Annotated in this window: 56 protein-coding genes, 3 pseudogenes and 1 riboswitch (2 of these 60 cut by a window edge); of the genes and pseudogenes, 35 read left to right on the top strand and 24 right to left on the bottom strand. The window is 37.4% G+C overall.

Features of this window, described 5'->3' with window-relative positions:
• Positions 1–331, bottom strand: partial view of an acyltransferase gene (locus SLH51_RS01000; protein WP_335958421.1) — the 5' portion only. The gene continues 293 nt to the left of window position 1, outside the view; the window shows 331 of its 624 coding nt (coding positions 1–331); its start codon is at positions 329–331; the stop codon falls past the left edge of the window.
• 127 nt (positions 332–458) lie between these two features.
• A complete protein-coding gene (locus SLH51_RS00995; RefSeq protein WP_335958420.1) occupies positions 459–2414 on the bottom strand; it encodes an InlB B-repeat-containing protein in 1956 nt (651 codons plus the stop codon).
• Between the two features lie 250 nt (positions 2415–2664).
• On the opposite strand from SLH51_RS00995, the gene cmk reads away from it, so the two are divergent.
• Positions 2665–3339 carry a (d)CMP kinase gene (gene cmk, locus SLH51_RS00990; RefSeq protein ID WP_335958418.1) on the top strand — a complete coding sequence of 225 codons (675 nt, stop codon included), beginning with the start codon at positions 2665–2667 and terminating at the stop codon, positions 3337–3339.
• A 96-nt stretch (positions 3340–3435) separates the two neighbouring features.
• Here cmk and SLH51_RS00985 read toward each other — a convergent pair whose 3' ends face one another.
• Positions 3436–3558, bottom strand: a complete 123-nt coding sequence (locus tag SLH51_RS00985) for a hypothetical protein (protein WP_335958417.1) — start codon at positions 3556–3558, stop codon at positions 3436–3438.
• A 51-nt stretch (positions 3559–3609) separates the two neighbouring features.
• Positions 3610–3698, bottom strand: a riboswitch (cyclic di-GMP riboswitch).
• Between the two features lie 136 nt (positions 3699–3834).
• Entirely contained in the window at positions 3835–4743 is a 909-nt protein-coding gene (locus tag SLH51_RS00980; RefSeq protein ID WP_335958416.1) for an LCP family glycopolymer transferase, read from the bottom strand.
• Positions 4744–5067: 324 nt separating this feature from the next.
• Here SLH51_RS00980 and SLH51_RS00975 point away from each other — a divergent pair, with 324 nt between their 5' ends.
• The 15 genes from SLH51_RS00975 to SLH51_RS00905 all read left to right on the top strand — a co-directional run bounded on the left by SLH51_RS00975 (position 5068) and on the right by SLH51_RS00905 (position 23300).
• Positions 5068–5769: a YveK family protein gene (locus SLH51_RS00975; RefSeq protein WP_335958414.1), complete on the top strand. Its 702-nt coding sequence runs from the start codon at positions 5068–5070 to the stop codon at positions 5767–5769.
• Positions 5770–5777: 8 nt separating this feature from the next.
• Positions 5778–6473: a CpsD/CapB family tyrosine-protein kinase gene (locus SLH51_RS00970; protein ID WP_335958412.1), complete on the top strand. Its 696-nt coding sequence runs from the start codon at positions 5778–5780 to the stop codon at positions 6471–6473.
• 37 nt (positions 6474–6510) lie between these two features.
• Entirely contained in the window at positions 6511–7281 is a 771-nt protein-coding gene (locus SLH51_RS00965; protein WP_335958410.1) for a tyrosine-protein phosphatase, read from the top strand.
• 920 nt (positions 7282–8201) lie between these two features.
• Positions 8202–9095 carry a UTP--glucose-1-phosphate uridylyltransferase GalU gene (gene galU / locus SLH51_RS00960; protein WP_335958409.1) on the top strand — a complete coding sequence of 298 codons (894 nt, stop codon included), beginning with the start codon at positions 8202–8204 and terminating at the stop codon, positions 9093–9095.
• A gap of 14 nt (positions 9096–9109) precedes the next feature.
• Positions 9110–9778, top strand: a complete 669-nt coding sequence (locus SLH51_RS00955; RefSeq protein WP_335958408.1) for a sugar transferase — start codon at positions 9110–9112, stop codon at positions 9776–9778.
• A 14-nt stretch (positions 9779–9792) separates the two neighbouring features.
• Positions 9793–11091: a lipopolysaccharide biosynthesis protein gene (locus tag SLH51_RS00950; protein ID WP_335958407.1), complete on the top strand. Its 1299-nt coding sequence runs from the start codon at positions 9793–9795 to the stop codon at positions 11089–11091.
• A gap of 17 nt (positions 11092–11108) precedes the next feature.
• A complete protein-coding gene (locus SLH51_RS00945; protein ID WP_335958406.1) occupies positions 11109–12275 on the top strand; it encodes a polysaccharide pyruvyl transferase family protein in 1167 nt (388 codons plus the stop codon).
• A 26-nt stretch (positions 12276–12301) separates the two neighbouring features.
• A complete protein-coding gene (locus tag SLH51_RS00940) occupies positions 12302–13441 on the top strand; it encodes a polysialyltransferase family glycosyltransferase (protein WP_335958404.1) in 1140 nt (379 codons plus the stop codon).
• Between the two features lie 103 nt (positions 13442–13544).
• On the top strand, positions 13545–14846 hold the full coding sequence (locus SLH51_RS00935; protein ID WP_335958402.1) for a hypothetical protein: 1302 nt from the start codon (positions 13545–13547) through the stop codon (positions 14844–14846).
• Positions 14847–14906: 60 nt separating this feature from the next.
• Positions 14907–15977, top strand: a complete 1071-nt coding sequence (locus SLH51_RS00930) for a glycosyltransferase family 4 protein (protein WP_335958400.1) — start codon at positions 14907–14909, stop codon at positions 15975–15977.
• A 38-nt stretch (positions 15978–16015) separates the two neighbouring features.
• Positions 16016–17143 carry a glycosyltransferase family 4 protein gene (locus SLH51_RS00925; RefSeq protein WP_335958398.1) on the top strand — a complete coding sequence of 376 codons (1128 nt, stop codon included), beginning with the start codon at positions 16016–16018 and terminating at the stop codon, positions 17141–17143.
• Between the two features lie 77 nt (positions 17144–17220).
• Entirely contained in the window at positions 17221–18300 is a 1080-nt protein-coding gene (locus tag SLH51_RS00920; protein ID WP_335958397.1) for an acyltransferase family protein, read from the top strand.
• A gap of 157 nt (positions 18301–18457) precedes the next feature.
• A complete protein-coding gene (locus SLH51_RS00915) occupies positions 18458–19831 on the top strand; it encodes a sugar phosphate nucleotidyltransferase (protein WP_335958396.1) in 1374 nt (457 codons plus the stop codon).
• A gap of 1184 nt (positions 19832–21015) precedes the next feature.
• Positions 21016–22131 carry an IS4 family transposase gene (locus tag SLH51_RS00910; protein WP_335958395.1) on the top strand — a complete coding sequence of 372 codons (1116 nt, stop codon included), beginning with the start codon at positions 21016–21018 and terminating at the stop codon, positions 22129–22131.
• 176 nt (positions 22132–22307) lie between these two features.
• Positions 22308–23300 carry a KpsF/GutQ family sugar-phosphate isomerase gene (locus SLH51_RS00905; RefSeq protein WP_335958393.1) on the top strand — a complete coding sequence of 331 codons (993 nt, stop codon included), beginning with the start codon at positions 22308–22310 and terminating at the stop codon, positions 23298–23300.
• Positions 23301–23785: 485 nt separating this feature from the next.
• On the opposite strand, the gene SLH51_RS00900 is transcribed toward SLH51_RS00905, so the two are convergent.
• Positions 23786–24229 (bottom strand): MFS transporter, encoded by a 444-nt coding sequence (locus SLH51_RS00900; protein WP_335958391.1) that lies wholly within the window; start codon positions 24227–24229, stop codon positions 23786–23788.
• A 285-nt stretch (positions 24230–24514) separates the two neighbouring features.
• On the opposite strand from SLH51_RS00900, the gene SLH51_RS00895 reads away from it, so the two are divergent.
• Together SLH51_RS00895 and SLH51_RS00890 are read left to right on the top strand one after the other, a co-directional pair.
• Entirely contained in the window at positions 24515–25204 is a 690-nt protein-coding gene (locus SLH51_RS00895) for a magnesium chelatase domain-containing protein (protein WP_335958390.1), read from the top strand.
• Positions 25171–25275: pseudogene (locus SLH51_RS00890) on the top strand (transposase); the annotation flags it as partial. The gene SLH51_RS00895 and the pseudogene SLH51_RS00890, both read left to right, overlap by 34 nt.
• A 322-nt stretch (positions 25276–25597) precedes the next feature.
• Here SLH51_RS00890 and SLH51_RS00885 read toward each other — a convergent pair.
• The gene (locus SLH51_RS00885; protein WP_335958388.1) at positions 25598–26905 is read right to left on the bottom strand and encodes an ATP-binding protein; all 1308 of its coding nucleotides are present in this window, start codon (positions 26903–26905) and stop codon (positions 25598–25600) included.
• A gap of 189 nt (positions 26906–27094) precedes the next feature.
• Between SLH51_RS00885 and SLH51_RS00880 the strand changes: the two are divergent.
• A pseudogene (locus SLH51_RS00880) lies at positions 27095–27283 on the top strand (DUF421 domain-containing protein); the annotation flags it as partial.
• Positions 27284–27587: 304 nt separating this feature from the next.
• On the opposite strand, the gene SLH51_RS00875 reads toward SLH51_RS00880, so the two are convergent.
• From SLH51_RS00875 to SLH51_RS00865, 3 genes are all read right to left on the bottom strand, one after another.
• The gene (locus tag SLH51_RS00875; protein ID WP_335958386.1) at positions 27588–27764 is read right to left on the bottom strand and encodes a YvrJ family protein; all 177 of its coding nucleotides are present in this window, start codon (positions 27762–27764) and stop codon (positions 27588–27590) included.
• 54 nt (positions 27765–27818) lie between these two features.
• Complete coding sequence (locus SLH51_RS00870; RefSeq protein WP_335958385.1) at positions 27819–28034, bottom strand: DUF2922 domain-containing protein; 216 nt, start codon at positions 28032–28034, stop codon at positions 27819–27821.
• A 175-nt stretch (positions 28035–28209) separates the two neighbouring features.
• Positions 28210–28413 carry a DUF1659 domain-containing protein gene (locus SLH51_RS00865; protein ID WP_335958384.1) on the bottom strand — a complete coding sequence of 68 codons (204 nt, stop codon included), beginning with the start codon at positions 28411–28413 and terminating at the stop codon, positions 28210–28212.
• Positions 28414–28743: 330 nt separating this feature from the next.
• Between SLH51_RS00865 and SLH51_RS00860 the strand changes: the two genes are divergently transcribed.
• Positions 28744–29622 carry a phosphotransferase gene (locus tag SLH51_RS00860; protein WP_335958472.1) on the top strand — a complete coding sequence of 293 codons (879 nt, stop codon included), beginning with the start codon at positions 28744–28746 and terminating at the stop codon, positions 29620–29622.
• Positions 29623–30034: 412 nt separating this feature from the next.
• Complete coding sequence (locus SLH51_RS00855) at positions 30035–30160, top strand: hypothetical protein (RefSeq protein WP_335958383.1); 126 nt, start codon at positions 30035–30037, stop codon at positions 30158–30160.
• A gap of 298 nt (positions 30161–30458) precedes the next feature.
• Here the strand turns inward: SLH51_RS00855 and SLH51_RS00850 are convergent, their stop codons facing one another.
• Both SLH51_RS00850 and SLH51_RS00845 read right to left on the bottom strand, forming a co-directional pair.
• The gene (locus SLH51_RS00850) at positions 30459–31088 is read right to left on the bottom strand and encodes a hypothetical protein (RefSeq protein ID WP_335958382.1); all 630 of its coding nucleotides are present in this window, start codon (positions 31086–31088) and stop codon (positions 30459–30461) included.
• A gap of 257 nt (positions 31089–31345) precedes the next feature.
• Positions 31346–32545 (bottom strand): L-lactate MFS transporter, encoded by a 1200-nt coding sequence (locus tag SLH51_RS00845; protein ID WP_335958381.1) that lies wholly within the window; start codon positions 32543–32545, stop codon positions 31346–31348.
• A 1202-nt stretch (positions 32546–33747) separates the two neighbouring features.
• Between SLH51_RS00845 and SLH51_RS00840 the strand changes: the two genes are divergently transcribed.
• Complete coding sequence (locus SLH51_RS00840; protein ID WP_335958379.1) at positions 33748–34983, top strand: YifB family Mg chelatase-like AAA ATPase; 1236 nt, start codon at positions 33748–33750, stop codon at positions 34981–34983.
• Here SLH51_RS00840 and SLH51_RS00835 read toward each other — a convergent pair.
• From SLH51_RS00835 to SLH51_RS00810, 6 genes are all read right to left on the bottom strand, one after another.
• Complete coding sequence (locus SLH51_RS00835) at positions 34938–35114, bottom strand: YvrJ family protein (RefSeq protein WP_335958377.1); 177 nt, start codon at positions 35112–35114, stop codon at positions 34938–34940. The genes SLH51_RS00840 and SLH51_RS00835 overlap by 46 nt on opposite strands.
• 53 nt (positions 35115–35167) lie before the next feature.
• The gene (locus tag SLH51_RS00830) at positions 35168–35380 is read right to left on the bottom strand and encodes a DUF2922 domain-containing protein (protein WP_335958375.1); all 213 of its coding nucleotides are present in this window, start codon (positions 35378–35380) and stop codon (positions 35168–35170) included.
• 304 nt (positions 35381–35684) lie between these two features.
• Positions 35685–35888: a DUF1659 domain-containing protein gene (locus tag SLH51_RS00825; RefSeq protein WP_335958373.1), complete on the bottom strand. Its 204-nt coding sequence runs from the start codon at positions 35886–35888 to the stop codon at positions 35685–35687.
• Between the two features lie 236 nt (positions 35889–36124).
• On the bottom strand, positions 36125–36616 hold the full coding sequence (locus SLH51_RS00820) for a competence protein ComK (protein ID WP_335958371.1): 492 nt from the start codon (positions 36614–36616) through the stop codon (positions 36125–36127).
• A 547-nt stretch (positions 36617–37163) separates the two neighbouring features.
• Entirely contained in the window at positions 37164–37670 is a 507-nt protein-coding gene (locus tag SLH51_RS00815) for a sigma-70 family RNA polymerase sigma factor (protein WP_335958370.1), read from the bottom strand.
• Positions 37671–37888: 218 nt separating this feature from the next.
• Positions 37889–38731 carry a hypothetical protein gene (locus SLH51_RS00810; protein ID WP_335958369.1) on the bottom strand — a complete coding sequence of 281 codons (843 nt, stop codon included), beginning with the start codon at positions 38729–38731 and terminating at the stop codon, positions 37889–37891.
• A 481-nt stretch (positions 38732–39212) separates the two neighbouring features.
• Here SLH51_RS00810 and glmM point away from each other — a divergent pair, with 481 nt between their 5' ends.
• Positions 39213–40571: a phosphoglucosamine mutase gene (gene glmM, locus SLH51_RS00805; RefSeq protein ID WP_335958368.1), complete on the top strand. Its 1359-nt coding sequence runs from the start codon at positions 39213–39215 to the stop codon at positions 40569–40571.
• Between the two features lie 48 nt (positions 40572–40619).
• On the opposite strand, the gene SLH51_RS00800 is transcribed toward glmM, so the two are convergent.
• The gene (locus SLH51_RS00800; RefSeq protein ID WP_335958366.1) at positions 40620–40796 is read right to left on the bottom strand and encodes a hypothetical protein; all 177 of its coding nucleotides are present in this window, start codon (positions 40794–40796) and stop codon (positions 40620–40622) included.
• 573 nt (positions 40797–41369) lie between these two features.
• On the opposite strand from SLH51_RS00800, the gene SLH51_RS00795 reads away from it, so the two are divergent.
• On the top strand, positions 41370–42230 hold the full coding sequence (locus SLH51_RS00795) for a hypothetical protein (RefSeq protein ID WP_335958364.1): 861 nt from the start codon (positions 41370–41372) through the stop codon (positions 42228–42230).
• Positions 42231–42382: 152 nt separating this feature from the next.
• Positions 42383–43345, top strand: a complete 963-nt coding sequence (locus SLH51_RS00790; RefSeq protein WP_335958362.1) for a polysaccharide deacetylase family protein — start codon at positions 42383–42385, stop codon at positions 43343–43345.
• A 545-nt stretch (positions 43346–43890) separates the two neighbouring features.
• Here the strand turns inward: SLH51_RS00790 and SLH51_RS00785 are convergent.
• Entirely contained in the window at positions 43891–44943 is a 1053-nt protein-coding gene (locus SLH51_RS00785) for a hypothetical protein (RefSeq protein WP_335958360.1), read from the bottom strand.
• 314 nt (positions 44944–45257) lie between these two features.
• Between SLH51_RS00785 and SLH51_RS00780 the strand changes: the two genes are divergently transcribed.
• The 4 genes from SLH51_RS00780 (at position 45258) to SLH51_RS00765 (ending at position 50313) form a co-directional block, all read left to right on the top strand.
• A complete protein-coding gene (locus tag SLH51_RS00780) occupies positions 45258–46640 on the top strand; it encodes a sodium/glutamate symporter (protein ID WP_335958358.1) in 1383 nt (460 codons plus the stop codon).
• A 24-nt stretch (positions 46641–46664) separates the two neighbouring features.
• A complete protein-coding gene (locus SLH51_RS00775; protein ID WP_335958356.1) occupies positions 46665–47705 on the top strand; it encodes an ornithine cyclodeaminase family protein in 1041 nt (346 codons plus the stop codon).
• Between the two features lie 139 nt (positions 47706–47844).
• Positions 47845–48705, top strand: coding sequence for a MurR/RpiR family transcriptional regulator (locus SLH51_RS00770; protein ID WP_335958354.1), 861 nt, complete (start codon positions 47845–47847; stop codon positions 48703–48705).
• Positions 48706–48963: 258 nt separating this feature from the next.
• Positions 48964–50313: a cytochrome P450 gene (locus tag SLH51_RS00765; protein ID WP_335958353.1), complete on the top strand. Its 1350-nt coding sequence runs from the start codon at positions 48964–48966 to the stop codon at positions 50311–50313.
• A 187-nt stretch (positions 50314–50500) separates the two neighbouring features.
• Here the strand turns inward: SLH51_RS00765 and SLH51_RS00760 are convergent, their stop codons facing one another.
• The 3 genes from SLH51_RS00760 to SLH51_RS00750 are packed head-to-tail and all read right to left on the bottom strand — an operon-like array spanning position 50501 to position 51761.
• Entirely contained in the window at positions 50501–50815 is a 315-nt protein-coding gene (locus tag SLH51_RS00760; protein ID WP_335958351.1) for a DMT family transporter, read from the bottom strand.
• Between the two features lies 1 nt (position 50816).
• Complete coding sequence (locus SLH51_RS00755) at positions 50817–51158, bottom strand: DMT family transporter (RefSeq protein ID WP_335958349.1); 342 nt, start codon at positions 51156–51158, stop codon at positions 50817–50819.
• A gap of 24 nt (positions 51159–51182) precedes the next feature.
• Positions 51183–51761, bottom strand: coding sequence for a TetR/AcrR family transcriptional regulator (locus tag SLH51_RS00750; protein WP_335958348.1), 579 nt, complete (start codon positions 51759–51761; stop codon positions 51183–51185).
• Between the two features lie 235 nt (positions 51762–51996).
• Between SLH51_RS00750 and SLH51_RS00745 the strand changes: the two genes are divergently transcribed.
• From SLH51_RS00745 to SLH51_RS00735, 3 genes and pseudogenes are all read left to right on the top strand, one after another.
• A complete protein-coding gene (locus SLH51_RS00745; protein WP_335958347.1) occupies positions 51997–52107 on the top strand; it encodes a putative holin-like toxin in 111 nt (36 codons plus the stop codon).
• A 438-nt stretch (positions 52108–52545) separates the two neighbouring features.
• Positions 52546–53655 (top strand): plasmid pRiA4b ORF-3 family protein, encoded by a 1110-nt coding sequence (locus SLH51_RS00740; protein ID WP_335958346.1) that lies wholly within the window; start codon positions 52546–52548, stop codon positions 53653–53655.
• 36 nt (positions 53656–53691) lie between these two features.
• A pseudogene (locus SLH51_RS00735) lies at positions 53692–53901 on the top strand (aminoglycoside phosphotransferase); the annotation flags it as partial.
• A 100-nt stretch (positions 53902–54001) separates the two neighbouring features.
• On the opposite strand, the gene SLH51_RS00730 reads toward SLH51_RS00735, so the two are convergent.
• Positions 54002–54868 carry a Cof-type HAD-IIB family hydrolase gene (locus tag SLH51_RS00730; RefSeq protein WP_335958345.1) on the bottom strand — a complete coding sequence of 289 codons (867 nt, stop codon included), beginning with the start codon at positions 54866–54868 and terminating at the stop codon, positions 54002–54004.
• Position 54869: 1 nt separating this feature from the next.
• On the bottom strand, positions 54870–55640 hold the full coding sequence (locus SLH51_RS00725) for a DeoR/GlpR family DNA-binding transcription regulator (protein ID WP_335958344.1): 771 nt from the start codon (positions 55638–55640) through the stop codon (positions 54870–54872).
• 388 nt (positions 55641–56028) lie between these two features.
• On the opposite strand from SLH51_RS00725, the gene SLH51_RS00720 reads away from it, so the two are divergent.
• From SLH51_RS00720 to SLH51_RS00710, 3 genes are all read left to right on the top strand, one after another.
• On the top strand, positions 56029–56424 hold the full coding sequence (locus SLH51_RS00720; RefSeq protein ID WP_335958343.1) for a GNAT family N-acetyltransferase: 396 nt from the start codon (positions 56029–56031) through the stop codon (positions 56422–56424).
• A gap of 192 nt (positions 56425–56616) precedes the next feature.
• A complete protein-coding gene (locus SLH51_RS00715) occupies positions 56617–57207 on the top strand; it encodes a TetR/AcrR family transcriptional regulator (RefSeq protein WP_335958342.1) in 591 nt (196 codons plus the stop codon).
• Positions 57208–57293: 86 nt separating this feature from the next.
• Positions 57294–57671, top strand: partial view of an MFS transporter gene (locus SLH51_RS00710; RefSeq protein WP_335958340.1) — the start only. Its footprint extends 999 nt past the window's final position; 378 of the gene's 1377 nt are visible here — the first part of the coding sequence; its start codon is at positions 57294–57296; its stop codon lies off the right edge, out of view.

The following is a 57671-nucleotide window of genomic DNA, read 5'->3' as shown; positions in this document are numbered from 1 at the left end:
CGATAGTAATATTTTTATTTTCTGATGCTAACAAGTAGCAATTATGTTGGAACGTTGTTTTGCTACCTATTTTTATCGTCTCTCTAGCACCGCTGATTAACATATGACCTCGCAATTTACACTTTGCACCAATTTTTACTTTGTTGTTATTGCCTTTAATCTCAATAAATAGATTATTGAGGATCGTATCCTCACCTATTGTAATTTCATTCCCTGTTCCATGGATAAACAACCGAACCTTGTTTAACTTTACTGATTCAGGCAAATGGAGGGTATTGTTTTTTCCTGTAATCTCTGTCGCTAAATTATTTATCGATTCTTGTAATTCCATTTATTAGTGACACTCCTTATCGATTGTTTAATCATGTTTAGTATAACATTTCCTAGAATCAATCGTAAGCTCCCTCTAAAGAAGGCAGATACCCATGACGAATGTATCTGCTTTTGCTTGTATTTCCTTAATTATTCTCTTCTTCTGTCTCTTCTGTTACTTTACTAAACACCGCTCTCACACTACGGTTATTATTCATCGTTACAGACAGACTCGTGTTTCTACCAGAAGCATCGCCTTCCCAACGGACAAATTCCCACCCATTAGCAGGTCTAGCTGTTAAGTTGACGGTTGTTCCTTCTGTGAACGATGAACCGCTACGATCAACACTAATGGACCCTTCGCCACTTGTTGACGTACTCAATGTAAATTGTTTCGGTTCAGGTTCAGGCTCCGGCTCCGGTTCTTTCTGGAAGATGGCGCGAACACTTTTGTTACCATCCATTGTAACAGTTGCCGTACGTGAGGAGCCACTTGCAGCGCCTTCCCAACGTTCGAACGTCCAACCTGCATTCGGAACAGCTGTTAACGTGACTCGTGTTCCACTCTTAAATTGAGTACCAGAGTGATCCTTTGTTACATGACCACCGTCACCTGCACTTAAAGATAACGTGTACGTAGGGGTGGGTTCTGGTGTAGGCGTTGGTTCAGGTTTAGGTTCAGGTTTAGGTTCAGGTTTAGGTTCAGGTTTAGGCTCATCCTTTGTGAAGACCGCTCGAATTGATTTATTCGCATCCATTGTAACAGTAATGCGATCATTCGTAGAGCTCTCTGAACCTTCCCACCCTTTGAACGTCCAGCCATCACTAGCACGAGCTGTTAACGTGACAGTGTCCATAGAGGCAAATGTATTATCGAGTGAACTTCGAATAATTCTTCCTTCCCCTGTTGTTGCTAATGATAAGGAGAAAGTTGACTCTTCTTCAAAGATCGCTCGGACATTGATGCTCTCTGTTATGGTGATCGGCTGTGGATTCGTGCTTCCTGTTAGGTCACCTTCCCAGCCAACAAACGTCCATCCTTGATGCGGTCGTGCTTCAATGGTAATTTCACTATCAACCGGATAAGATTCTTCTTCAGGTGAAATGATGACATCACCTTGTCCGGTTGTTTCGTAAGAGACGACTTTGTTTTCGCCCTCGATTACAACATCCATTCTTTTCTGAAAGTCAACATAAGTAATCTCAATCGTTGTGTTTCCTTCTTCAAGTGCCGTGAACGTTGTTTCCGTTCCTTCTACTTCACTAAATTCACCAATTTCCTCAGTTAAGGTCCAATCCGGAGTGATTTCCATTTCTTCTCCAGCAGCATCGAAGCCTTCTACTGATAAATCTAGAGACTGGCCAATTGCCAATGTATCTAATTCTTCAGGATCAACGATAATTGATTCGACCACTTGTTCTTGAACGAAGTAGGTTCGTTCAACGGAAAATTCACCCAATGAAGCAGTGACGATTGTATCTCCAAGCTCATGCGCAGTGAACTCTACTGTATGATTCGTTTCACTTTCTTCAAGAGTTCCAATCGTTTTATCCGAAACACTCCACTCAGCTGGAAGCATTACGGACTCACCCGATTCCTTCTCCCATACTAGAGCTACCGTTCGACTAAAACCTTCTTGTACGAATCTTCTTGATTTAATTTTAATCGATTCTTGTAATGACTCGTACGTATCATTTAAAGTAGAAGAATTTGTCATCGTTGCTCCCACATGTAACACCTCTAATGCGTCCACTACGTTTGACCTGCTAATATAAATAGTTGATAGATAGGAATAGAATGTTTCCTCCGTTGGAAGCAATTCAATGCCTTCTACCAAAGCCGCTTCAGCTTGGTCAAAATAAGAGAGTGCTAGATAACCTTCAGCAAGGCCAACTCGTGCATTAACATTCAAAGGATCTAACTCTAGCACATTTTGATAGGCTTCAATACTTTGTTCATACTCTTCCTTATCAAAATGCTCCTTTGCTAACTGCAGTTGTTTCGTTAAATTATCTGACTGAATCGCATGAACGGTAAAATATCCTATTAAGGAAAGTGCAATGACACCAGAGAAAATCAACAATATAAATTTTTTATCCATTACCTTTTCAAACACCTCTTTTACTTGAGTAGTTTCTAGCCATAATTATAATGAAAATTCCTATTTAAGGAAAGAAGATTCGTAGAATATGTCGGATAATGTGTAAATATGTTAAATAAACGATTCCAACTAAAACCAAAACTGGTTGATAACAATGTACTTTGGTCTCTTTTACGAAAATAAGGAGTGTGATAAGATATGACCTGGTATAAAAAGTGAGCGAATCAAAATCATATATGAGGTGTAAATCATGACAAATATCATAAACATTGCGATTGATGGTCCAGCTGGAGCAGGGAAAAGCACGGTAGCAAAATTAGTAGCAGAACATCTTTCGTATTTATATATTGATACAGGCGCGATGTATCGTACATTAGCATACGCAGCGATTCAAAACAATGTTGATACAAAAAACGGGACAGCATTAAAAGAACTTTTGGACACGATTACGATCCAATTGATAAACGAAAAAGAAGGAACAAAAGTATTAGTAAATGATCAAGACGTAACAACGGACATCCGAACAGCAGAAGTGAACAAACAAGTTCCTCAAGTAGCAAGCCATGAAGCTGTGAGACTCGAAATGGTCGAACGTCAACGCAAGCTAGCAATGGAAGGCAACTCAATTTTAGATGGCCGCGACATCGGCACGCATGTATTGCCAAATGCAGATGTAAAAGTATTTCTAACTGCGTCTGTTGATGTTCGTGCAAAACGTCGCCACGCGGAACAAATAAAAAAAGGCATGCCTTCTAACTTGGAAGAGTTGAAAAAGGATATTGCAAAGCGTGATGAGATGGATTCGACGAGAGAGGTTGCGCCACTACGTAAGGCAAGTGATGCGATTGGGTTGGATACAACGGCGCTTTCGATTCCTGAGGTTGTGAATGAGATTATTAATCTTGTGAAGAAGCCGGCGTTGTAAAAAGCTTGGTAGTTAAAAGATGAGCTGGGTCAGACCTGGATCTCAGTCAGAAGGAGAATGAATGGCCATGACGGCTATTCATTCTCCCATTTCACTTTACAAGCTTCCAAGCATAGAAGCTAATACAGCAATAGCAATTCCGACTATGGATGCTCCAACAGTAATAACAACCTTCTTAATCTTTTTCCTCTTTTGAATCTCTTCCGGCGTATAAAACAAATACATTTCCTCCTCTGTGAAATACGAGTAACCATACGGAGGACGTTCCATTTCGGTAGCTGGCTGGCATAATGGCTAGTGCCAATGAAGCCCCTATAGCTTTGCGTCATCAACTTTCGCTGATTTTGCCCTTGTCGTATGACTCAACCCATTATATCGATAATGGTGGAAAAAAGTTTAGCGAAATAGTCAAAGATAGGTCGATAGTAACCAAACAAAAATTAGGATTAGTCAAAAAAGCCCCCTCATGTTCAACATGAGAGGACAACAAAACGATTAATTTAATTCCAAATGTCCGCGCAATTCTGCTTGTACACGTTCGACTTCGTCACTCGGAATTTCTAAATAATAAATCCCATCAATCCTTGTTCCGTTTCCTTTGATCTCCAACTGCTCCACCGAATGACGAGCACCTCTATACTTTGATTGAACCGTCCACATCCCGTCCAAATCCAAATCGGTACGAACAGACTTGCCAACTTCATTTAAAACACTACCAACCTTTGTAATTGAACCAATCTGAGCCCCTTCTTGGATGACGGCTTCGACAATTTGACGCTGTCTGTCATTTCGCCCAAAGTCACCACGCGGATCCTCATAACGCATACGGGAATAAGCAAGAGCTTCATCCCCGCTTAAATACAACTCACCTTCAGGGAAAGTATACCCGCCATACTCAAAGCTAAATTCATTTGTAACTTGAACACCGCCAAGAGCATCAACTAACCCTTTAAACCCTTCCATGTTTATACTTACATAGTGGTCAATTGGAATATTAAGAAAGTTTTCGACTGTATCCATCGTCATCTCAACGCCACCGAAAGCATATGCGTGATTTATTTTATCAATCGTTCCTCTGCCAATAATTTCCGTACGCGTATCACGCGGAATACTTAGCATCTTTACCGAACGTTCTCCAGGATTCACCGTCATCACAATAATCGTATCAGAACGCCCTTCATGGTCATCGCCACGAGAATCAACCCCAGCAATCAAAAATGAAATAGGTTCCGCTCTTTCTACATCTACCTTTTCCTCACGCTTATCCGTCACACGATCAATCGGCTCATGAATTTCCTGAACTGTATCAGTAACTGATTTATATAAATAAAAGCCGTAAGCTAAAGCGGCTACAAAGACAACACCCAACAAAAGACCTAGAGTAATCAAGACTTTTTTCTTCATATTTTGGACAATCTCCTTATTGATTTTTTGATAAAAATGAAAAAGCAGGCAATGGCACCGCACGCTGCTCGCCTGTTATGAGAAACCCACTCATACCAGACTTTAACCTTATGCAGCGGCTACGCTCATTGCTTCAAAGGTATTCAAAATAGGTGAAAATCGACCTATTTTGAATACCTTTTTCCATAAAAAGAATATAGATTTCTTTCGTCATTATAGTTAAATTGTTATAGAGGAGCAACAAAAAGTTTCAACAGCTTCTGACAATCTATGATATAATCCATTTTATTGTATGTTACTAATTTTAGGAGGTTTTCAAGCAGAATGGAAGAAACAATTAGTTTAAAAGACATTTTTCTTACGTTAAAGAGGCGTATGAAGCTTATCATCATGATCCCAATTATTGCCGCATTAGTAAGTGCTCTCGTGAGTTACTACCTCTTAACACCAATTTACCAAAGCTCTACACAAATTCTCGTCAACCAAACACAAAATGACCAAACGTTTAGTCAAAATGATATAAGAACGAATTTAGAACTTATTAATACGTACAACGTCATCATCAAAAGTCCAATTATTTTAGATAAAGTAATTGAAGAAGCGAACCTTTCTGAGTCTTTTAGTGCTCTAAATAGCAAGGTAAGCGTTGGAAGTCAAAATAATTCACAAGTTGTCAATATTACGGTTGAACATGAACAACCATCTACTGCAGCGCATATCGCGAATACGATTGCGACTGTGTTTCAGCGTGAAATTGTTTCGATTATGAGTGTAGACAACGTTAGTATTTTATCCCAAGCACAAGTAAGTGATTCACCATCACCGATAAAACCGAATCCAACGTTAAATATTGCGATTGCGATTGTGGTTGGTTTGATGGCAGCTGTTGGACTGGCTTTCTTACTTGAGTATTTAGATACGACGATGAAGACCGAAAAAGATATAGAAGATGTACTAGACATGCCTATTTTAGGTGTAGTTGCAACAATGGATGAAAAAAGCGGAAAGAACGTAAAGAAGGGGTGAAGTGAGTAGTGTCTCGAAAAGATAAACAATCCCAAGCAAAGTTACAACGAAATTTAGTTACACAAGAAAGCAAAAGTTCACCAATCTCAGAGCAATACCGTACGATCCGAACGAACATTGAATTCTCAGCAGTTGATCGTGACATTCAAACGATTCTTGTCACATCTGCTGGACCCGCAGAAGGAAAGTCGACAACGGCAGCAAATTTAGCAGTCGTCATGGCTCAAAATGGACAATCTGTTTTATTGCTTGATACAGATTTACGCAAACCAACGGCGCATTACACATTTGGTGTTCCGAATATGAGTGGACTAACAAATGTATTAACGAAACAAGGTAGTTTAGAAGAGTTGGTTCAAGCAACAAAGATTGATAATTTATCCGTCCTAACATCGGGTCCAATTCCCCCGAACCCTGCTGAACTGTTAAACTCACGAATGATGGGACTTATCTTAGAACGTGCGAAAGAAATGTTTGACACGATTATTCTAGATACACCACCGGTTATGGCGGTAGCCGATGCACAGATCCTAGCGAGTAAATGTGACGGTACAGTACTGGTTGTATCAAGTGGGAAAACAGAACGTGAAGAAGTGAAAAAGGCAAAAGTTCAATTAGAAAAGGCAAAAGCGAAATTACTTGGAGCGGTCTTAAACAATAAGAAAATTGATTCAGGAAGCTATTATTACTACAGCGCGAAGTAATTGGAAGAAAATAGAGTAGCATGAGGAGGTTGTCAAAATGATCGATATTCATTGTCATATACTACCAGGTGTCGATGATGGTCCTAAGACGCTTGCAGAAAGTTTAGAAATAGCTAGACTTGCTGAAGCAGAAGGGATTACAAGAATCATTGCGACACCTCATCATCAGCATCCGATGTTTGAAAATAGTGGACCTTCTATTTTACGAAAAGTAGAAGAGCTGAATAAAGCATTGCAAGAATCTAATATCCAAATAAAAGTAAGCCCCTCTCAGGAAGTTCGCTTACACGGAGAGATCATTCAACATCTAGAAATAGGTGATGTGTTGAAGGTGACACCTGAGAGCTCGTACGTATTAGTAGAATTCCCATCGAGTAGTATCCCGCATTACACAACAAGACTGTTTTATGATTTGCAGATGAAGGGGTATACTCCAATCATTGCGCATCCCGAACGGAATAAAGTATTGGCAGAGAAACCTGACATTCTGTTTGATTTTGTGAAGAATGGTGTGTTAACACAAGTAACAGCTGCTAGTGTTACAGGTCATCTTGGCAAAAAAGTAAAGAGATTCACAGAACAGTTGATTGAAGCGAATTTGACGCATTTTGTAGCATCGGACGCACATAATCAAAAGGAACGACCATTTCGACTACGTGAGGCGTATTCTGTCATCGAGGATGTGTTTGGGATTGAGTTGGTTTATCAATTTAGAGAAAATGCAGAGATTTTAATAGATAACCAACATATTCAAGTCATGCAACCAGAGCCTGTGAAGAAGAGAAATAGGTTATTTAACTTGTTTTAGAGAGTAGTGCTAGTTACTTGTTTTAGCACTCTTAATTCATCATTTATGGATTAAGAGTGTTTATTTATGGAGTTTTCAACGTGAAATTTAACTAATTCGAAAGGCCTTACTCAGTGATTGAAGAGAAGAATTAGTAAAGCAAAGGATATGCTGTGTGTTTGTTGAAAAAAAGCCAAATCCTAACTCTTTTCTGTGACTAATATCATAGCGCTTACATTATAAATCTCACGAAATATGTCGAATGATAGGGTACGGTATATGTTGAATTATGTAATATATCCTATTAAACTAGTAAAGTATCAAATACAGCAACTTACGAAAAGTCATTGGTACGAAAGGGAAAAACGAAAGCCAAGGAAACCATATATTGGTGAAAGGATTCTCTATAGATATATGATACGATGGTCTACGGAAAGAAAGCATCTGTTTTTAAGAAAGATGGGTCTTTAGACTCTAGGGAAGAACAAAAACTATATATCGTATTTATTGATAGAAGGATTTCTGACAAGAGTACACCAAAAAATCTCTTGTCCTTTATACTGTGAAACATATGTAAAATGATGAAAGAAATAGAGATAGTATCGAAATGACTTGTAGAATTGTTGAAATAACTAAAACAACTAGATGAAATCTAATTTTTAAAGCAGCCATAGAGAAGAGGGAAAAGAAACTCACTACAACCGAAGAGTTTTTGGCAATGTCTCCTTGCCGCTATCTATGGAGGCACTCGATCATGCTGTGGGTGATAACCTTAGACGCTTTTGTCGTCGGTGGTGTGATGTGAGGAGGGGTTAGATGCCTCTTATTTTAATAAAAACTCATATGGAACCTTAAGCTATTACTCTAAATACAAAGACTAATAGCTTAAGGTTTCAATTTTTAATGGATGAAAAATAAAAAAAGTTTTGGAGGTTTGCACATTGAATAAAAAAGTTCGTAAAGCAATTATTCCTGCAGCAGGCTTAGGGACAAGATTTTTGCCAGCGACAAAAGCAATGCCGAAAGAGATGTTACCGATTGTTGATAAACCAACGATTCAATACATTATCGAGGAAGCTGTTGCCTCTGGGATAGAGGATATTATTATTGTTACTGGGAAAGGAAAGCGTGCGATCGAGGATCATTTTGATCATGCGTTTGAGCTGGAGCAGAATTTAATTGAGAAAGAGAAGTTTGACTTGCTTGATAAGGTGCAGGAGGCTTCTAAAGTTGATATTCATTATATTCGTCAAAAGGAACCAAAAGGGTTAGGGCATGCGGTTTGGTGTGCACGTAAGTTTATTGGGGACGAGCCGTTTGCGGTACTGCTTGGGGATGATATTGTACAAGCTGAGACGCCTTGTACGAAGCAATTGATTGATGTTTATAATGAGACTGGATCTTCTGTTATAGGTGTTCAGACAGTTGCTGATGATCAGACGCATCGATATGGGATTGTTGATCCGACTTCTCAAGAAGGACGGACTTATCAAGTTAGTAATTTTGTTGAGAAGCCAGCACCAGGAACAGCTCCTTCTAATCTAGCTATTATGGGTCGTTATTTATTGACAGCTGATATTTTCAAACATTTAGAGAAGCAAGAGACGGGTGCTGGTGGGGAGATTCAGTTGACTGATGCGATTCAGATGTTGAATGAGGAGAAGAATGTGTTTGCTTATGATTTTGAGGGTAAGAGATATGATGTTGGGGAGAAGTTGGGGTTTGTGACGACGACGTTGGAGTTTGCGTTGCAGCATGAGGAGTTGCACCAACCATTAATGGAAAAATTGGAAGAGCTGCTTGCATCTAATAAAAAAGTTAATGTACTAGAATAGTAGAGGTGAGGATAATGGGAGAGGCGCAGGCAGCATCCTCAGGTAAGGCTAAGACAACAGTAAATGTAAATGAAAGCAAAGTATATTTATTTAATAAACGTTTAATTGATATTATGGGTTCATTAGCAGGGCTTATCTTCTTAAGTCCTCTATTTTTGCTTATTGCTATCCTTATTAAATTAGAAGATCGAAATGGACCGGTATTTTTTAAACAAGTTCGTGTAGGGAAAAATGAAAAAGAATTTCATATGTTGAAGTTTCGTTCGATGGTTAGTAATGCTGAAGAATTGTTGGAATCATTGCTTGAGCAAAATGAAGTTAGTGGTGCGATGTTTAAAATGAAAGATGATCCGAGGGTGACTCGGATTGGGAAGTTTATAAGGAAGACGAGTATTGATGAATTGCCGCAGTTGATTAATGTGCTTAAGGGTGAGATGAGCCTTGTAGGTCCAAGACCCCCTTTACCTCGTGAGGTAAAGGAGTATACTGAGTATGAAAAGCAAAGGCTACTAGTGATTCCAGGTTGCACAGGGTTATGGCAAATTAGTGGAAGAAGTAATATAGGGTTTCGAGAAATGGTTGAACTAGATCTTACTTATGTTGAGAATAGAACTGTATGGTTTGATATAAAGATTATTACAAGAACATTTTTGGTTTTATTGGGATCAAAAGATGCATTTTGATTGGTGGGAATGAAGTGTTAGCTAAAATGAAAAAATCTTCATTGGTAAAGTCATCTAGTATATATACAATTACTAATATGATTAATGCTTCAATCCCGTTCTTAATGATGCCAATATTAACAAGACATTTAACTCCTGTAGATTATGGGATTGTTTCAATGTTTAACGTGTTGGTAGGTATCATTTATCCATTTTTGGGAGTGAATATTCATTTAGCATTAACTAGACAGTACTATGAAAAAGATATTAAAGTACCTGTATATATTGTAAACGGTCTTTACGTTTTATTTATGACTATAATTATTTGTTCTGCATCTATTTACCTGTTAAGACAACCCATAAGCGATATGACATCCTTTCCAGTAGAATGGCTTTGGTCATTCATAGTTGTATCTGCATTTAACGTTATTTTTCAAATTGTCCAAACGCTATTACAAGTTAGGGATAAACCTTTATTTTTTGGGGGATATCAAATCCTTCAAAGTTTATTGAATGTTGGTTTATCAATTTGGCTAGTTGTTGTTATGGGGGCTGGTTGGGAAGGAAGAATAGAGGGACAAGTTATTGCGTCTTTGATTTGTGGGTTAATTGGTATTATTTTCTTGTGGAAAAGTGGTTTCTTGAAGTTTAGGTATGAAAAAAAATATATTGATAACATTTTAAGTTTAGGATTACCATTAATACCTTTTGGGTTAGGTGGGTTCCTATTAACTATGAGTGACCGTGTTTTTATAACAAATATGGTTGGTTTAGATGAAACAGGTCTGTATACTGTTGGATATCAGTTTGGTATGATTATAAATTTAATTCAAATGTCTTTTAATAAAGCGTGGCTGCCATGGTTATTTCGTAAACTAAAAGAAAACGTAAAAGATGAAAAAATTAAAATCGTTAAAATCACATATTTATATTTTGGGGTTTTAATGTCTCTAGCAATACTGCTAAGTTTCTCAGCTCCCTGGTTTATGAATATATTCTTGGGAGAGGGTTTTAGTGCATCAAGTCAATTTGTGTTATGGATTGCTATTGGATATGCATTTAATGGAATGCAGAAAATGGTTGTCAGTTATATACAATTTGAAAAGAGAAATTATTTATTATCCTTAATTACATTTATAATATTAGGATTGAATTTACCATTAAATTATTATCTAATTAAATCAAATGGTGCAGTTGGAGCAGCTCAAGCTACAACAATTTCATATTTTATTATATTTTTATTGACTTGGTATATCTCTACAAAAGTATATAAAATGCCTTGGGGATATTTCATGAAAAAAAGTGAAACTTTCGGTAAATCTATAGAAAAATAAAAAAGGTGGAGAAGTAATTGGATTTTAATAAAGCAGTTTTATTAAATTACACTGGAAATGAAGATAACTGGGGTTGTAAAGCCACATCAGATTCTTTAATAAATTTAATAGAGAAGAAGGCGAAATTAAAAATAAGTTACAAAGTGCCAATTCATTATAAAAAAAGAAGTGCATATAGATATTTTTCTGCAAGGATAAAAGATAAGATCGTAAGTTCTGGTGCAATTGAAAAAAGGATATTGGCGAATTTAATTAAGTTTTACCTAGAAAAAATTAGTCCAAATAAATCTATTTATAACAAAATTAAAAATACGGACAATGTTATTTTAAACGGTGAGGGCTCGATTCATAATTATTGCACTGTTATGATTGAATGGTTCTTTTTCTTGAGTGTTGCAAAACAAATATATAATAAGAAAACATCAATAATAAATCATACATTACAATTTGATGATGAAAATGCAAAAAGGTTAAGTGAAATTGTTTATAGTAAAATAGACAATATTATTACACGAGAACATTTGTCAACAATAAATCTAAACAAAATAGGTATAAATAATGTGAGTGTGAGTGGTGACGCAGCTTTTTTTGCCGAACCATGTAGTCCTGAAAGGTCAAAAGAAATACTAAATTCTTTAGGTGTTCAAGGGCCTTTTATTTGTTTAGCAGGGACTGTTGTGTTAGAGGATATCCCTTTTGATAAATATATTCAACTAATAAATGGTGTGAAGAGAAAATACAAACTTCCAATAGTCTTTACAGCTTCTTGTGAAATTGATCGGAAGTTTATCGTGAAGATAAAACATTCTATTCCTGATATTATTATTTTTGATAAGGGGTTCACTTATAATGAGCTTTTAGGTGTTATTAAAGCTAGTAATTTCTTTATAACTGGTCGCTTCCATCCAATGATATTTTCAATGATTGCTAAGACGCCCTTTATAGCTTATCAATCTAACACTATAAAAATGCAAGGTGTGTTAGAGATGGTAGATTACCCTATAGAAGTAGTTGATTTTGTTAAGATAACAGAAGAGGAACTTTTAGAAAAAATTGAGTATATTATAAATAATGAAAAAGTCATTTCCAATAACTTTGGTATGAAGGTTAATGAGATTAGAAGATTAACTAGTCATATATATCAAGGAATTAATATTAGTAATGGGACTAATAATGTAAGCTAAATATATTTTACTGGAGTGTTAAGATAATGAGGTTATTTAGTATAAGTAGTCCTTTAATTTTTTATTTTGCACAATCAATTGCTTCCGATTTTAATGATAAAAATAATATTTCATTATTGTGGTTTTCAGGTGGACATGAAGATCACTTAAAAACTTATAATTTGTTAAAGGACGATAATGTTTGGAAAAATGGGTTGGTTTTTAAGGGAGCGGTAGACTATAATTTGACAAATGCACAAAAAATAATTAAACGAAAAAAAACTATCCAAGAGAAAGAATCATTAAAAGAGCTAATATTAGAAATTTTTAGAAAAGAAGGGATTTCTGAAGTTTATATAGGTAATAGACACATGCCGTTTGATAGATTGCTATACTTTATAGCAAAAGAAAACAATATACAGATTAATCTTCTTGAAGACGGGTTGACAAATTATCTTGATTTTAATTACTCCAATAATCAAACAAGTAGTTTATTTTCAAAAGATAATATTAAGAGTTTATTAAAGAAATGGTTTTATCAAAAAGATCCCTTGAATTTTATCTTTAATAATGATAAAGAGCTTCTTTTTAAGTATGTTTATGCATCTTTTCCTGAAAAACATGTTATTGGTAATTCTATTAATGGGGTTAAACAGTTAAATTTAAGCAAATACAATGATATATACTATGACAAAGTGAAGGCGATTGTACAAAGTGACCAAGCATATCAACTACTTTTAAATGACGATAAAAAAAATATTCTTTTACTTTCTCAAGCGTTATCTGAGGACAACTTAATAAGCCTAGATGATGAGTTGGAAGTGATCACTAAGTATATAGCCGATTATAGAGGTGGGGATTTTAGAGTATTCATAAAACCACATCCTAGGGATAATCTTTATAAAATTAATAGTTTAGAAAAAAAACTTAAAAAACAAGGTGTCAATGTCTTTGTTTTGCAGAATGATGTACCAATCCCTGTTGAAGTATTATTAACCCAAATGAAATTGACAGAAATTATTGGCGTTTGGACAGCGGCTCTATTTTATTCATATATTATAGATAACAATATTAAAAATACTTCTATTTTACCGTATTTAATAAAAGAGTCTTCGAATACAGTTAAGTTAGAAAGAGTATATAATAATTTAAAAACTGTTTTTAATGATGAGATAAATTGGAAATGATTACCCTGATTTTTGTGTCATCTAAGATATCAGAATAAAAATGCACAATAATCTATATTTATACTTTTAATAATATAAATATAGATTTTGGAGATGATATAGATTGTCAACAGATATTTTTAACAAAGAAATTAATAAAAAGCAGTCTTTAGATTTCCCTCTACAATATAATTACCAACTTGAAAAGTTTATAAAAGTAATGAATGTAGTATTATTATTTTATTTATGCATATATGGTACGATTATTATTTATTATGATGGTATGATATTTCGATCTTTAAAAGACGTTGTCATGCTAATAATAAGTTTGTTAAGCATTGTTTTGATTGTTTCAAGAAAGTATATGTATAATGACTTGAAGGTTATTCTTTTTTTCTTGTTTTATATTACTATTTTTGGCCTAATAGGTCACCTTATGACAGGGACTCCATTAAATTATATTTATGGTTTTAAAGTTACAATCTTACCTTTGCTAATGCTGTTCCTAGGTTATATTTTAAGAGGAAAAAGTGTATCGGACTTAATAATACTTTTTAAATTTTTGTATGTATTAATTATATCTGTATGGGTTATCCAATATATACTAGGTATTGAAAAATTAATGGAATTAGGTTTTGTATATGGTGTCAACGTTAGAAATTTTGGCCAAGAGATACCTAGACTTCCATCTCTTGTTGGTATTCCAAGTGCATACGGAATGTTATTGGCTGTTTTGGGGATTATGGTTGAGCGAAATGATAAGTTATGTCAAAGATATGTTTTAGTACGTTGGTTAGTAAAAATAAATACTTTAGTCTTTCTTTTACTGTCTACTCAAAGAACGTCAATTATTTTTTGGGTAGTTACTCAAATATGTATGTTTGTGTTTTATATTCGTAATAGTTTAAGGCAAAAGCAACTGTTAATACTGAGTGCTACATTCTTAATAGTTCCATTTATTGTAATCGTGATCGCTAATTTCGATACGAGATTGTACTCCACGAGTTCATTTTCCCATAGACTTGAACATTGGTTCATACATTTACCTTATTTATTTTCTTTTGAAGGGTTATTAGGATTAGGGCTAGGTGCGGTTGGTGCTGCAACAATTAGAGTTCACCAATTAGGGTACGACGTTTCTAATTATTATGTTGATAACCAATTTTTCGCATTCTACCAACAAGGTGGAATTTTAGGAACTATTCTCTGGATTATCTTTTTAATGTTAATAATGTACAAGTTAATTTCTAATTACTTATTAAATGAAAAGAAAAGTTTCAAAAATATAGAAGTTACTGCATTAAGTATGCTAATAGGAGTATTTATAGCAGGTTTCTTTACAAACACATTAGAAGTTTTTCCATTTAATGTTTTTTTCTGGATGTTTATTGGAATTGCTTTATCGATAAATAACCAGAAGAAATAAGATTTAATATATCTATAAGATTTCTTAATTAAAAGTATAAATGGTGAGGGGTATTTATTTGTGAAACTATTTATTAATGGTCGATTTTTAACTCAATCAGTTACTGGAGTACAACGATACTCAATAGAGTTAATAAAAGAGTTGGATCAGTTAATTGAAATTGGTGCAATAAAAGGTGAATTTATAATACTTTCTCCTAAAAACATCACTAATGGAATAACCTTTAAGAATATAAAAGTTAAAAAAATAGGGTTGTTGACAGGCCATGCTTGGGAACAAATAGAATTACCTTTATACACTATGGGGAAATTGCTTTTTAACCCTTGCGGCCCAGCTCCAATGTTTAAAACAAGACAAGTAGTTACCATTCATGACATGGCTGTTTTTTCTAATAGTGTTGCTTTTACTAAGTTGTTTGTTATCTGGTATAAGATTATATTTTTCTTTATAGGTAAATTATCTAAAAAAATATTTACAGTTTCTAATTTTTCAAAAGATGAGCTTGTTAATTATTTAAAAATAAAAGAAAGCAAAATTATTGTAACTCACTTAGGTAAAGAGCATATTACAGAGTTACAATCTGACAATAATATTTTGAGTGAATATAATTTGACGAAAAAGAAATATATATTAGCTGTAAGTAGCATGAGTCCCAATAAAAATTTCGACGCAATTGTTAAAGCAATTGACTTTATTAAAAATAAAAATAATTATGATATTGTAATTGCAGGGGGGACACACCCTAAAGTATTTAATAAAAAACTAGAGGTCTTACCTAGTAATATTAAGCATGTAGGTTATGTATCAGATAATGAATTAAAAGCTTTGTATGAAAATGCTCTCTGTTTTGTATTTCCTTCATATTATGAAGGGTTTGGATTACCACCACTGGAAGCCATGGCTTTAAAGTGCTCTGTTATTGTTTCAGATAGATCTTCTTTACCTGAAGTTGCAGGGAATAATGCATTGCTATGTAACCCGGATAATCCTGAAGATATCGCCATGAAAATAGTCCAATTTAAAGTTGATTCATTCAGAGAATCTTACGAGCTTAAAGGTTATAACAGAGCACAAGATTTTTCTTGGAAAAAGTGTACTGAAAAAACAATAAATGAATTGAAAGATTTGTAGTAAGAAAAGTAGATCAATTAATCGTATTGAGGTGGGCCATGATGAAAGTAGTCATTATATGTGAATCTTTAGGTGGAGGAGTTAGAAGGCACATTGTTGATCTTCTTTTAAATTTAAATCGAAGTAAATATGATTTACATGTAATTTATAGTGAGGACAGAATTGATGAAGTTTTCATTAATCTTCTACAAGACTTAAAGAATTTAAATATTACATTTTATAATGTATCTATGTGCAGAGAAATTTCTATAATAAAAGACAGTGTTAGTTTATTTAAGATTTCAAGGATAGTAAAAAGAATTAACCCAGATATTATTCATTGTCATAGTTCAAAGGCGGGAGCATTAGGTAGGGTTGTTGCTTTTCTATACGACAAAACAGCTATTTATACTCCGCATGCCTACTACTCACAAAATGTCGATATGAGTAAATTAAAAAGATTTATATATATATATATAGAAAGGTTCCTTTCAAAGATTACAAACATAACAATAAATGTATCAAACGGGGAAAATAAATTTGCAGTTGACAATAAAATTGTAAAAAAAGAAAATACTTCAATAATATTTAATGGAGTTGAAGAGTTAGAGGGAAATAATATAGATACAGACTCTGAATTTATAGTTGGAACATTAGCTAGGTTAGATAATCAAAAAGATCCATATACTTTTCTCGAAATTGCAAAAAAAGTGACTGATAAGATTAGTGATATTCAATTTGTGTATGTTGGAGATGGTCCATTACTTGAAGAAGTTAGACGTATAACTATTGAAGAGAACTTAAGTAGAAGAATTAAGTTCCCTGGTTTTTCTTCGAATACAGTCAGTAACCTTCAAGAGTTTGACCTTTACTTGTCTACATCGTTATATGAGGGTTTACCTTATTCGGTAATTGAAGCGATGGCACTAAGTAAACCACTAGTTTTAAGTGATGTAATAGGTAATAATGAACTAATAGTGTCAGAATATAATGGCGAACTCTTTAGACGAGGAGATATAGATGCTGCGGTTAATTTAATTATTAAACTTTATAATAATAGAGATTTATTAAGATCATATGGTGAAGGTAGTTACAATTGTTATAAAAAGCAATTCTCTATATGTGAAATGATTGAAAAAGTTGAATATGTATATGATAACTCTAGTAGAAAAGTAAATGTAAAGTGAGTTAATTAGAAGTTACTCTAATTGTGTACTTATGCTTTTTATTAAATTTACAAATTTCAACGAAAGTCGGTGATACTTTGAGAGAAAATAACCGCAAACGTTTGAATATAATACAAAGTTACAGAGGGATTGCGGCTATATTAATTTTAATTTCCCATGTTAGTGTTATATACCATGATTTCGAGAAGTATAACTTCTCTTTTTTTTATGCATTAAATAGGAGTGGTGGAGTAGACTTTTTCTTTGTACTAAGTGGTTTTTTAATTTATTATATTTATTCTAGAGATTTCGGCATCGAGGGTAAGGCAAAGGAATTTATTATAAAGCGGTTAGTCCGTATTTATCCTTTAGTGTGGTTTTTCACGTTATTAAGTCTACCGGTATATTTTTTATTTGATTCATTTGGTAATGGGCATGAAACCCAGTTTACTGTAATTTTAAAATCTTTACTACTGTTACCTCAAGACCAAGATCCAGTATTAGGAGCAACGTGGTCACTTGTTCATGTTGTGTTATTTTATTTAATTTTCACTCTTTATATGAATAAGAAAAAAACAATGAAATGGATTATAATTACTTGGACAATATGTATACTTATTAATAATTTTTATACAACTACTAGCTTAAATTCACAAAATTATTTTATTAATTTCTTATTAAGTATGTTTAATTTAGAATTTTTAATAGGTTGTATTTGTGCGTATTTAATTTTAAAGTATAATATTCAACTAAAATATAGTGTTCTTTTAATAATATTGGGTATACTAGGATTTCTAATAAGTTGGATGAACCAATATCTCACTTTAGGAATTGATAATGTTTTATTTTATGGCGTGTCTTCTGCATTATTAATAATAGGTACATCATCAATAGATAGAAACTATAATTCCAACATACCGAAGATGTTTAATGTTTTAGGAAATGCTTCTTATTCAATTATTGTCACAAATTTGCCAATTATTATCTTAACTGTAAAGGTATTTAATGTTTTGGGCGTCTACTTGATTATTGGATATTCATTTTCGGTTTTGTTAACCATAATAGTTGCAATAATGGGAGGAGTTGTAGTACATTTCTTAATTGAAAAACCTTTAACACGAAAGTTAAATTATATAATTATAAAACAATCAAATAGAAAAGGTTTAAAGGTAGCTTGAAAAAGTTTTATATTTATCTCAGTAAATACATTTTAATAAATTAGTTGGTTTTATTCTCGTTATTATGAATAATAATCAATTTGTCTATAATATTACAATCTAAAATTACTAAATCAAAGCTTAATTTATCTAAAATTAAAAATGGAGGGGAATTCTGGTGCAGTTAGTATTATTATCTGGTGGTTCGGGAAAAAGACTTTGGCCATTATCAAATGATGCACGCTCAAAGCAGTTTTTAAAAGTATTAGAAAGCAATAAGATTGGAAGATGCTCAATGGTACAAAGAGTATGGGAACAGTTAGGAAGTGTAGGATTAACTGATTCTACAGTTATTGCTACGAGTAAATCTCAAGTTGATATGATTCAAAATCAGATTGGACAAGAAGTACCACTCATTATTGAACCTCAACGACGAGATACGTTTGCCGCTATTGCATTATCAGCAACTTATCTCTATTCGATTAAAGGAGTTTCATTAAATGAGGTAGTCGGTGTATTACCAGTTGATCCTTTTGTAGATTCTGATTTTTTTAACAGAGTAACTGATTTAGAAAAGGAAATAAATAATTCAAGTGCTCAAGTAGGTTTAATTGGTGTTAAACCTACTTTTCCTTCTGAGAAATATGGGTATATTGTCCCGAACTCAGGAAGTCTTAAGGGAGATTTTATTAAAGTAAGTCATTTTAAGGAGAAACCTAGTCAAGAAGATGCAAAGAATTTAATTAATCAAGGTGCATTATGGAATTGTGGTGTTTTTGCTTTTAAACTAAAATATATTATTTCAATTCTAGAAGGAAGAGGGCTTCCAATTAGTTATGAAGAGTTAATAAAGCAATATGAAATTTTACCTAAAAAGAGTTTTGACTATGAGGTAGTAGAGAAGGCATCTGAAATTATAGCATTGCCGTATGAAGGCTATTGGAAAGATCTTGGTACATGGAATACACTTACTGAAGAAATGGCAACTAATATAATTGGTAAAGGTGTAATATCAAAAGATAGTAAAAATGTTCATCTATTAAATGAATTAGATATTCCAGTAGCAGTCCTCGGAATGAAAAATGCTGTTATTGCAGTAAGTCCTGATGGAGTACTAGTTTCTGATAAAGAAGTTAGTCCAAAGGTGAAGGAACTTGTGGAAAAGTTTGATGAGCGTCCAATGTATGAAGAACGTAGATGGGGTTGGTATAGAGTTTTAGACCATACAACTTTTGGGGAAGAAAATGAAGTTCTTACAAAACGGATTTGTGTTAAAGCTGGAAAAAATATAAGTTATCAATTACATCGCAAACGAAGTGAAACATGGACAATAATTAATGGTAAAGGTAAATTTGCTTTAAATGACAGGGTTATTAAAGTCAAATCAGGAGATGTTTTACAAATACCTGTAGGAGCTAAGCATGGAATCATGGCAATTACTGATTTAGAATTTATTGAAATACAAACAGGAAGTGAATTAATAGAAGAAGATATAACACGGATATTTATGGAATGGGAAGAAGTGGAATCTAATTGTTTAATTAAAGGATAGCTATAATTTGGTATACAGTAAAAAGACCTATTCTTTATTTGTTCTGGAAATATATTTTGTTTGAACAAGTGCAAAATCGTAAGGAAGAAAATCAATTAAAATTAGAGCAACAGTTAAAAGTAGAAAAAATTTAACTATTTGGCAAAATAAGATACTTTTATATATTAGAATACAAAATATTCAAGTATGAAAATTGAATGAAATGCAAAGATAAGTGTAACTTTGTATAGAATCACTTGCAATTTTCAAGTCTGGTTCCTGTCACCCAGTACGGTGATGTTGTTATAGTAAGAAAATAGGGGAGATAATATTAAATAAATGAAATATTGATTGGATTTATTTGGTTTATTTACTAGCCTTAGCCTCATAGTAGGAACTACAAATAGTTGGGTGGTTGGCAATTATTTGTCCATCTTCCTCCTGCTAATGTGTTGATACTCCCTTTGGAGAGTTTAAGTTACAAATAAAAGGTAGTATTTTTATATCAAGGTTCTTCGTTTCATATACTCGTCCTGTGATTTCCTGTAAGCATCATTGTCCTTAATAGCAATAAAATAACAGAATCTAAAGTTTTCACTAACAGAGATGAAATATTTATTATTATTACTTACAATGGTCCAAGTTATGTAATGCACTTTCTCATGCCTAGTAGTAAATAGATGATATCAATAAAAAAGACTACCGTTTTCATTGTAAAATAGAAGTACTTATCACAGAACTTCATTTATGATCTCTATCAAAGAAGCTGACTCGCCTGAATTTTGAAACTGGAAATAAAAATGATGATTCTCTGCTTACATTAGAGTTGATCTTGAATTAACGGTTAAACATCCATGGAACTTGTTTAGAAATCACCCTTGTGGTTATTCTCAACATTAACATAGCTGTTCTAAATAATTAGATAATATTAATCTTTTAGAACAGCTTATTTATTTAATAGGAAATGATGAATTAATCTGATTCCGTATATTTACAAATTAGACGAACTGGAATAAGAAATAAAGCAAATGAGGAGCCGTTTAAGTATTTAATATAAATTAATCACTAGCGTTGCATTAAGTAATTTGTAATATTAAAAAGACTCAAAATCTTCAATTATCTTTATTTGTGCAAAGAAAAAGTCCTTTATAATGGATAAGTCAGGTGGTAATCCCGTCCAAATCCAATAATAAAGGACCATACGCATGGATAAGATTACACGAAAAACTTCATTTGGACAATGGTTTTCACCAATAAACCTTAAATTATTTGATGAACAGGTGAAAACATTGAAATTAGATTTCTATACGAAGAAACTTACGACGGAATCATTTTTAAAATTATTACTCTACGCACAGCTCGAAGAAGTAGAAAGTCTTCATGCGCTGAGCGATTGTCTTTTCGATGACCAGCTTCAAAAAGGAATTAACCTTGATACGATCAGTATTTCTCAGCTATCACGACGATTAAATGGGATGAATCCTGATTTATTTCAAAGACTTTTCCTTGATTTAGTCGCACAAATTCATGCGAAAACACATAATACAAAGCTCATCATGCCGTTAAAAATCATTGATTCAAGCACATTTCCCCTTAATTTGACCAATCATAAGTGGGCACAGTTCCGCAAAACAAAAGCGGGTGTAAAGCTGCATTTGCGCCTTGTGTTTATGGAAAAAGGGATTTCCTATCCTGAAAAGGCGGTGCTAACAACGGCAAAGGAACATGATCGTGGTCAACTAGAAATCATGGTAGATGACAAGGAATGCATGTATGTGTTTGACCGTGGCTATTTAGACTATGAACGCTTTGATCGCATGACAGATGATGGTTACTTTTTTCTATCTAGGCTGCGTAAAAACGCAGTCATACGAGAAGTTTACGATTTTAAACTACCCGAGAATTCGACTGTTCTGTCCGATCAAATGGTGTTGATTGGGACGACTCAAAACCGTACTGAGAACTACTTTCGTCTTCTAAGAGTGATTGATTCAAAAGGAAATGAACTTCAGTTACTTACTAATCGTTTTGATTTAAGTGCCGAAGAAATATCAAAGATGTATATATCACGCTGGGCCATTGAGTTGTTTTTCAAATGGATTAAGCAGCATCTCAGTATCAAAAAGTTCTATGGTCAAAGCAAATGGGCGATCCACAATCAAGTGTTTATCGCACTAATCGTTTTTTGCCTACATGTTCTTGTTCAACTCGAGACAAAAAGCAAGCGAAAAACCTTACAAATTAGTCGTTACCTAAGAGCTGCTTTGTGGAAACCGGCATATATTTGGCTTCGGAAAATTGAAGGAAAAGCCATTCCTTAATAAACAAACTGTCGTCGTCACAAATGTCTAATTGTAAATTATTTTCCAAATTGATGGAGCCACCTTTAATTGGGTATTTACCTTTTTGGCTCTAAGCAGGGTAAGTGTAAAAACTGAAAATTCCGTCAAAATTTATGCAACACTAGTGTAAATTAATAACTTTAGGAGGTCCAATAATGCCAAATTCTATTTCATCTACTCAGGGAACAACTGATTATTTGAGAAGTATGAAAGAAGTTCTTGAAAAAGAGGCTCAAGCTATTCTTGAACTAAGCGGTTCACTTGGTGAATCAATGGAAGAAGCAATTGAGTTGATTTTACAATGTAAAGGTAGAGTTGTAATAACTGGCATTGGTAAATCGGGTATCATTGGTCGCAAAATCAATGCGACGATGGCTAGTACAGGAACTCCATCGCTATTTCTCCATCCTTCAGAAGGGCTACATGGTGATTTGGGCATGGTAACACGACATGATGTTGTCATCGCCATTTCAAATAGCGGTGAATCCGATGAAGTGATCAATTTGATTCCTTCCATAAAAAAAATTGGTGCAAAAATGATCGCTGTTGTGAAAAACTCTCAATCGACATTAGCAACCAATTCTGATATTGTCTTAAACATTGGTAATGCAAAAGAAGCTTGTCCACTTGGTTTGGCTCCAACTACAAGTACAACTGTTACATTAGCACTTGGGGATGCGCTAGCTGTTGCCCTTCTCGAAGCGAGGCAATTTCAACCTGAGGACTTTGCCCTTTATCACCCAGCAGGATCATTAGGCCGGAAACTATTATTAACGGTTGATAATATTGTCAAAACATCTCAAAAGAATCCACTCGTCTTTACAGGTGAGACTGTAAAAGATGCGCTTTTCCAAATGACAGCACAAGGAATGGGTGCTGCGACTGTAGTCGATTCACATGGGTTTATGGTTGGAATTTTAACAGATGGCGATATCCGTCGTGCCTTTGTGTTAACAGATAATGTGTTAGAAACAAAGGTAGAAGATTTATGTAATTTAACACCTGTTGTCATTAATGAAGGTACACTAGCTGCTAAAGCACTTGAGCTGATGGAAGAAAGTAAAGTAAATGTACTCCCTGTTATCAATGAAATGAAGCAACCAGTTGCGATGATTCATCTTCATGATCTTGTGAATTTAGGACTCTAAGATGAGAAATTCATAATTAAATAGTTTCACCTAGATTAGCTGGAAAAATAGAAGTTGTCTCATAATAGGGAAGCAGGGAAGCACGGGGACGGTTCTCATGCTTCCAAAAGCTTGCCCTATTTCTTGTATTCACCAATATAATTACATATACAGGTATAAGTGTTTTGGGAATATTGCGAATATTGCGTGCCTGTCACCACCCGAGATTTGTCGAATAGAGAGAAGCACGGGGACGGTTCTCATGCTTCCTCATGCTTCCTCATGCTTCCTCATGCTTCCATAGAACAAGAGGCTACTACGTGTAATAGGATGCACGCTAAAACGTGGTCTTCATAAAGTTAAAAACATTGCCTCAGCCCCAGCACCTTTCCGGTAGTTGTTACATGAGAGGTGTGAATAGCGCTTCTCTTTATTATTAGGGAAGCACAAGAACCGTCCCGTTGCTTCCCAAGGGCAATTCCCTTGCCTTTTCGTTATGAACTTTTCTAAGCTTCTTGCTTTACTAATTCACCTGCATCCGCCTTTTTCGGTACCTCTACTAATTTAGCCATAACAAGAGCCAGTACACAGAATAAGCCTGAAAGCAAAAATGCTTGAGTCAAAGGAATCGCTTTGGCAATAAGGGGCCCGACAAAAGCTGAAATTCCATAGGCTTGATACATGAGCCCGTAATTGCTCCCGATATTTTTTGTTCCATAAAAATCAGCTGTTACAGAAGGGAATAAGGCAAGGAAGCCTCCAAAGCAAAAACCAATTAATGAGACGGAGAGTAAAAATGTTGGATAGTTCATAGCTCCTGTACTCATATAAAACATGATAAGTGCCGTTAAGCCATAAACCATCATTAATGTGTTTGTGCGACCAAAACTATCAAGTATTGCGTGCCTGTCACTCCCCGAAGATTGCAAGATATTGTCGAAACGAAGCACCCTTGCTCCTTTGTCAAAAGAGGAGCAAGGGTGTTTCACTATAAGGATTATACATATACGAGTAATGGTAAGAAGGTTTATTGCGATCCAATTTATTTACATATTTAATTCTATCTTAAAGAATTTTTTTGAAAAATTTAAAGGAATACCACTAATGTTGTCGAATAAAACAGTCACTCATCTAATTCACCATTCAGTTTATTCCCTTATGAAAAGCTCCTATTTTTTTCATGTTTATATTTTTTATCAGTCACTTCAGCTAAAAACCAAAAGGAGGTCGTCTATGTGACGGTGAATGTCTCAAGCATTGGTTTAAAAGGGTTGGAAGGGTACCGTGTGCAAGTTGAGGTCCAGGTGTCTAAAGGAACAGAGTCGATGATCATCGTGGGGCTTCCGGATACGTCGGTGAAAGAGTCAAAGGAGCGAGTGTTGTCGGCGATTCGAACACTTGAATGTGATGTAACGGATCAGAAGATTGTTGTCAATTTATCTCCTTCCGAGCAGAAAAAGAACGGGCCTTTGTTTGATTTAGCGATGGCTATTGCAGTCTTAAAAGAGAGGAAGCAGTTCAACGAGGCAGTTCCGCAAGAAACGGCTTTTATCGGAGCATTGTCGTTAGATGGCTCGGTTGCAAAAGTGGAAGGAATGCTGCCAGCGTTGATTGCCGCAAAAGCGCTCGGGTTTAAACGAGTGGTTCTTCCTTATGATCCACTAATCCCAATTGAGATGCTAGAGGGGATTGAGTGTATCGTTGTACAACATATTAACGATGTTTTGCAGTATGTAAGAGGACAGGTTCCGCTCCCTTTGCCTATTCAGTCAGTGCCGGTAAAAGGATTGATATCACCTGTTGAGTTTCAAAAAGACTTTTCCGATATTATTGGACAAGAGCAAGCAAAGCTAGCGCTCGAAGTCGCGGCAGCAGGTGGTCATAATGTGTTTATGACACGATCATTGAAGATAAGAATGGAATGATTGAAGTCAGTCGCTATATTCATCTCAACCCTATTGAAGCGAAGATGGTCAAAGAGCCAGAACATTATCCATTGTTTCGGTGCCAGTCACTCCCTGAACATTGCAAGAATTTGTCGGAATGAAACCACCTATGCTCCTCTTTTGACGGAGGAGCATAGTCACCTTTTCTAGTAGCAACCTGTTCATTTGTCTTTTTTGGTGTTGATGAGGTTACATTAGCTTGTTTGGGTTTGGCCTCGTTCTGTTTCTTCTTTAAGAGACTAGGGGTCAGGTACCTGGATAGTGGGGACAGGTTTGATCTGAACCCCAATTAACAAAATTTATCAACGGGGAGGAGGGCTGCCATCGAACGGCAGCTCCCTTAATTCGGATTCCACTACCTTCTAAGTACCTCTACATACTCTCAGTAGCCCGGTTCGCCACAGATAAGGATAAGTCACGGCTAATAGGCAGGCTGATCGAAAAGGTCGTGCCTGTTCCTTTTTCACTCGTAACAGTGATTTTGCCGTGAAAGGACTTGATGATTTGGTAGCTGACCATTAAACCGATCCCTGTGCCTTTTTCCTTTAGCGAGTAAAACGGCGAGCCGAGCTGATTAATTTGTTCCTTTGTCATTCCGATCCCTTGATCGGTAATATCAATGGTGACGCAGTGTGGTTGCACTGACGAACAAGCAACGGAAACGACACCGCCATCAGGCATCGATTCAATCGCATTTTTAAAAATATTTAACAGGCATTGATCGAGCTTTTGCTGATGAGCCAGTACCGGGTAATGCTCGGGCAAGTCCGCTTCAATCGTGACATTTTGTGATTGGGCGTAGCCTTGCAGCATGTCAATCACACGCAACAGTTGTGTTCTTACCTCGATTGGTTCGATCTCCTCTTTTTGCGGTTTGGCAAACGCTAGAAACTCGCTAATAATGCCATTGGCGCGGTCTAACTCCTCGATTGAAAGATCGATGTATTTCTTTTTGTCCGTTGACAAGTCAGGAGCATTTAGAAGCTGCAGAAAACCACGAGCAACCTGCATCGGGTTTCTAATTTCATGTGCAAAAACACTCGTCAAATCACGTAAGAGCTTCTGCCTTTCAGCCTGCTGCAACGACAGCCTCATCTGCCTGTTTTCCCGGATCGTCTCAAGTAACAATACTGCCGTCCAACTTGCAATCACGCAAACGGTTACATAGAGGAAAAATCCTGCATTGAAAGAGCTGATAAGAAACGAAACATCGGCTAAAATCAACAAAGCAAGCGAAGAGCAAACAAAAGGAAAAAGGGATAACCCGATAAAGAACCCTATTCTTCTTTTGGGACTCGCACGACGAAAGGATTTAATCACAACTAACACGACAGGAAGGTAAAACAACAAGACGAGGAGGTAATGATACAATCCCCCAAGACCACCCATGAAAAACCGAACGACAAGCGACACAAAAGCAAGGGCAAAGCCAACAACCGGCCCGCTGTATAAAAAACCGAGGGTAATCGGAATCGTTCTAAGATCAAACCGATACTCCGTCGTTAGAAAGGTCGGCAGCAGCATACAAAGCAAAAGAGCCACGAACCAAAAGCCGAAATCATAGATCGATACAACCCTTGAACTCTTGTAAATGATTCGTTCGCCAAAAAAAGTATGATAGACAAAGATCGGTAAAATAACGGCTAATATTTGCAGGATCAGATACGTCAAATCGGGCATCGCTTCGCTTCCTCGCTTTCATAAAAGGCTGCTTTTGTTTCTAGTATAACCAAAAATGGACATGTTCGTAACAAAAAGAACGAAAATGAGCTGAGAGGGCAAGCGTCTTTAATGGATGAGTAGAATTCTTACTCTTAGGAAAGTTAATAGTACACTGATCTATTTTTTTCTAAAAGGAGTCGTATACATATGGATTTTATGTGGGAAGCCATTTTAATGGTTATTTCAGGGTTTCTTCTGCTTCGGGTATCTGGACGGAAGTCGCTTGCACAAATGACCGTAACGACAACGATCGTGATGATCTCAATCGGGGCGATTATTGTTCAACCGATTATCGAGCATAGTGTCGTGAAAACCATTATTACGATCATCATTTTTATCGAGGTAAGAACTAGTTATTCTTATTTTGTGAGCTAATTCATCAGCTTTCATGCCCTTTACCTTCCGAAAGGCTTGAACATTTCTACCGATGACTTCATTTGATTCTATTTCTAATTGTTTTTCTTCTTGCTTATCCTTTTCCTCCACCATACTAGCTCCTCTTTTTACCTATCATCAGTCATCAGAAAAGCTTTTGCGACGTACGATCGTACATAAAAATACATATATTGTAAAATTAGTGAAAAATATTTATGGAATATGTAAATAAGTGAGATGGATTAGCCCACCTCACTCATAAAGTTTATTCAACGATCTTTTTTTGCACGACGCTTCGGGATTGCTGCTTGGACAGATGTTCTGGCAGCTGTAAGATGGATTGGTTGACCATGTCAAGCTTATTCTCAATCCGATGAAGAAGGTAAAGAGTGACCATGACAGGAAAGCCAAACTCACTTAGGAGCGGCAGCCACATTTCCATTATCTTTCTCCTCCTTTTGAAAAGGAAGGAGGTTGCCCTCCTTCCTAATCGAGATTATGCTAATTCAATGTCTTCTACCGTACGATCAACGACGCGTGCTGCTTTTTTTGCAACAATTTCACCGCCGTTTGTAATGAAAGCATTTTCTGTGACAATGTCATCCATTGCTGCACTGATTGCAATTGGATCAACGGGCTCAACCGGGTTGTCTAAGCTGAGTGTTACGTTTTTCCCCATTTCATTTTCGAAGATTAGTTCAAGACGTTTCATGTGGGAGTCCTCCTTTCGTAGGTTTAATTTGAATAGAGTTAGAGCTGGCAATGGCTCCGCACGCTGCGCTCCTTTTATGAGAAGGGCACTCATAAAAGGCTTAAGAGAAATCAACGGCTTCGCTCATTGCTTCGAGATTTTTAAAAAAGGTGAAGTACGACCTTTTTAAAAATCTCTACATTAAACTGTGTAGATTAGTGCGGTCGACTTGGATGAGGGACCATTGTTGTAGTGGAGCTAGGCTACTGGCAACAGCTGTAAGCTGTTCGTCCGTTGCTGTTGGTTTGATGTTGTTGAAGCTCTTTGTTTTGTGGATCGGGTCCCCGAACTCATCGACGCCATTCGAGAATACTAGGATTAGGCGAGAATTAACTAGCATGTGTATCACCTCCTTCACTAACTATATATAGAGTGGGTAGAGAATACGTAGGGGGACAGGTTCACTGTCCCACCTCAGCATTGACAAATGAGCATTTCTCGACCTATACTTTTACTATTCATGGTAAAACTCCTTTGTAGAAGACTTGTTTGTTTAGGGAATAAAACAAGGTCAACAACTTCTACAATAGGAGTTTTTTTATATCTGTAAATACTAATATTTGAAATTATGATATTTTCTTCAAGTGATGCAAGGCCAGTGGGACAGGAACCAAAAATGAAAAGGAAATCAAAGGATAGGAATATTCGATGGGGGTGGATTCTGTTGAGCATGAAAGTTGAAGAAATTATTCGCCAAGTACCAGAGCTAAGCAATGAATTCTTAAGTTTAGAAAATCTTAGAGGAGGGCTGTGCAACCAAACCTATAAGGTACAAACGAAACAAAGTTCATATATTCTTCGCATCAATAGCAGGCAAAATGAGTATTTGAAACTGACACGTCGCTCTGAAGTAGAAGTGATGAAGAAGGCAAACATCGAAGGGTTTGCTCCTAAAGTGATTCACAGTAATAATCCGGAACAATTTATAGTGACTGAATTTCTTGAAGGGCGAATGCTTGAGAAAAATGACCTGAAATCCGATAATATCAAAGGAATGATTATGGATCGCCTCAAGCGAATACATCGTATAGAAGGTAAAAGTAGAACATGTACTCCTTACGATTTAATTCATGGATATTTGAAAGGAGCAGATCAGTTTCAAGTAAAACATCCTGATGGATTAAACCGAATTTTGCATCGAGTAGAGAAAATTGCGCATAAGCGGAATAATGACAAGGAATATAACAACAAATTCTGTCACAATGATTCCTTTTTATGCAATATGATCTATACAGGTCAACAGTTGCAAATTATTGATTGGGAGTTGTCGGGAGTTGGAGATGTATTTTTCGAATTGACGCTTATTCCGTTTACAAACCAGTTCAGTGAAACAGATGAGCGTGAGTGGTTGAAGTTATACTTCGGATATTTTGATGAGGAAATGTTTCACATTTTTCAGGACATGAAATTTGTGGCAATGGTTAGAGAGGTTGCGTGGGGGATGTTTTACAGCGGTTTTACTAAGGGAGAAAGTAACATTGACTTTGATTACTACAATTTTGCCGAATATTGTATCGAGCGAATAGAACATGGGATTTATCAATTATGATGGTGTAGATGACCTCACTTCATTTTTTTACTAGAGACAAAAATGAAGTTTAGTAGTAAGTAAGGCATGTTCTTCTGTTAAAGAGCGCAATTGTTTAAAAAATATAAAAGGATCATACATATTAGTCATGTTAATATGTATGATCCTTTATTTGTTATTCACGCAAAATAAACATGAAAACTACGCGGTTTAAATAATTAAGTGATATGCATAATCATTCCCTTTACGAAATAAGTGGTACCATAAAAATTTTCAAAAGTGGTACTAATACAAATGATAATAGCATGCTACAGTGTTACTAGATAGCCAAATTCAACCAATTATGGTAGATATAAAGCTATTTGATCCATTTCTATAATTCTAGAAAAAACGTGTAGATCCTTTCAATCCGTATGATAAAGGAGTGGATGAATTGATAAAAGAGGAGATTAAAAAAGTCGTTCAGGGAAGCACGGGGACGGTTCTCATGCTTCCTTCTACCTTTGTTCGACGAAATATTGGCTGTTTATTTTCATCTGTTCGTCTGACTTTTTTGTAAGTTCATCTTGTTCTTTATACATCTGATGAAGAGGCACGGGGTGAGATTGAAAAGGTTCTTAGTGACGTGGAGATATCGCAAGTTAAGAGTTTGTACGGAATGAGTCAAAATGAAATGTTGAAAAAAGTTAAGTGGCATAGCGGAGTATCGCAACGGTAGGAAGCAAGAATTTTGGGAGTCTCTCCTAATCTTATTTTTAAAGCGTAGAGGGTGAGAAAAGGACTGGAGGAAGCAAGTACTGTTTCATTACTTCCCCGAAACTCTCTAGGCTTAAGTGTTTATATTTCTACAACTCTGATTAAGGTAAGAATTTTTTATTAAAAGAATAATCATATAAGTCAGGTACTTCTTTCTTACTCCCTTTACCTATTTTGTATTTATGCCAAAAATACTCTGGGTACACGTCATTTACTAGTGTAGCTCGTGGGATCTGATCAGTAACAAGTCCTACTTCAGGAATTGACTCATATACGCTTGGTTCTAAATAAACCCCAAAACTATTAAAAGGTTCAGTTAGAAATAAGGAACAACATAGCCATTTTTTATTATCTTTATTCAAATTAAGTGAAGGTTTTGCAGGTACAGTATAATAAACAGCTGTATCTTCATGTATTCTTACTCTATTTCTATTAAGGTCATAAAATCTTCTGAAGATTAAACTTTGAAGGATATGAATTTTTTCATTGTTGGTATAACTTTTTAAATCTGTACTATTTATCACTAATCTTAACAAAGTGTTCAAGTCATGTTTGGCAAGGTTAAATTGATCTAATAGTAGTTTTGACTTCGTGCAAAATAATTTATTTTCTTTGTGCTCTTCCATGTTCTTAATAATAATCTTTTCGCTAGCCAATATGAATTCACAGTAATAATCATTTTCATTATTATTGGAATGAAGCATACTTTCTATTTCTAGAAAAGGAAGCACGGGGACGGTTCTCATGCTTCCTCATGCTTCCTCATGCTTCCTCATGCTTCCATAGAACAAGAGGCTACTACGTGTAATAGGATGCACGCTAAAACGTGGTCTTCATAAAGTTAAAAACATTGCCTCAGCCCCAGCACCTTTCCGGTAGTTGTTACATGAGAGGTGTGAATAGCGCTTCTCTTTATTATTAGGGAAGCACAAGAACCGTCCCGTTGCTTCCCAAGGGCAATTCCCTTGCCTTTTCGTTATGAACTTTTCTAAGCTTCTTGCTTTACTAATTCACCTGCATCCGCCTTTTTCGGTACCTCTACTAATTTAGCCATAACAAGAGCCAGTACACAGAATAAGCCTGAAAGCAAAAATGCTTGAGTCAAAGGAATCGCTTTGGCAATAAGGGGCCCGACAAAAGCTGAAATTCCATAGGCTTGATACATGAGCCCGTAATTGCTCCCGATATTTTTTGTTCCATAAAAATCAGCTGTTACAGAAGGGAATAAGGCAAGGAAGCCTCCAAAGCAAAAACCAATTAATGAGACGGAGAGTAAAAATGTTGGATAGTTCATAGCTCCTGTACTCATATAAAACATGATAAGTGCCGTTAGGCCATAAACCATCATTAATGTGTTTGTGCGACCAAAACTATCAGATACTCTACCTAATACAATTCGTCCTGCTGCGTTAAACAATGCAATTACCATTACCGCATTTGCTGCTTTTCCCATATCTAAGTTCACGATATCGACACCAATATCAACAGCAAAGCTGATCACCATTAGTCCAGACATACTTCCAAATAAGAACATGAACCATAATAAGTAAAATTGATAAGTTCCCAACATTTGTTTAGGAGAAAAATTATTGCTTAATTCCGGTATTGCTTTTGATGCTTTTCTAGTAGTCTCTTCAACTGGTGGATTTTTAAGTAACTGGGCCCCAGCAACTACTAGAATTAAGTAGATAACACCAAGATACAAGAAGGTAGACGAAACGCCCATGCTCTCAATTAACAGTTCAATAATTGGTTTAAAGATCAAACCACCTAATCCAAAACCAGCAACGGCTACTCCACTAATAAATCCCCTCTTATCAGGGAACCATTTCACACATGCAGATAGAGGACAAACATAGGTCATCCCAATTCCAATTCCGCCAATCACTCCATAAAAGAAATATAATTGATATAAGGTTGTTGCTTGACTAGCTAAGACAAGTCCAAGTCCGAGCAGTACACCACCAATGGTGGCAACCCATCTTGGTCCGATTTTATCCTGCAATCTTCCTGCAAAAATTGTCGCTAGCGCAAAGATTGCGATTGTGATCGAAAATGTCACAACAACATCTTCCCTTGCCCATCCGAACTTATTCATCAAAGGTTGATTAAATAAACTCCAGGCATACACTGCCCCTAAATTAATTTGGATAATAACTGCACCTAATACAACTAACCATCTATTCATAAAAAACCTCCTAATTAAACCCAAATCTATACTTTTTTTGAATTGTTTGACAACTATAAAAAAGAGACCAACGGTGATTGAATCATCCTCGTTGGTCTCTTCCGTACTCACATGGTGTTTACTTTAGCAACCATTTATTTAATTTAAGTAGTTATCATTTTTTATCAACTTGCTAAAAAAAATTATTGATTTCTACATACCCCTGTTCAAACTAAAACATTGATAGAAGCTATCCTTATCATTTTCAGCAAAATCTTTTCATGCTTCATTCATTATAAAAGGAAAATTCTATCACTGTCAATCTAGTAAACTTCCATTCTTTATCCGTTTCATTAATAGCAAAAGGACGCTATTAATGAAAACCACCAAAAAGTCAAAGGAAGCAAAGGAAGCACGGGGACGGTTCTAAGTTAATCATTCCACCATGATCTGAAGGAAGAGGTATATTCATGGGATAGTGAGGACAGGTTTCCTGTCCCACCCGGCGCGTTATTGTGATGTGATAAAGTGAAGAGCGAAAGTAGGAAGTCCAAGTTAAATTAATCTAATTTAATAGATTTTAGTCATGTAAGTTGCTAGACGTATCTTAGCAACTTCATAAGCTGGTGGGAGGTTGGCACTCCCTCTGAAAGAGGGTGTTATAATATGGTGATATATGAAGCAATGAATACGCTATACCACTCACTACATTGATCGTTACAATGTTTATCGCATTCGTAGCGATTGTCGCACTAGTCACCAACAAAAAGAAGTAACCGCCTGTCACTCCGACCAAGAGTAGGTGGTTACTTCTTTTCTAACATCAACTTAAGGTCAGCCGCTCTTCATGCGGCATGTAGTTGCGGTGACTGAGTGTTAGCGCACTCGGTCTTTTTTATTATAGGATGATCTTGATTTAATTATACATGATTAGTACTTGACTTTCAAGGAAGCACGGGGACGGTTCTCAGGGATTCTCGTGCCTGTCACCACCCGAGATTTGTCGAAGATTAATAGTACCTTTTTGAGTTTGAGGGTGATAAGATACTAGTACTAGATTATCTTCTTTGCCTTCGATTTTTTATCAATTACTCCTGAAAGCATTTCAAAGAAAATTCCCTTTCTTTCTATTTTTAATAAGACCACACAGGTTTAGATTCCTTATGTAGTTACAATCCTTAATATAATATATGATGATCAAATTCGGTTTAGGAGGGACTCATTTGTCTGTTAAAGTGAATAGCATTGGCTTGAAAGGTTTGGAGGGGTATCTCGTTCAGGTTGAAGTCCAGGTTATGGAAGGGGTGGAGTCTGTCGTGATTGTGGGGTTGCCGGATACATCGGTAAAAGAGTCGCGGGAACGCGTGTTAGCAGCCATGCATACGATGGGGCATCCTCTTGCCGATAAAAAGGTGATTGTGAATCTCTCGCCTGCTGAGCAAAAGAAAAATGGTCCTTTGTTTGATCTGGCGATTGCGTTAGGCGTTTTAAAGAGTGGCGGGTTTGTTTCTGTGAAACTTCCGAGTGATGCGGCATTTATCGGTGCGTTGTCCTTAGATGGTTCAATTGTTCCTGTACAAGGGATGCTTTCGGCTATCCTTGCTGCGAAGAGATTAACGCTTAAGACACTCTATCTTCCTTATGATCCGAATATACCAGAAGTTGAGTTAGATGGGTTCCATCTTGTTTATGTTAGCTCGATTCAAGATGTGCTTGACCATTTGTCTGGCAGTCAGCCTTTTTCCTTTCATCGTCCATCTAAAATACTAGAAGACCATGAGATTCGTTATGAACGTGATTTTCAGCAAATCATCGGTCATAAATTTGCGAAGCGGACTCTTGAGGTTGCTGCCGCTGGTTTTCATCATGTCATGATGGATGGGCCTCCGGGTTGTGGCAAAAGTCTTCTTGCTGAAACGTTCACATCGATTTTACCACCGCTATCAAAAGAAGCTCAGCTAGAGAAAGTGAGTCTCTACCAATTAGCAGATGCCTCTAATGAGTCACCGTTTCTACCTCCTTTTCGTTCTCCACATCATTCATCTTCAGCTGTCTCCATTATCGGTGGTGGTTCTAATCCAAAGCCTGGAGAGGTATCACTCGCTCACCGTGGTGTTTTGTTTTTAGATGAACTAGCTGAATTCACAAAGAAAACGTTAGATATGCTTCGTCAACCACTTGAGAACGGAAAAGTGACGATCAGCCGTGCTCATTCCACCGTCACGTACCCAGCAAAGTTTCTATTCATCGGCGAAGGAAGCATGGGGACGGTTCTCGTGCTTCCTATAGAACAAGAGGCTAAAGTAGGAGAAGTGGGGATTGCAGTGGGACGCACAGGGACGGTTCCCGGCTTCCATTTGAAGCTCAAGAACTGTCATTCTGCATCATCCACCTCACTCATTTATGCAGTGTCTTACTCAACCATCTTCTTCTGCTCGATACTTCGATACTGTTGCTGATACAGATGTTCTGGCAGCTTTACAATGGATTGGTTTATGGAATCTAGTTTATTTTCTACCCGATGAAGAAGGTAGAGGGTGACCATGACTGGAAAACCAAACTCACTTAACAGCGGTAGCCACATGTCCATATCATTTCTCCTCCTTTTGAAAAAGGAAGGAGGGTGACCCTCCTTCCTCTTGATTATGCTAATTCAATGTCTGTAACGGTACGGTCAACGATGCGTGCTGCTTTTTTGGAAACAATTTCACCGCCGTTTGTAATAAACGCATTTTCTGTGACGATTGCATCCATGGCTGCACTGATTGCAATTGGATCCACAGGTTCAACTGGGTTATCTAAGCTGAGTGTCACATTTTTCCCCATTTCATTTTCGAAGATTAGTTCTAGTTTCATGTGGGAGTCCTCCTTTCTTTTTAATAGAGTTAGAGCTGGCAATGGCTCCGCACGCTGCGCGCCTTTTATGAGAAGGGTACTCATAAAAGGCTTAAAAGAAGGCAGCGGTTGGGTTCATTGTTTTGAGAAATTCAAAGAAGGTGAGAAGCGACCTATCTTAGAATAGAGTTAGAGCTGGCAATGGCTCCGCACGCTGCGCGCCTTTTATGAGAAGTGCGCTCATAAAAGGCTTAAGTGAAAGCAGCGGCTTCGCTCATTGCGTAGAGATTTTAAAAAAGGTAAAGAACGTCCTTTTTTTAAATCTCTACATTAAACTGTGTAGATTTGTGCGGTCGACTTGGATGAGGGACCATTGTTGTAGTGGAGCTAGGCTGCTGGCAACAGCGGTTAGCTGTTGGTCGGTTGCTGTTGGCTTGATGTTGTTGAAGCTCTTTGTTTTGTGAATCGGGTCCCCGAACTCATCCACGCCGTTTGAGAAAACTAAGATTAGGCGAGAGTTAACTAGCATTTGTATCACCTCCTTCACTAACTATATATAGAGTCGGGAGGGAAAACGTAGGGGGAGAAATGAAAGTTTTTCTGTTTCATGATTTAAGGGTGGATGGGTAAAAAAGTAGAGGGATATGGTTTTGGTAGATTTGAAGGAGAAGTAGAGGGATTAACTGTTATAAAGATGAGGAACAATAATATGGAACTCACAGAAAAACTGCCTGTCACGGTTGTGGTGACAGGCAGTTTTTCGTGTTAACCCAATCGTGGTCGGTCTATAGGTATTGGTGAAAATAGAACAACGCAATAGGACGTGAGATGCATTTGTCTTTTAATAATGTTATAGGAAACGTCTAGTACTAACTGTTTGTGATTTTTGAATGTGATGATTGTTTTAGCTGCGTTGTTTCCATTTGGTGCGATGTCTTTCACATGTGGATAAAAGATCCAAGAACATTCATGTGCGCTAGGCGAACAAGTTGGGAAAGCGTAGATGTCCTCTTTTGGATTAATCGGGATTGGTACTTTATTTCTAGCTTTGGTTTTGTAGACGACACTATTGCGTCTACCTTCGTATCCAGCACCGCCTTCTATGCAAGCTCTTTCTATCATTTTAAATGCTTTTTCTTTCACATAGTAACATTGGCCTCGTTCCCAAACGATTGTGTTGTAATCAAAATGGTTTGCGGCCAATATCGCATTCGTATCACTATTAATGTCATAGAAAGGCAGTACTTTTATCTTCATAAGCATATCCCTCACTTTAATTAGTTTATGTGCCTGATCCCACCTTAGGATCGTATCACCATTTTTCTTTGAGTACGTCTGCTTTGAGAATTCATTTGTATTACCTTGAAGGAAGCATTTAAACTTGCCGAAATGGTTGCAGTTATGTAGTGAAAGAATGTTTTTGATTTCGGCGGTTGTTACGATGGAATTCTTAGATTCTTAATGAGATAAAATACTAGAAAAATTGGTATGTCACATCGATAGCAGCTAAGAGCAGTATGTATAACTCCCCCTCTCACATAATTTGGGTAGAGTGGGACTCGTAGAAGTGGGGGGCTGTGATAAGTTATCACGTTTCTAGTTGTTATCGTTCTACTCCGTTCCTCTCTTAAGTAAGAGAATATATTTATTCTAGGGATATTTCCACAATTTAGGTATATATTCTTACATAGAAATACATTTTTTTTAAAAAAAGTAAGATTTAAGATCGTTTTGTCACGATTTTTGTCTGGGAATAAGATAATTGTAAACCTTTTGTAATGTGTCAAGGTGGTGATAGATGATTCTAAAGTACGTTAATATGCTTGGCGTTCTGACGTAGTTTCTTCAGGGCGCCTTTTCTCCATGTACGAACGGTGTGGGGCGAGACGCCATACTGATTTGCGATCTCGGCTGATTTCTTCTGAAGTAGGATTGCTTCGTATACCCATGTCTTTTCTCGTTCGCTTAAGTTTGTCATATAGGCCTCGAGGAACTCTGACTCGAGTGGCACCTCGTCAAGGTGACTTGGTACCGCTTCGAGCATCTCATCACTTGCATAATAATGACGTTCGCTATAGATGCTTTCCTTGCTTAAGGCACTCATCATTCGTCCACGGATATAGGAGATCGCGTATGCAGAGAAGTTCCCTTTTTCAGGATTGAAGTTCTGATACGCATTCCAAAGAGCGATGCAGCCAATTTGATAGAATTCATCATAATCTTTGTACAGACGTAAGGTGACAAATTGCTTTTTGATGATCGATTGATACATCTTCAAAACTTCCTCAAACGACTTTTCTTTGCTATTCACATAAACTTCCTTTTAGAAAACGCGTTTTCTCCTGTATTCCGCCGGTACGTTTACTTTAGCGAAGGATTGAAGTTGCGTCACATTGGCAAAACTGTGTTTTCTAGTGAGCGTGGAAGGCCGTTTTTGCATTTTTCTCTAGGGGATTTTTGGAAAAACGAGTCGTTTAGACGACGGACTTTGACAAAAAGGATGTATTTTCAAAGGTGTGCACCTCCCGATTATTCATACTCTAATTCCTCGTTCATCCACTTCATTAAAGGCATATGCTTATCAAAATACTTTCGTTTTTCCTTTTTGAGCATCGCTGAGACGGTGCCATAGAAGTATTGGATAAACGTTGTTTTAATCCGTCGTTGTTTAAAGCGGAAAACCGATTCTTTAAAGGCTTGAATGATCGTTGGGAGAAGAGACTCAATCGTGTCACTAAATCTGAGTGAACGGTAGACCATGACAGCTCGATTCCAAATCTCCGTAATTTCTATCGCACAGTAGAAAAATGGTTTGACTGCTTTGACAAATGGATTTGGAATCGTAGGTGGGACAAATGATACATCAAGTGTTTCGAGCGATGTTGTACGTAGTTCTTTATCTTTTATGTTTTTAGTAGTTTTATATAAGCTAGCTTCGGTTGCCTTTTTGTCGTTCTGAGGGCTTGGTGTGTCTAGCTTTTTTTTGATCGGTCGATCAGTCAATTGTTTGGGGTTGGCACCGTCAAAGCGGTGAAAAACATAGACATTATGGGAGTATCCACCTTTTTCACGGATCGTTTGATGGATACGAATTATGCCGAGTGACTTTGCCTTGCGTAGCATTCTCTCAAAGGTCGAGCGTGAGATTCCACCTTGATCGACTTGAGCTGATTGAACAAGCTTGCCGATGCGAGCATTGCAGACACCAGGTATTTTGACACTGAACTGGATTAATTTTAATAAAGCTATTCGTTCTCCTTTGGTGAAATGGTGACCAAATAGTTCTAGTACATGTTTGTTAGATTTGTTGAAGTCTTTGACAGTTTGGAATTCGCTTAAGTGAGTGTATTGATTGATGTGACCAGATTTCATAGGGGGAAGCCTCCTTTTTTTCGTTCCTTCACTGTTTATATATAGGGATGTGAAGGAAGGAGGTGGGGGAGCTTCAGAGATTTGTGGTTTGGTTCATGACTTCTTTACTCAGTTTGACGTTATCAACTATTTACAGAAGCGCTTACCTGTTTACCTAGGAAGTCCGTCTTCCATAGTGCAATTATTTTCCAACAATAGGGATAATTGTTACTCTTTTAATTTTGTATAGACTTGTATATAATTACAAAGGTCTATGTTTTATAAGCATTTATAGATCTTTTTTCATGTAGTTTCCAACCAACTTTATCAGTACTAGTGGGTATCATATTATCTTAGTTACTTCAGAAACTGTTGGTAAAGTAGCATTATTATGCAGGGGCAGGTATCCCAGGTGAATGTTTAGGGATGGCTCGTTCAAGACAATCAAACAACGAGATTATCATAAATTATAAATAGAGTTCGATAAAAAGGAGTTTATATCATGGGGAAATACTTTGGAACTGACGGTGTGCGTGGGGTAGCGAATAGTGAATTAACACCTGAACTAGCTTTTAAATTAGGTCGTTACGGTGGGTATGTGTTAACGAAAGATACGAAGAAGCCGAAAGTGTTCGTAGGTCGTGATACACGTGTATCTGGACAAATGTTAGAAGGAGCGCTTGTATCAGGGCTTTTATCAATTGGGGTCGAAGTGATCCAGCTAGGTGTGATTTCTACGCCAGGAGTAGCGTTTCTAACGAAGACATTAGGCGCACAAGCAGGAGTGATGATTTCAGCATCACATAATCCAGTTGAAGATAATGGAATCAAATTCTTTGGTGGAGATGGCTATAAACTACTTGATGCACAAGAGGAAGAAATCGAAGTATTGCTCGATAAGGAAAGTGATGACTTGCCACGTCCTACAGGTGTTGAGGTAGGCAGAGTGGTGGATCATTCTGATGGTGGACAAACATACTTGAATTACCTCAAAGATACGATTGAAGGAGACTTGTCTGAATTAACTATCGCTCTTGATTGTGCTCATGGTGCCACTTCGGCATTAGCACCCAAGCTTTTTGCTGACTTAGGTGCGGATGTTTCGGCGATGGGAGATTCACCAAATGGGTGTAATATTAATGCGGGTGTCGGATCGACTCATCCAGAAGCGTTAGCTGGCTTTGTTCGTGAAAATGGTGCGAATATCGGTCTTTCCTTTGATGGAGATGGGGATCGATTAATCGCCGTAGATGAAAAAGGAACGATCGTTGATGGCGATAAGATCATCTACATTTGTGCCAAATACATGAAGGAACATGGTCGACTGAAGCAGAACACGGTTGTTTCAACAGTGATGAGTAATTTAGGTTTTTATAAAGCGTTAGAAGCACAAGGAATCGAAAGCGTGACAACGGGTGTTGGTGATCGTTATGTCATGGAGGAAATGCGTAAGTCTGGATATACTCTTGGTGGGGAACAGTCAGGCCATATTATTTTCCTAGACCATATTACAACCGGTGATGGCATGCTTGCTGGACTGCAACTTGCAAGTATCGTAAAAGAAACAGGGAAGTCATTATCGGAGCTTGCACAAGAACTACAGACGTTCCCGCAAGTATTAAAGAATGTCCGAGTGACTGATAAATCAAAAATAGATACGAACGAACGAATCGTCGAAGCAATTAATCAAGTCGTCACACAAATGGCAGGAGACGGCCGTGTACTCGTTCGTCCGTCTGGTACAGAACCACTCATTCGTGTCATGGTTGAAGCTCCGACCGAAGAACAAGCGGAGCACTATGTTCAACAAATTGTTGATGTTGTGGAAGAAGAGATTGGGGCAAACATGTTAGTGAAGTAGGGATATTCAAGACGAATGGAATCAGGGGGAGTGCTCTGATTCCATTTTTTATGTTAACTCCGTTGCGATTTTCTTTAGATACGTTGGGATTTTGTTCTCGGTATGACAATGATGGCAATAGAAGACGTTCACTGTATGATTGGAGAAATAGTGATGCAAGATATGCTTCGTAAGTTCAGTAGGGAAACCGCAGCTTGTACAAAAAGATAAGTATTTATAATTCATCTTCCTCCCACCTTTGCTTAAGTGATATTTATATATATGGCTTGTATAAAAGATTTAGTACACTAGATTCTAGTTTCTGGGAAGCACGGGGACGGTTCTCGTGCTTCCTATAGAAAAAGAGGCTACTACGTATAACAGGATTGCCAGCTAGAACGTGGTCTTCATAAAATTAAAAAAATTGACACAGCCCCAGCACCTTTGCGGTAGTTGTTACATGAAAGGTGTTAACAGTGCCGCTCTTTATTATTAGGGAAGCACAAGAACCGTCTCGTTGCTTCCATTTCTTGTTTGGCGTTCTCTAGCATTTGGTTAATATTTTCGATGTATTCTTGTAAACTCATTTTTAAGCACGCTCCTTTTTCGTTCGTAGTAGAAGTATCACCAAAACATTAAACTCTTAAACTATCATTTGTTTGTCTCCCTCGTTCAACTGTCTCTTTGCTTCCATCGGAATTTCCACGATTCTGTCGAGTTTTCACCTTTATTGTAATATTTACCAGTTAGGAAGGTTTTGAACAATTGGTATAGAAAACTATCTCCTGAGGTATAACAAACTTAAAAGGGGGAGATTTTGTGTTCTCTATGAAAAAAGGAAGGATCCTTATCCCGCTAACGGTAGTGTTTGTTTTACTATGTTCTTTTGCTAGGCTATCAATTGGTGCGGTTGATGCTAGTAATATACCGACTCCGACATTAGAGGGTTTTGAAACAACGCATGAAGAAGCGGCTGTTGGAGAGGTTGTGACTTTACATGCAAAATTAGCAGATGATGTGTTAGGGATCAATGAAATTGTTGTTTCGTACTACCCACCTGAGGGGAGTTCAGGCAAATGGATTTCATTAGTTTATGATCGTTCGACAGGACTATATGAAGGAAGCTTTACAGTAAGAGAGTATGACGTGCAAGGCACTTGGAAAATAGATTATCTCCATATGGTAGATGATGAGCAGAATGACTATTTTATCTATAATTCTGATTTGTATAACGAAGATTTAAAAGGTTCTAATTATAAACATAGAGATCTAAGTGAATATGATGTTGTATTTACAGGGGGAAAGAGCGATACAGATCCGCCGACTTTACATAGTTTAGAGGTAACGTCTGAGAAAATCGAAATGGGAGATGTTGTAACACTTTCTGCTGAAGTAACGGATGAACGATCGGGAGTTCATCAGATTGTCGTTTCGTACCATTCACCTGAAGGAAATGATACCAAGCCGATTTCTTTGTTGTATGATCCTTCAACCGGAAAGTACGAAGGAAGCTTTATCGTGGAAGATGATAGGGAAGGTACTTGGGAAGTAGACTATCTTTATCTACAGGATTATCAACAGAATTACTACTTTATCTATAATGCTGATTACTATGGAGAGGAATCTGCTGGTCTTGATTATGAATATAGAGATTTAAGTAAGTATAACGTTACAAGATAGTGGGGAGAGGGAAAGTTCCCTCTGCAGGATGTAAAAATATTGTAGAATATGGGGAAAATAATTAAGATTTACTAATTAAAAGGAAAGGCGTAGGTTTGCAAACCTTGAGTATAGTAGGATGTTTAATAAAAAGGTAAGGTGTAATCGAAATCATGTTTAAAATCGTTGTTACTTTCTTTGCAATTATCTTAGTATGTCTACCGTTGTTTAATAATTCCGCTGGGGCTGAGACTTATAAGGTTCAAGAGGGCGATACCCTTTTGAAAATTTCCGACAAGTATGGAACATCAATAGATACAATTGTTAACTTGAACAAATTGCTATCCACTCAACTTAAGCCAGGTCAATATTTAGAAACACCTAAGACGTACAAAGTTAGTGAGGGGGACACGCTTTATAAAATTTCTAAGAAACTCGGAGTCACTCTACCTGAGTTAGTAGATGCAAACCCAACCATTAACAATCCTGACTGGATTTATCCTACACAAACAATCAATATTCCAATTGAAGATGGAATGATTTATATGGGGAATGCCAATCGAAAAAGAATCGCCCTTACGTTTGATGACGGTCCAGAAGATACCTATACACCGCAAATTTTAGAAATCTTAAGGGAAAAAGGCGTAAAAGCTACCTTTTTTGTCGTAGGAGAGAGAGTCAAGGAGTATCCGGAACGACTAAGACAAATGTACAAAGAGGGACATGCGATCGGTAACCATACTTGGGATCACCCGCATTTACCTGAGCTGACAGACGAGCAAATGAACGAAAACATACAGTCCACTGCTGAAGAAATTGAGAAAGTAATAGGATTCAAGCCCGATTTATTCCGACCGCCATATGGCGAAATTGAAGATCGACAGGTTGCATTGCTGAATAAACAAGGCTTTCGTTCCATCATGTGGACGGCCGATACAAAGGACTGGAGCGGAGTGTCTGCAGAAGAAATTGTATCAAAAGTGAAGCAAGATGCCCAGCCTGGGGCTATCGTTCTTCAACATAACTACCATGTAGAGGGAGAATTTGAAACGGTTAAGGCATTGCCTGAAATCATTGATGTATTACGCGCACAAGGCTATGAGTTTGTTACAGTACCAACACTCTTAGGTGAGTAGAAACAAAGGATAAAATGAAATAGAAGAAGCAAACAACCTTAATCCCACTTGCTTGAGGACTAAGGTTGTTTGCTGTGTTTTTAAATTCGGTTTATTACCTGCTGAATAATGAAATGCAAAGGCACGTTGAACGAAGCGCGGGGACGGTTAGCTGAGCGAGGGAGGTTCAAGTTCGCACGGTACGGACACGATTATGATGAGGACGGGAAGGTACAGAGGAACAGGTCTCTTGGCCCAATCTGCACCTCTAATCGTTAGTTGAGTCTAACAACTGGGACGATGAACCTGTCCCTACGTCCCTTTATATTTACCACTAATGATTTTCTTTTGGTAAAACAATAGAATAGCACTCACGATCGAACCTATTACCCCGGTTAACACACCTATCCAAAAATCATTCACAAGCCACCAACTCCTTCCAGCCGTTACTTCTCTCAAAAAAAGACAAATCCTGCAATTGATTATGCACTCTAAACAGGAATGGAGTTGCCCTCTGTATCAACAGCAAAAAGCACGGGGTCAGTTCAAACCGTTCTATTGCTTCCCTATTTGGTTAGACGTTCGACTTTATTCTGTGCTTGAGCAATTTGGTACATTTGCTCCTTTAACAAGGGTAATTGCAATTCGACTTGTTGTTTGATCCGGTCATCCAGCGGTAAGTTCTTGATGCTGTCGTAATGGTAAAACAGCGGCTTGTGAATTTGGTCTAATAAGACAGTTTGCTCTTCTTTGCTGAGGGAGAGGATAAATTGTTGTTGTTCAAGTGTTAAGGCGTTGAATGCTGTCTCTCTTTTCTTTGCAAGTCTCCATTCTTCTACGCTCTGTTTCTGTCTTTCGAGTAGAGGGAGGTTTAGTTGGATTTGTTTTTGTAAGGTTTCACTGTATTCTGAGAGGTCTTCTAGATGAAGGAAGCTTTCTGCATATCCCTCCTCAATGGATAGCAGCAATTCTCTCCGGTCTTTTTGATTTAGTTTTGATACAAATTGTTGTTGTTCGATCGTTAGCCGTTGAAATAAGGAGGCTAGTTTTCTTTCTTGCTCGAATGTAGTATGGATCCGTTCTACTAAGTTAATCTGGTTATCTGTTAAAGGAATTCCTATTTCATATTGGTCTAGTAGATCTTGAGGGAGAGGCAAATGCAAGTAAGCTTGTAAAGGATAAAATAAATTCTTTTTGTGCTTCAACAGGATTTCATCTCGTTCAAGGTCAATCGAATACATCCCCTTCTTAACATCTTTAATGACAGAAGAAGGAAGGGAGAGGTAGTTTTCAAAACAATTTGCTCCTAAATAGCGTACCGCTCCTTTTGCTTTATTTTGAATAATATATTGGAAACGAAGCGCTTGTCCGCAATCACATTTATGAGGCCGCTTTTGGTATCCTCCATCTTTGATATCGACTAGAATCCAATCGTCGAGCTTATCCTCGATTTCCTGATCACTCATTTTTTCATTAATGTCGATTCCTTTGTAATTAGCTAGAATTTGCAACCAGCGACTCTTCTTTTTGAGTTTGATTCGATGTTGCAGGAAGTAGATTTGCTCTTCAGTTAATGTGTTCATTACAATTTCGACTTTTTTTTGGGAAAGCAAAACCAAGACATAGCACCTCCGCATCGGGTATTCTATTATTTTTAGTAATAGATATGCTGAGGGGAGGCGGGATATGATAGAAAAGAGAGAGGGGGACATAGGGACAGGTTCTTTGTCCCGTATTTTTTCAATTAACTGGGACGGTGAACCTGCCCTCTTTGATAGCGCTTACCATGTTGGTGTATCTAGGATCGAAATAATATTTAAATTTTCAAAAAACATTGACACTTAGATTGAGCTTCACTATAATCAAATTATGAAGTAAAAACAACATTTTTTTAGAAAGAGGAATTAAAAACTTCAAATGGAGGTGTTTTGATTTGTTTCCGAATAGTCCTGTAGATTCTGGAGCTTTGAATTCGTTGCTTTTCTATTTAAGTGTGCTGGGTTTAATTTTATTTGTTGGTACTGTGCTGCGATTGAAGGTAGGTATTTTTAAGAAGTATTTTATCCCTGCTTCTTTGATTGCTGGATTTATTGGACTTCTATTAGGACCTTATAGTTTGAATGTTTTGCCGGCGGAAATGGTTTCGACATGGGGGAGCTTGGCTGGAGTATTAATTTCCATTGTCTTTGCTCCGATGCTCATTGGTATGACCCTGGGCAATTCGAAGGAAGCGAGCAAGTTTGCAGTCCCGCAAATAATGTATAGCTATCTAGGATCCACATTACAGATTGGAATTCCATTAATCATTGCTGGTTTGGTCTTGATTCCTCTTTTTGGTGTCAACCAGCTTTTTGGTACGGTCATTGAGATAGGTTGGGCTGGTGGACATGGAACGGCTGGTGGAATGGCTGAAGTATTTACATCCCTTGGTTGGGGAGATGGGACATCCATTGCTTTAACATCGGCAACTCTAGGACTTTTAATAGGTATATTGGGTGGGATGATCATTATTAATATCGGGGTGAAGAAAGGCTACACGTCGATTATTAAGGATCAATCTCAGTTGAAGACCGTGAAGGAAGCGGATACTTCCGAAAAAGTCCCAAGCTCTTATTCCTCTGTTAATTCAAATGTGGTTGAGAGTTTTGGTTTTCATGCGGCGATTATTTCCATTGCTATTTTGCTAGGTTGGGTGATTCAAGGGGTGTTGTCACCTTTTATTCCAGGTCTTCCGTTATTCCCAATGGCGATGATTGGCGGTCTCATTGTCAATTTTATTTTATCGAAGACAAAGTATTTTGAGTTGATTGATCGACATACATTACAAAGAATCCAAGGTCTTGCACTTGAGTTTCTAATCGTTGGTGCAGTTGCATCTATTAGTATCCCTGTTGTGATTGAATACGCGGTACCGCTTCTTATTCTAATAGCAACAAGCATACTTGTATTAGTTTGGTATTTCTTTTATGTGGGACCGAGAATGTTTGAGAAGGATTGGTTCGAGCATTCGATTGTCAATCTTGGAACGTTAACAGGGGTCACTGCTGTTGGTTTGATGCTTCTTAGAACCGTAGACCCAAATATGAAAACGGATGCAGCAACTGCTTATGCTTTAAGAGCACCATTTTTTAGTCCGTTTCTTGGAGGGGGGCTCATTACAGCGCTTGTTCCGACGTTAATTATAGCGTATAACTCGCTAATTGTAGGGATTGGATTCCTTGTCATTTCAGCATTGATACTCGTTTTAGCTCGTGCTTTTGGAATATTCAAGTTAAATAGACAAAGTGTGCGTCAATCTGTTAATAAATCTGCATAAAGAATAAGAGAGGGGATTTTGCAAATGAGTAACAACCTTGAATTTTTATTTTTATCACAAGATGATGTGAAGAGCTGTGGCGGAGGGGATATGAAATTTGTCATTGATATAATTGAAGATGTCATTTCGCTCCACGATAAAAAAGACTATGTGCTTCCGACAAAGTCTATTCTACGCTGGGGAGGGCTCGATGCGGAAACAACAAGCGGACGTATTAACTCTATGCCAGGTTATATAGGAGGAGAGTTTCAAGCATCAGGGATTAAATGGATTTCAAGTGCTCCAAGCAATCCATTCAAATACAACTTACCACGTGCTGCTGGGGTCATTGTCTTAAATAATGAAGAGACGTTGCTGCCAGATGTGATTATGGATGGTACCCTCATTAGCGCTATGCGGACAGGGGCTGTTTCTGGAGTTGTCGCCAAGTATTTAGCGAAAGAAGACTCTAAAGTACTAGGGTTAGTTGGGGCTGGGGTTCAAAATCGTACTCAACTAATGGCGATTCAAGCCGTTTGTCCGTCAATTGAAAAAGTAAAAGTAGCCGACTTGAACCTTGAACGTGCACAGGCATTTTGTGATGAAATGGCTCCTTTCATGGAACAGGCCACGTTTGAAGTTGTGAGTGGTGCTGAAGAAGCAGTAAGAGGATCGGATATATTCATTACAGCTACCGTAACAGAAAAGCCGATTGTAAAGAAAGAATGGGTTGACGAAGGCTCCCTTCACATTCATGTAGGAAGTAATGAGTGTGAGTTCGATGTTCTTCATCAAGCCGATAAGATTGTGGTAGATGATTGGGAAGAGTTAAAGCACCGCGGGGTTGAAACGATCTCGATTATGTACACAGAAGGCGAGTTTGATCCTGCTAACATTCATGCAGAGCTAGGGGCCATTGTAAACGGCAAGAAAAAAGGAAGAGAGAACGATAAAGAACGAATTTATTTTAATAGTGTTGGAATGGGGATTGAAGATGTCGCCGTTGCCAAACGCATCTATGATAGAGCCAAAGTTACAGGTGTCGGTCAATCACTAAATCTTTGGAACAGTCCTTCTTTCGTGTAATTCTAAGCGCTATAAGCTCCCACTTCAAGTGGGGGTTTTTGTGCTTCTGACTTTGTAGGGGGGAGCTAACTTGTTGTTTGATCGCATTTTTGTACGATATAATAATCTATATTACATTTTGGCATAGGAGGGGGTACGAATGAGCATTGAGAATTTTATTGTTGATAAGATAAAGACGTCGAGTCACAATATTACGAAATCCCAAAAGCTTGTGGCCGATTTTCTCGTAAAGAACTCAGAGAAGGCGACATACATGACGGCTAATCAAATCGGAATGGACGTAGGTGTGAGTGAAACAACGGTTATTCGCTTTGCTCTATCATTAGGATATAAACGATTTTCTGATTTGCAAGATGAGCTGCGCCAGACGATTATCGGAGACCGAACGGTGCAAAACCTCCAAAAAGCAAACAGCAAAGTCGGAGAAAGCAGTGCGCTTAGTCTAAGCTTTCAGCAAGATACCCAAAACTTGCATAAGACATTAGAACAAATTGATGTAGCGAAATTTAACGAAGTTGTAAATTTGATAGGTGAAGCCAATCACACGTTTATTATTGGATTGCGATCGTCCTTAGCCGATGCTTATTACCTAGGATTCTCGTTAAATGCTATGATCGGGAATGTGAAAGCAATCACGAATGCGGGGATGGACTTAGAGGATTGTTTATTGAAGGCGGATGAAGGCAGTGTCGTGATCGGTTTTGTTTTCACGCGTTTTACATCTCAGACTGTTGAAGCGATGCGTTATTTAAAGGCAGAAAAAAATTGTAAAGTGATTACGATAACCGATAGCGTACGATGCCCGACGATTCCATTTAGTGATTATCTCTTTTTAACGGAGATCGAATCTATTACTCCTATGGAATCACACGTAGCTTCTATGGCGCTTTCCAATGCTTTGATTTCTGCTATAGGTCAGAAGCAGAAGGATAAGGTAGAGGAGAATTTGAATACCTTGGAGAGGTATTTTAATAAGGCTGAGGTGTTTTTTGAGAAGTGATGGGAAGCATGGGGACGGTTCTCGTGCTTCCCTAATGCCATCTTGGTCCTATTTCTCCATTCAGATTGTGCGATTTGAGGAGTTGGAATCTAGAGCAGTAATAAATTACAAAGTTACAGTTTGGCCTAATTTTTTTAATCGTGAGGCATATAAACTCCACAAACCACATATACAATTTATGGAATTGAATAAGAAATACAACACTCCAGTTAGCTTATTGCTCCAAATGAAACTATCTACATAAAAATGAGGTGACTCATGAAGTCCACAAAAACAAATGTAGAAGGTCCTAAAGGGAGAATACTTGCCGGAAATCTAATCGATTTTCGCAAAGATCCTCTCCATTTTTTAAACGATTTACGGTTAAACTACGAAAGAGTTGCAAAAATTCGCTTTGCCAATAGACAGATCTACATGCTAATGAGTCCAGACTTAATCAAAGAAGCTCTAGTGACAAAGTCGGCTTCCTTTGAAAAATCAAAAGCGTTTAAAGAGATTAACCCATTAGTAGGTGAGGGGTTGCTAACGAGTGGGGGAGAGTTTCACCTACGTCAACGCCGGATGATGCAGCCTTCTTTTACAAAAACGCATATCAAATTGTATGCAGAACAAATGAGTATGGTAGCAATTGCGGCGATTGAGGAATGGCAAAGTGATGAACAACGGAACCTTCATGCAGATATGATGAATATGGCATTAGGAATTATCAGTAAAACGATGTTCAGTATGGATATGAAAGAAAGTCACCAAACAATTGGTGCCCCGATAGATGAAGCCATACGTATTGCGACAAAAAGAATTCGCTCTTTAATGAAAATACCAAAAGCTATTCCGACAAAAGAGAATCAACAATTTAAAGAATCATTGCGCATATTAAATGAAGTAGTCTACGGTATCATCTCCCAGCGCAGAAAAGCAAATGATGTAGCAAGTTACGATGATTTACTAGGAATATTGATGAGGGAAACAGATGAAGCAGATCACACCTATATGACAGATAAACAGCTTCGTGATGAAGTGATGACGATCTTTTTAGCTGGTCATGAAACAACGGCTAATGTGATGTCTTGGGCCTTATACTTACTCGCGCAGAATCCTGATATCCAAGCAAACGTTCAAGCCGAAATTGATCAGGTCGTAGGAGTCTCCCCACTCCATTTTGAACATACCGAGCAACTCACCTATTTAAAGAATGTCATAAATGAAACTCTTCGTCTCTACCCACCAGCCTGGATGTTTGGGAGGGAGGCCACTGAGGATGTGCAAATCGGGGAGACTCTTGTGAAGGCTGGCGAAAATGTGATGGTCAGTCCATATATTACGCATAGGTTAGAAGAATACTATCAGGACCCCGATACGTTCCAACCAGAACGCTTCGAAAAGGATTTTCTTAAAAGCATCCCAACTTACGCTTTCTTCCCGTTTGGCGGTGGTCCAAGGGTTTGTATCGGCAACCACTTCGCTATGCTAGAAGCAACCATTGTCTTGGCAACTGTGTTACAAAAGTACTCGGTTTCGCTCATACGTCCAAACCAAAAGGTGGAGGCCGAGCCGCTTATTACATTGAGGCCTAAAGATGGGGTCGGATTGAGAGTGGTGAGGAGGTGAATGGAATCAGGAGGAAGCACGGGGACGGTTCCCATGCTTCCTCTAGAGAACACAGTAGGAGGCCAGCCTAAGAGAGGTGTTTATATAAATATAAACATAGCCAACTGCCATCCTTTCAAACGTAGTTATATAGAGGGAAGCACAAGAACCGTCCCGTTGCTTCCTTAGGCACTAGAAAACACCTCTCTTATGTTGTCAATTTCAAACCCATAATTGATACTATTATCAGACCTATAAATAAAATTCGTCTCCAATCTCTTGCTTCTCCATAAAATAACATTCCAATAATTACTCCACCTACGGTCCCAATCCCTGTCCATACAGCATAGGATATTCCCAAAGGTAGGGTTTTCATAGCTAAACTCAGAAAACAAAAACTCAATATAAATCCAAGAATCAATACGATATATGACTGTAAGTTCTTATCCTTGGCTACTTTATTCATACCTGTAACCCCAACCACTTCAAAAGATCCAGCCAAAATAAGATATATCCAAGCCATGTTACACTGCACCTTCCTTCTTACTAGATTCATTTGTAACAAGTTTTAAACCTACTACACCTGACAGAAGCAAGAGAATAAACAATACTTTTGTCCAACTAAATGGTTCTCCGAATACCACCATATCTACTAAAACAGTCCCAGCTGTCCCCATTCCTGTGAAGATGGCATATACAGTTGCTACAGGTAGACTTTTTGTCGCCTTTACAAGCAAAGTAAATGATAAATAGATAAGTAGAGCTGTACCACCCCACTCAAGCAAGTTACTGGAATGCTTCAACCCTATTACCCACAAAACCTCAACAAGGCCAGCAATAATAATAAATGTCCAATTTTTTTTCAATAAGTTCCCTCCGATCTCAGTTAATCATAAGGAAAGTCCACGCCAATACAAATACCAGGAGGCATCTAACCTTTTCTGTAAACGTTCGGGACCTCCATATAACATTTCAACAATTATTCCATCATAAATTCCCAAGAAGGCAGCAGTTGCTGATTTTTCGCCGATTATTGAATTGATTTCTCCTTCTGCAATGGCCTTTTGTATAACCGGTATTAAAAGTTCTTCCAATCTATCAAGGTTTTCGTATACCATTTTCATCACTATTTCATTGAGATGAATCGGCGGAAAAAAACCTGTACGAATCCAAAATTTATTAGAATCTTTCTTTTCATATCGTTCTATGCTTTGCAAAAGAAAATCATATAAGATTTCCTTGATGTGACGAGCCTTATTAATCTCTAAAAAATTGATAACATAATTAATTTCATTTTCACTTGCATCCCTGCATAACTGTAGAAACAGTTCATCTTTCCCTTTGAAATGAGTATAAATAGACTGTTTTTTAATCCCGACATCCTCTGCAATATGTGCCAATGATGCACCCTCATACCCATTTTTTGCGAAATGCTTTAAAGAGACTTCCTTAATTTGATTTGATGTCACATTATCACCCTCCCGAACGGTCGTAAGGTGAGTGTACCATCTTAACTGTTGCTAGTCAAGATTGCCACTGTCACCACCCGAAGATTGTTAGATTTTGTCGAGGAGTTTAATAGACTGAGACGTGAATAGTCTTAGTGAGTACTAGATTAAAAAGGGTAGCTTTGCTAAACTTAAATATAACAACTATATAAGCTGATGGGCGGTTGACACTCCCTGTGAAAGGGGGTGTTAAAAAATGGTGACATATGAAGCAATAAATACGCTATTCCAATTCGGTACATTGATCGTTACAATGTTTATCGCATTTGTAGCAATTGTCGCACTAGTCACCAACAAAAAGAAGTAACCGCCCGTCGCCTCCAAACGTTGGGTAGTTACTTCTTTTGAGGAACTATCTCGATCATGGTCAGCCGTTCTTCAAGCGGCATGTAGTTGTACTGGCCGAGTGTTAGCGCACTCGGTTTTTTTATTCTAGGTTAATTTTGATTTCATTATACCATGAATATAAATTTACTTGTATGGTATTTTTAAATTTATTCTAGTTCTGCGTATTGCGAGGAAGCACGGGGACGGTTCTTGTGCTTCCTAAAAGACTTGCCCTTCACTTATTTATCAATATAAATACATATACATGTATGAGTATTGTGGTTGTACATAGTAAAATTATCTAAACAATCTGTCCTTTCTGGTAGGGAATAAACAATTTCCGTGCTTCTTATGTTGTGTGCTATGATAAGCCAGAGTGAAACGTGTAAATTTTTTAAATAGTTAGGAGCGTTGATCCGTGCTAATTCAGTGTACGAAGAAACTGTTAAATGAATTAAAGATAAAGCCATCTCCTTCTAATGAGGAACGTACGTTGTTCTCTTGGCATGCGAATTTGTTAACCGTGGCTAGGAGAAAAACGCTTGTGCTTATGAATGACAGCAATCGATATGTGATTATCCTTCATGGATTAAAAGCAAAGGACTTCAAGAAACTAGATGAGTTGATTATTCAAGCGATTAGTGAAGTTTTTCGAGCAGAGAACATAAAGGAAGATGTAATAAAGTCGTTTCTTTCACAGTCTAAGGAAATGACGTTTACAACGACAAAGGATAGGACAACAGTTGCCAGACTGAATAAGGCATGTGATCACACTTTTTTTTACGAAAGAGAACTAACCCAAGAGTCCCTTTATCAAACGACGGCAAGTAAGGGGGCTAGCCGATTAATCGTTGGTGACGGAAAGAATGATTATATAAGGCCGAATGAAGGTCTGTATAGCGATTTAGAGGAATGGCTAGAAGGGTCTATTTTTAATTCAGACGCTGTTGTTCTTCATGTTACTTTGGAACTGGAGAACCATCATGTTTGGCGAAAAATCGTCGTTCCGAAAAATATTACGTTCCCCGATTTGCATGAGGTGTTGCAAACGACATTTGGCTGGCAAGATTCTCACCTACATGAGTTTCATATTTATGCAAGTAAGCCATTTGACCTTGCTAAATTGAGTCGTGAGGAACGTCGTAAGCCGCTCGTGAATCTAGTCTGCTCTAAAGAGGCGTTTGGTTATGACTACGGAATACCGATGAAGATGGAAACGGAAGAAAAGCTGTCAGACTATCTTCCTGCTGAAATAACGTATACCTATGACTTAGGAGATGATTGGAAGCATCACATTGTTGTGGAAGAAATGATTGATGATTATGATGTGAACTATCCTGTTTGCCTTGCCGGAGAGGGAGATGCACCGCCAGAAGATGTCGGTGGAGAGCCAGGTTATGATGAGTTTCTCGCAACCATCGCTGATCGGATGAATCCAGATTATGAGCATATGAGAAGCTGGGGGATCAGACAAGGATACGAGGAATTTTCTATTGAGATGGTGAATAGAAGGCTGAAGAATGTGTAGGAGAAAGCACGGGGACGGTTCCAGCCTTTATTGAAGAACGATCCTTTAAAAGAATACATATGGTCTGATGATGTATTAAAAGATATAGCGAAGATGCTCCGTCTTTATCATGATGCTGTGAGTGATTTTCCATTATCAGATGATTGGAAACCGATAGATAATACTCCACAGAAAGTGGAGGTATTATGCCCTAATGACTTTGCTAGATTCAATATTATTTTTAATCATGGAAGACCAATAGGGATTTGGGTGATCGCAGAACACACAGGTTAGCCTAAACCCACATTGTCACGCCGCTTTTTGCGTTACGCCAATGTGGGTTTAAGTTATGTTTTTAAGAGAGAGATTACAAAGGGTCCTGTAGTAAAGAGTAAATAAAATGAGCCACTCCGTCATCGACATTCGTCAGTGTTACTTCCTGGCAGGAATTCTTGATTTCCTCTGGTGCATTTCCCATGGCAGCACTTCTTCCGGCCATTCGGAGCATAGATAAATCATTAAAGTTGTCACCAACCGCAGCCGTATCCGCTAGGTTCATCGCAAGCTTTTTAGCCAGTATCTCTAAGGCAATTCCTTTTGATGCATTTTTGTGTTCGAATTCAAAGTTATGCTTAGCAGACGTGACCATTGTGACATCTTTCATATCCTTAAATTGTGCCTTCCCTTTTTGAAGCTTTTCTTCATCAAATGAAAAGGCAAGGATATTATAAACATCAACGTCGGTGTCGATCAGTTCTTTACAAGAAGATATAAAGGAAAATCCGTATTGGCTATGTTGCTTCTCAGCAGCTTCTATGAGCTGTTCAATGCTTACTTCTGGATTTGCGCTTTTGACTCTGTCCATTTCGATGGCTAAAAGTTCCCGACCGTTCTGTGGAGACAATATGGAATCATTACTGAAAATTTCATAATAGTATTCTTCTTGCTCTAACCAGTTCAAAATTTGGAATGCATCCTGTCGATTTATAGAAACAGAATGGAATAGTTCACCGTTTGGCTGATGAATGGTCGCTCCATTGGCCCCGATAATCCAGGTTTTCAATCCAGTTTCTTTAAAAATGGTTTGGACGTCAAAATGGGCCCGTCCAGTAGCAATAACGATCTCAACCCCATTGGCTTGAGCGAATTCGATCGCTTCTAAATTTTTCTTACTAATTTGATTTTCTTCATTTAATAACGTACCATCCAAATCAACAGCGATTAATTTTACCATCTTATTCATCTCCCTCTTCAGCTGTTAAAAGTTCGACATTGTTTTTACGCAACAGCTCTCTAAACTCCTTTTGAGGAGTGTGGTCTGTAATCAGAAGATCAATATCCCGTAAATCAGCAAAACGGAAAAAATCTGTGAGTCCTAATTTTGTATGATCGGCTAATACGATCACTTGTTTTGCTTGCTGGATCATTTTTCGTTTGACGAGGCCATCCTCCTCATGAGCAATCGTTAAGCCATTTTCCGATATTCCTACCACTCCGATAAACACTTTATCTACATGGTATTCCGATAGTTTTTCTAAAACAGTTGAGCCATAAAGAAAGCGGTGCTCTTTTTGAAGTGTACCTCCAAGGAGCTGGATATTGATTTCCGGATTGGAGGATAATACTTCAGCTTGGTTAATCGAATTGGTAATAATGGTACAATCCATGTTTTCCATCTGTTCCGCACATGCTTGAACGGTTGTCGAGGCATCCAAGATCACTCTATCACCTGGATAAATTAATGATGCAGCCTTATTTCCAATAATCTTTTTTTCTTCCGTTACGGTATTTAAGCGATTGGTATAGTTTTTAACTTCATCATGAACAGATGGAAGGAGAGCTCCTCCTCGTGTTCTCACAATACATTTTTCTTCTTCCAGCCGGACAAGATCCCTTCTGGCAGTATCTCTGGATACATCAAAAAGGGAGCAGATTTGTTCAACAGAAATCCTATTATGCTTTTTTAGGAAATCCATAATTAATACTAATCTTTCTTCTTGATACAAGGAATTCACCTGCTCATTAAGTATTTATAAGTAATTATACGTAATTTAAGTAAAAATGCAAGTTTATTTAAGTGTTTGTAAGTATTTTGTTCTTGGGAAGCACGGGGACGGTTCTCATGCTTCCCGGAAAGAAAACTAGGATTTCTTTCCGTCCTTCAAACAAGATGATCGTCGACCCATCCAGCAGCTTAGCGATGATCAGCTAATTGAGGTTATATTAATTATTCAAGAATAGGGCGCCAGAATTGAACAACGATAGATTGTTTCAGTAGTCCATTTTTCTTGGTCTTAAATCAATTATAAAACCGTTTAACGGAAGAAGGAGTAAGACTTCATCATATAGAAATTAGCATAGAATTCTATTGTAGGTAATGAAGAGAGGAATAAAATGAAATATAAAGTGATTATAAACATTCCAATATCTAATAATGAAGTGCCAGAATTAAGAGAACTTGTTGGTTGGGGTAGACGAGATAAAGATTACCCGACTTTGTTTGAACGTTGTAATTTCTGGGCTGGGGCAAGAGATGAAAATAATAACCTGATTGCTTTTGGTTATGTTTGTGGAATGGGTTTAGAACACGGTTATATGGAAGATATAATCGTTCATCCTGAGTATCAAGGGCAAGGAATTGGAGTTGAGTTGATAAAGGAATTATTGAGAGAGTCTGAACGTTTTGGATTAGGAATTGTAACGGTAACATATGAGGAAAATAAAACTTACTTCTATAAAAAATGTGGCTTTACAATTGGTTCGGGAGGAGTATGGCAATCATTTATCTAAAACAGGTGAGAAAACTCCCTCTTCAAGCGTGTGAAGGGCGTAGCCCAATGGTTCAAAAAAGTAAGAAAACCGATGGTTATTAAATTTTTTCTTCCCAAAAGTGAAATTCACCTTGACAAATTTATAACAGCTGGATTAGAATGAAACAAAATGACAGTCAGTACTGACAGTATGTTTGGGAGGGAGGAGAGTATGAGCAGCAGTAATAATTTAAGTAACGATGATAAGCTGCTGTTAGCAGCGATCGATCTAATAGCGGAGAAAGGCTACAATGGTGTATCTACCCAGGAAATCGCTGCTACTGCAGGTTTGAGTGAAAAGACGCTGTTTCGTCGCTTCGGAAGCAAGCAAAATCTTCTTGAAACAGCATTTGACCGTTTTCATTATGCCGAAGAGATGCAAAACCTTTTTAACGAGAAGCTTGCGTGGGAATTACAAACAGACTTACTCCTGATCAGCCGAACATATCATGAAATTATGAACCACAACCGAAAAATGATTATGATCAGCATCAAGGAGGAAGGTAATTTGCCCGGGTTTCGAGAAAGAACACAAAAGCACCCGCGACAGTTGCTGGAAATTTTGACAAATTATTTTACGGCTATGTATGAAAAAGGAAAACTGATTCGAACAGACCCAGAGCTGCAGGCGTTGTCGTTCATGATGTTGAATTTCGGCGCATTTATGAACAATCTAGATGCTGATGATAACTTTCTAACCGTGTCTCTAGAGGCATTTATAATGGAGAGTGTGCAGACATTCACTAGGGCTTTAACTCCCTAGTTTTTTTACCAACACTATGACAGTTAGTACTGACTGTCTTTTATCTTTTTTAAAATAAAATAGGACTTGAAGGGTGGTTATAGAGAATGGAAAAGGAAGTATCTCAACAAACAGGAGAGAAATTAATGCGCATTGTCATGTTTACACTTGTCCTTTCAGCGATGAGCGTATTGATGTTCAACTTCGTACTTCCCGAAATTAGTAAAGCGTTTGATCTCACCACTGCTCAGGTAAGCTGGGTCACTTCATCGTATGCTTTGATTTACGGGATAGGAACAGTCATTTACGGGAAGCTGGCAGACCGATACAAGCTCAAAAATTTGCTAACGTTTGGATTGTTATTTTTTGCTGTCGGTTCACTGATCGGCCTCGCCTCCCAAACTTTCTGGATGGTGCTTGTCGGAAGGTGTTTGCAGGCAGTAGGAGCTGCTGCTATCCCAGCAACAGCTATGCTTATCCCATTG

The sequence above is a fragment of the Halalkalibacter kiskunsagensis genome, assembly GCF_037027555.1.
In the GTDB taxonomy this organism is placed as follows: domain Bacteria; phylum Bacillota; class Bacilli; order Bacillales; family Bacillaceae_D; genus Halalkalibacter; species Halalkalibacter kiskunsagensis.
This window is presented reverse-complemented; position numbering and strand designations above follow the sequence as displayed.

What these genes read in the sequence shown, in the direction of transcription:
- SLH51_RS00995 (WP_335958420.1), bottom strand. Translation starts at nt 2,414, where the DNA reads ATGGATAAAAAATTTATATTGTTGATTTTCTCTGGTGTCATTGCACTT.
- cmk (WP_335958418.1), top strand. Translation starts at nt 2,665, where the DNA reads ATGACAAATATCATAAACATTGCGATTGATGGTCCAGCTGGAGCAGGG.
- SLH51_RS00980 (WP_335958416.1), bottom strand. Translation starts at nt 4,743, where the DNA reads ATGAAGAAAAAAGTCTTGATTACTCTAGGTCTTTTGTTGGGTGTTGTC.
- SLH51_RS00975 (WP_335958414.1), top strand. Translation starts at nt 5,068, where the DNA reads ATGGAAGAAACAATTAGTTTAAAAGACATTTTTCTTACGTTAAAGAGG.
- SLH51_RS00965 (WP_335958410.1), top strand. Translation starts at nt 6,511, where the DNA reads ATGATCGATATTCATTGTCATATACTACCAGGTGTCGATGATGGTCCT.
- SLH51_RS00955 (WP_335958408.1), top strand. Translation starts at nt 9,110, where the DNA reads ATGGGAGAGGCGCAGGCAGCATCCTCAGGTAAGGCTAAGACAACAGTA.
- SLH51_RS00940 (WP_335958404.1), top strand. Translation starts at nt 12,302, where the DNA reads ATGAGGTTATTTAGTATAAGTAGTCCTTTAATTTTTTATTTTGCACAA.
- SLH51_RS00925 (WP_335958398.1), top strand. Translation starts at nt 16,016, where the DNA reads ATGATGAAAGTAGTCATTATATGTGAATCTTTAGGTGGAGGAGTTAGA.
- SLH51_RS00910 (WP_335958395.1), top strand. Translation starts at nt 21,016, where the DNA reads ATGGATAAGATTACACGAAAAACTTCATTTGGACAATGGTTTTCACCA.
- SLH51_RS00905 (WP_335958393.1), top strand. Translation starts at nt 22,308, where the DNA reads ATGCCAAATTCTATTTCATCTACTCAGGGAACAACTGATTATTTGAGA.
- SLH51_RS00885 (WP_335958388.1), bottom strand. Translation starts at nt 26,905, where the DNA reads ATGCCCGATTTGACGTATCTGATCCTGCAAATATTAGCCGTTATTTTA.
- SLH51_RS00875 (WP_335958386.1), bottom strand. Translation starts at nt 27,764, where the DNA reads ATGGAAATGTGGCTGCCGCTCCTAAGTGAGTTTGGCTTTCCTGTCATG.
- SLH51_RS00870 (WP_335958385.1), bottom strand. Translation starts at nt 28,034, where the DNA reads ATGAAACGTCTTGAACTAATCTTCGAAAATGAAATGGGGAAAAACGTA.
- SLH51_RS00865 (WP_335958384.1), bottom strand. Translation starts at nt 28,413, where the DNA reads ATGCTAGTTAATTCTCGCCTAATCCTAGTATTCTCGAATGGCGTCGAT.
- SLH51_RS00860 (WP_335958472.1), top strand. Translation starts at nt 28,744, where the DNA reads ATGAAAGTTGAAGAAATTATTCGCCAAGTACCAGAGCTAAGCAATGAA.
- SLH51_RS00845 (WP_335958381.1), bottom strand. Translation starts at nt 32,545, where the DNA reads ATGAATAGATGGTTAGTTGTATTAGGTGCAGTTATTATCCAAATTAAT.
- SLH51_RS00835 (WP_335958377.1), bottom strand. Translation starts at nt 35,114, where the DNA reads ATGGACATGTGGCTACCGCTGTTAAGTGAGTTTGGTTTTCCAGTCATG.
- SLH51_RS00830 (WP_335958375.1), bottom strand. Translation starts at nt 35,380, where the DNA reads ATGAAACTAGAACTAATCTTCGAAAATGAAATGGGGAAAAATGTGACA.
- SLH51_RS00825 (WP_335958373.1), bottom strand. Translation starts at nt 35,888, where the DNA reads ATGCTAGTTAACTCTCGCCTAATCTTAGTTTTCTCAAACGGCGTGGAT.
- SLH51_RS00820 (WP_335958371.1), bottom strand. Translation starts at nt 36,616, where the DNA reads ATGAAGATAAAAGTACTGCCTTTCTATGACATTAATAGTGATACGAAT.
- SLH51_RS00810 (WP_335958369.1), bottom strand. Translation starts at nt 38,731, where the DNA reads ATGAAATCTGGTCACATCAATCAATACACTCACTTAAGCGAATTCCAA.
- glmM (WP_335958368.1), top strand. Translation starts at nt 39,213, where the DNA reads ATGGGGAAATACTTTGGAACTGACGGTGTGCGTGGGGTAGCGAATAGT.
- SLH51_RS00800 (WP_335958366.1), bottom strand. Translation starts at nt 40,796, where the DNA reads ATGAATTATAAATACTTATCTTTTTGTACAAGCTGCGGTTTCCCTACT.
- SLH51_RS00790 (WP_335958362.1), top strand. Translation starts at nt 42,383, where the DNA reads ATGTTTAAAATCGTTGTTACTTTCTTTGCAATTATCTTAGTATGTCTA.
- SLH51_RS00775 (WP_335958356.1), top strand. Translation starts at nt 46,665, where the DNA reads ATGAGTAACAACCTTGAATTTTTATTTTTATCACAAGATGATGTGAAG.
- SLH51_RS00770 (WP_335958354.1), top strand. Translation starts at nt 47,845, where the DNA reads ATGAGCATTGAGAATTTTATTGTTGATAAGATAAAGACGTCGAGTCAC.
- SLH51_RS00765 (WP_335958353.1), top strand. Translation starts at nt 48,964, where the DNA reads ATGAAGTCCACAAAAACAAATGTAGAAGGTCCTAAAGGGAGAATACTT.
- SLH51_RS00760 (WP_335958351.1), bottom strand. Translation starts at nt 50,815, where the DNA reads ATGGCTTGGATATATCTTATTTTGGCTGGATCTTTTGAAGTGGTTGGG.
- SLH51_RS00745 (WP_335958347.1), top strand. Translation starts at nt 51,997, where the DNA reads ATGGTGACATATGAAGCAATAAATACGCTATTCCAATTCGGTACATTG.
- SLH51_RS00730 (WP_335958345.1), bottom strand. Translation starts at nt 54,868, where the DNA reads ATGGTAAAATTAATCGCTGTTGATTTGGATGGTACGTTATTAAATGAA.
- SLH51_RS00720 (WP_335958343.1), top strand. Translation starts at nt 56,029, where the DNA reads ATGAAATATAAAGTGATTATAAACATTCCAATATCTAATAATGAAGTG.
- SLH51_RS00715 (WP_335958342.1), top strand. Translation starts at nt 56,617, where the DNA reads ATGAGCAGCAGTAATAATTTAAGTAACGATGATAAGCTGCTGTTAGCA.